The 57,671-nt window shown below is 38.3% G+C and carries 42 protein-coding genes and 2 tRNA genes (1 of these 44 running past the window's edge); 27 read left to right on the forward strand and 17 right to left on the reverse strand.

Annotated features, from left to right (window positions below; all coding sequences use genetic code 11):
• From CER18_RS00675 to ilvD, 3 genes are all read left to right on the forward strand, one after another.
• Positions 1-303 carry the 3' portion of an Hsp20 family protein gene (locus CER18_RS00675; RefSeq protein ID WP_100128191.1) on the forward strand. Its footprint begins 126 nt before the window's first position, so only the last 303 of its 429 coding nucleotides appear in the window; the start codon falls outside the window, past its left edge; its stop codon occupies positions 301-303.
• 26 nt (positions 304-329) lie between these two features.
• Complete coding sequence (locus CER18_RS00680) at positions 330-581, forward strand: DUF1150 family protein (protein ID WP_100128192.1); 252 nt, start codon at positions 330-332, stop codon at positions 579-581.
• Positions 582-1,700: 1,119 nt separating this feature from the next.
• Entirely contained in the window at positions 1,701-3,539 is a 1,839-nt protein-coding gene (ilvD, locus tag CER18_RS00685) for a dihydroxy-acid dehydratase (RefSeq protein ID WP_100128193.1), read from the forward strand.
• Positions 3,540-4,247: 708 nt separating this feature from the next.
• Here ilvD and mutS read toward each other — a convergent pair.
• The gene (gene mutS / locus CER18_RS00695; protein ID WP_100128195.1) at positions 4,248-6,992 is read right to left on the reverse strand and encodes a DNA mismatch repair protein MutS; all 2,745 of its coding nucleotides are present in this window, start codon (positions 6,990-6,992) and stop codon (positions 4,248-4,250) included.
• Positions 6,993-7,189: 197 nt separating this feature from the next.
• Between mutS and CER18_RS00700 the strand changes: the two genes are divergently transcribed.
• On the forward strand, positions 7,190-9,490 hold the full coding sequence (locus CER18_RS00700; protein ID WP_100128196.1) for an NADP-dependent malic enzyme: 2,301 nt from the start codon (positions 7,190-7,192) through the stop codon (positions 9,488-9,490).
• Positions 9,491-9,555: 65 nt separating this feature from the next.
• Here the strand turns inward: CER18_RS00700 and secB are convergent, their stop codons facing one another.
• Positions 9,556-10,032 (reverse strand): protein-export chaperone SecB, encoded by a 477-nt coding sequence (gene secB / locus CER18_RS00705; RefSeq protein ID WP_100128197.1) that lies wholly within the window; start codon positions 10,030-10,032, stop codon positions 9,556-9,558.
• A 146-nt stretch (positions 10,033-10,178) separates the two neighbouring features.
• Positions 10,179-10,673: an FxsA family protein gene (locus CER18_RS00710; RefSeq protein ID WP_100128198.1), complete on the reverse strand. Its 495-nt coding sequence runs from the start codon at positions 10,671-10,673 to the stop codon at positions 10,179-10,181.
• Positions 10,674-10,842: 169 nt separating this feature from the next.
• Here CER18_RS00710 and CER18_RS00715 point away from each other — a divergent pair, with 169 nt between their 5' ends.
• Both CER18_RS00715 and CER18_RS00720 read left to right on the forward strand, forming a co-directional pair.
• The gene (locus CER18_RS00715; RefSeq protein WP_100128199.1) at positions 10,843-11,535 is read left to right on the forward strand and encodes a Tim44/TimA family putative adaptor protein; all 693 of its coding nucleotides are present in this window, start codon (positions 10,843-10,845) and stop codon (positions 11,533-11,535) included.
• Positions 11,536-11,582: 47 nt separating this feature from the next.
• Positions 11,583-12,176 (forward strand): Smr/MutS family protein, encoded by a 594-nt coding sequence (locus tag CER18_RS00720; RefSeq protein ID WP_100128200.1) that lies wholly within the window; start codon positions 11,583-11,585, stop codon positions 12,174-12,176.
• A gap of 960 nt (positions 12,177-13,136) precedes the next feature.
• Here the strand turns inward: CER18_RS00720 and CER18_RS00725 are convergent.
• Positions 13,137-13,670 (reverse strand): GcrA family cell cycle regulator, encoded by a 534-nt coding sequence (locus tag CER18_RS00725; RefSeq protein ID WP_100128201.1) that lies wholly within the window; start codon positions 13,668-13,670, stop codon positions 13,137-13,139.
• 484 nt (positions 13,671-14,154) lie between these two features.
• Between CER18_RS00725 and CER18_RS00730 the strand changes: the two genes are divergently transcribed.
• Genes CER18_RS00730 through CER18_RS00740 form a run of 3 tightly spaced genes read left to right on the forward strand, consistent with a single transcriptional unit; the run spans position 14,155 to position 17,338 of the window.
• On the forward strand, positions 14,155-15,369 hold the full coding sequence (locus tag CER18_RS00730) for an aspartate aminotransferase family protein (RefSeq protein WP_100128202.1): 1,215 nt from the start codon (positions 14,155-14,157) through the stop codon (positions 15,367-15,369).
• On the forward strand, positions 15,366-16,301 hold the full coding sequence (gene argF / locus CER18_RS00735) for an ornithine carbamoyltransferase (protein ID WP_100128203.1): 936 nt from the start codon (positions 15,366-15,368) through the stop codon (positions 16,299-16,301). The genes CER18_RS00730 and argF overlap by 4 nt, the downstream gene beginning before the upstream one ends.
• A 35-nt stretch (positions 16,302-16,336) precedes the next feature.
• Positions 16,337-17,338 (forward strand): Hsp33 family molecular chaperone, encoded by a 1,002-nt coding sequence (locus CER18_RS00740; RefSeq protein ID WP_100128204.1) that lies wholly within the window; start codon positions 16,337-16,339, stop codon positions 17,336-17,338.
• Between the two features lie 436 nt (positions 17,339-17,774).
• On the opposite strand, the gene CER18_RS00745 is transcribed toward CER18_RS00740, so the two are convergent.
• Genes CER18_RS00745 through ccmA form a run of 5 tightly spaced genes read right to left on the reverse strand, consistent with a single transcriptional unit; the run spans position 17,775 to position 20,698 of the window.
• Entirely contained in the window at positions 17,775-18,368 is a 594-nt protein-coding gene (locus CER18_RS00745; RefSeq protein ID WP_100128205.1) for a DsbE family thiol:disulfide interchange protein, read from the reverse strand.
• Positions 18,343-18,594: a heme exporter protein CcmD gene (locus CER18_RS10345; RefSeq protein ID WP_100128206.1), complete on the reverse strand. Its 252-nt coding sequence runs from the start codon at positions 18,592-18,594 to the stop codon at positions 18,343-18,345. The genes CER18_RS00745 and CER18_RS10345 overlap by 26 nt, the downstream gene beginning before the upstream one ends.
• The gene (locus CER18_RS00755; RefSeq protein WP_100128249.1) at positions 18,582-19,361 is read right to left on the reverse strand and encodes a heme ABC transporter permease; all 780 of its coding nucleotides are present in this window, start codon (positions 19,359-19,361) and stop codon (positions 18,582-18,584) included. The genes CER18_RS10345 and CER18_RS00755 overlap by 13 nt, the downstream gene beginning before the upstream one ends.
• Before the next feature lie 46 nt (positions 19,362-19,407).
• Positions 19,408-20,073: a heme exporter protein CcmB gene (gene ccmB, locus CER18_RS00760; protein WP_100128207.1), complete on the reverse strand. Its 666-nt coding sequence runs from the start codon at positions 20,071-20,073 to the stop codon at positions 19,408-19,410.
• Between the two features lie 10 nt (positions 20,074-20,083).
• Positions 20,084-20,698 carry a heme ABC exporter ATP-binding protein CcmA gene (gene ccmA, locus CER18_RS00765; RefSeq protein ID WP_100128208.1) on the reverse strand — a complete coding sequence of 205 codons (615 nt, stop codon included), beginning with the start codon at positions 20,696-20,698 and terminating at the stop codon, positions 20,084-20,086.
• 295 nt (positions 20,699-20,993) lie between these two features.
• Between ccmA and acnA the strand changes: the two genes are divergently transcribed.
• From acnA to gpsA, 11 genes are all read left to right on the forward strand, one after another.
• On the forward strand, positions 20,994-23,681 hold the full coding sequence (gene acnA / locus CER18_RS00770) for an aconitate hydratase AcnA (RefSeq protein WP_100128209.1): 2,688 nt from the start codon (positions 20,994-20,996) through the stop codon (positions 23,679-23,681).
• A gap of 242 nt (positions 23,682-23,923) precedes the next feature.
• Positions 23,924-24,190: a 30S ribosomal protein S20 gene (gene rpsT / locus CER18_RS00775; protein ID WP_100128210.1), complete on the forward strand. Its 267-nt coding sequence runs from the start codon at positions 23,924-23,926 to the stop codon at positions 24,188-24,190.
• Between the two features lie 709 nt (positions 24,191-24,899).
• On the forward strand, positions 24,900-26,471 hold the full coding sequence (dnaA, locus tag CER18_RS00780; protein ID WP_100128211.1) for a chromosomal replication initiator protein DnaA: 1,572 nt from the start codon (positions 24,900-24,902) through the stop codon (positions 26,469-26,471).
• A 190-nt stretch (positions 26,472-26,661) separates the two neighbouring features.
• A complete protein-coding gene (dnaN, locus tag CER18_RS00785) occupies positions 26,662-27,783 on the forward strand; it encodes a DNA polymerase III subunit beta (protein WP_100128212.1) in 1,122 nt (373 codons plus the stop codon).
• A 20-nt stretch (positions 27,784-27,803) separates the two neighbouring features.
• Entirely contained in the window at positions 27,804-28,937 is a 1,134-nt protein-coding gene (gene recF / locus CER18_RS00790) for a DNA replication/repair protein RecF (protein WP_100128213.1), read from the forward strand.
• Between the two features lie 53 nt (positions 28,938-28,990).
• The gene (gene aroQ / locus CER18_RS00795; protein WP_100128214.1) at positions 28,991-29,440 is read left to right on the forward strand and encodes a type II 3-dehydroquinate dehydratase; all 450 of its coding nucleotides are present in this window, start codon (positions 28,991-28,993) and stop codon (positions 29,438-29,440) included.
• Positions 29,441-29,564: 124 nt separating this feature from the next.
• Positions 29,565-30,536 (forward strand): ubiquinol oxidase subunit II, encoded by a 972-nt coding sequence (gene cyoA, locus CER18_RS00800; RefSeq protein ID WP_100128215.1) that lies wholly within the window; start codon positions 29,565-29,567, stop codon positions 30,534-30,536.
• Between the two features lie 74 nt (positions 30,537-30,610).
• Positions 30,611-32,629 carry a cytochrome o ubiquinol oxidase subunit I gene (gene cyoB, locus CER18_RS00805; RefSeq protein WP_100128216.1) on the forward strand — a complete coding sequence of 673 codons (2,019 nt, stop codon included), beginning with the start codon at positions 30,611-30,613 and terminating at the stop codon, positions 32,627-32,629.
• On the forward strand, positions 32,626-33,294 hold the full coding sequence (locus CER18_RS00810) for a cytochrome (ubi)quinol oxidase subunit III (protein WP_100128217.1): 669 nt from the start codon (positions 32,626-32,628) through the stop codon (positions 33,292-33,294). The genes cyoB and CER18_RS00810 overlap by 4 nt, the downstream gene beginning before the upstream one ends.
• Complete coding sequence (gene cyoD / locus CER18_RS00815; protein ID WP_100128218.1) at positions 33,294-34,142, forward strand: cytochrome o ubiquinol oxidase subunit IV; 849 nt, start codon at positions 33,294-33,296, stop codon at positions 34,140-34,142. Before CER18_RS00810 ends, cyoD begins: the two co-directional genes overlap by 1 nt.
• 403 nt (positions 34,143-34,545) lie before the next feature.
• Entirely contained in the window at positions 34,546-35,550 is a 1,005-nt protein-coding gene (gene gpsA, locus CER18_RS00820) for an NAD(P)H-dependent glycerol-3-phosphate dehydrogenase (protein WP_100128219.1), read from the forward strand.
• Positions 35,551-37,405: 1,855 nt separating this feature from the next.
• On the opposite strand, the gene fabI is transcribed toward gpsA, so the two are convergent.
• The 3 genes from fabI to fabA are packed head-to-tail and all read right to left on the reverse strand — an operon-like array spanning position 37,406 to position 40,059.
• Positions 37,406-38,224: an enoyl-ACP reductase FabI gene (gene fabI, locus CER18_RS00825; RefSeq protein WP_100128220.1), complete on the reverse strand. Its 819-nt coding sequence runs from the start codon at positions 38,222-38,224 to the stop codon at positions 37,406-37,408.
• Between the two features lie 48 nt (positions 38,225-38,272).
• On the reverse strand, positions 38,273-39,493 hold the full coding sequence (gene fabB / locus CER18_RS00830; RefSeq protein ID WP_100128221.1) for a beta-ketoacyl-ACP synthase I: 1,221 nt from the start codon (positions 39,491-39,493) through the stop codon (positions 38,273-38,275).
• A gap of 56 nt (positions 39,494-39,549) precedes the next feature.
• A complete protein-coding gene (fabA, locus tag CER18_RS00835) occupies positions 39,550-40,059 on the reverse strand; it encodes a 3-hydroxyacyl-[acyl-carrier-protein] dehydratase FabA (protein ID WP_100128222.1) in 510 nt (169 codons plus the stop codon).
• Positions 40,060-40,293: 234 nt separating this feature from the next.
• Here fabA and irrA point away from each other — a divergent pair, with 234 nt between their 5' ends.
• Positions 40,294-40,806 carry an iron response transcriptional regulator IrrA gene (gene irrA / locus CER18_RS00840; RefSeq protein WP_100128223.1) on the forward strand — a complete coding sequence of 171 codons (513 nt, stop codon included), beginning with the start codon at positions 40,294-40,296 and terminating at the stop codon, positions 40,804-40,806.
• Between the two features lie 46 nt (positions 40,807-40,852).
• Here irrA and CER18_RS00845 read toward each other — a convergent pair whose 3' ends face one another.
• From CER18_RS00845 to CER18_RS00865, 4 genes are all read right to left on the reverse strand, one after another.
• A complete protein-coding gene (locus CER18_RS00845) occupies positions 40,853-41,413 on the reverse strand; it encodes an SH3 domain-containing protein (protein WP_100128224.1) in 561 nt (186 codons plus the stop codon).
• A gap of 1,528 nt (positions 41,414-42,941) precedes the next feature.
• Positions 42,942-43,175 carry a 30S ribosomal protein S21 gene (rpsU, locus tag CER18_RS00850; RefSeq protein ID WP_100128225.1) on the reverse strand — a complete coding sequence of 78 codons (234 nt, stop codon included), beginning with the start codon at positions 43,173-43,175 and terminating at the stop codon, positions 42,942-42,944.
• 186 nt (positions 43,176-43,361) lie between these two features.
• Positions 43,362-45,035 (reverse strand): formate--tetrahydrofolate ligase, encoded by a 1,674-nt coding sequence (locus tag CER18_RS00855; protein WP_100128226.1) that lies wholly within the window; start codon positions 45,033-45,035, stop codon positions 43,362-43,364.
• Between the two features lie 778 nt (positions 45,036-45,813).
• Positions 45,814-45,890, reverse strand: a tRNA-Arg gene (locus CER18_RS00865).
• Positions 45,891-46,251: 361 nt separating this feature from the next.
• Between CER18_RS00865 and CER18_RS00870 the strand changes: the two genes are divergently transcribed.
• From CER18_RS00870 to pgi, 3 genes are all read left to right on the forward strand, one after another.
• Positions 46,252-47,391 carry an efflux RND transporter periplasmic adaptor subunit gene (locus CER18_RS00870; RefSeq protein WP_100128228.1) on the forward strand — a complete coding sequence of 380 codons (1,140 nt, stop codon included), beginning with the start codon at positions 46,252-46,254 and terminating at the stop codon, positions 47,389-47,391.
• A complete protein-coding gene (locus CER18_RS00875; protein ID WP_100128229.1) occupies positions 47,388-50,525 on the forward strand; it encodes an efflux RND transporter permease subunit in 3,138 nt (1,045 codons plus the stop codon). Before CER18_RS00870 ends, CER18_RS00875 begins: the two co-directional genes overlap by 4 nt.
• A gap of 188 nt (positions 50,526-50,713) precedes the next feature.
• Entirely contained in the window at positions 50,714-52,378 is a 1,665-nt protein-coding gene (gene pgi / locus CER18_RS00880; RefSeq protein WP_100128230.1) for a glucose-6-phosphate isomerase, read from the forward strand.
• Between the two features lie 258 nt (positions 52,379-52,636).
• On the opposite strand, the gene CER18_RS00885 is transcribed toward pgi, so the two are convergent.
• Positions 52,637-52,726 (reverse strand) — tRNA-Ser (locus CER18_RS00885).
• Positions 52,727-53,019: 293 nt separating this feature from the next.
• Here CER18_RS00885 and rplU point away from each other — a divergent pair.
• The 3 genes from rplU to ptsP all read left to right on the forward strand — a co-directional run bounded on the left by rplU (position 53,020) and on the right by ptsP (position 57,132).
• The gene (gene rplU / locus CER18_RS00890; protein WP_100128231.1) at positions 53,020-53,496 is read left to right on the forward strand and encodes a 50S ribosomal protein L21; all 477 of its coding nucleotides are present in this window, start codon (positions 53,020-53,022) and stop codon (positions 53,494-53,496) included.
• A gap of 12 nt (positions 53,497-53,508) precedes the next feature.
• Positions 53,509-53,778, forward strand: coding sequence for a 50S ribosomal protein L27 (gene rpmA / locus CER18_RS00895; RefSeq protein ID WP_100128232.1), 270 nt, complete (start codon positions 53,509-53,511; stop codon positions 53,776-53,778).
• Between the two features lie 819 nt (positions 53,779-54,597).
• The gene (gene ptsP, locus CER18_RS00900; protein WP_100128233.1) at positions 54,598-57,132 is read left to right on the forward strand and encodes a phosphoenolpyruvate--protein phosphotransferase; all 2,535 of its coding nucleotides are present in this window, start codon (positions 54,598-54,600) and stop codon (positions 57,130-57,132) included.
• Positions 57,133-57,671 lie beyond the last annotated feature (539 nt).

Consider the following 57,671-nt stretch of genomic DNA (forward strand, 5'->3'; position numbering starts at 1 on the left):
GATGATGCAAATCATATCCGGATAACTTTGGCTGTTGCTGGATTTAAGATTAATCATCTTAATATTTTGCTCGATGATAATCAATTGGTTATTCATGGTAAACAAACAGACAATCAAAATCATCAATATTTATATCGCGGTATAGCCGCGCGACAATTCCAGCGGACCTTTGTTCTCGCGGAAGGGATGCACGTCACAAATGCCGAGTTGAAAAATGGTCTTTTATCAATTAATCTGTATAAACCAAAATTAAAAAAAGAAATAAAACAGATTCCAATTAAAGTCAGTAGTGGTGAGTCATAAAAGTTAAGGCGTAAAGGAACAGTGAAATGGGAGAACATAAACAAAACTTGTCGTTTCAGAATACGTCCTACTCTGATACGGGACAAATTGCCTATTTAAAAAAGGTTTGTACGGATGATTTGGCTAAAAATTTTCCAGATCTTCCCCCCATGACCCCAGGCATTACCGTATGGGCACTTTTTGGTGAAACAGGTTATCCTATCATTTTATCCGATGAACGCTCTATTGCCCTTGCTGGAGCCAATGAGCATGAGCTCCGAATTGTAACTCTGCACTAGATTGCGCTTTACGAGAAAGAACTTAAGCTCTTTATAAATTCTATCCGTTTTTTCTCAATTAAAGGGTATTAAGCTGTTTAGCGGTGTTGTTGGATTTTTTCCTTCTTTTGTTGGTGAGGGGAGGCGCTGTTTTGGTATCGTGCAGAGGAAAACTAAAAGGATTGGCATCCTTCTGCAATTTGCGTTATCACTCAATAAAATATTGATGAATATTCATAATTATTTTTTTCAATTGGAATGAGAATCCCGAGAATCATGAAATTTTTTCGTTTAAAGTTCTCTTATATTGAACAATTTAAATTACTTGTTTGTTGGTTATAAGCAGAGTTTGCGTGTAGGTAAAAATACGTGAAGAAAGGAATACTCCTCGTATGAATTGTCTTAATTGCCAAGGACTTTTGCAATATTGGGGATGAGTAAAATGTATGATTTTTCCAAATTTTTCTTTACATGAGTGTAAAGGTAGTGGTGCTCTATAAGTTTTATTTATTTATGGGGCTTTTATACTACTCACGGGCTTGGTGATGAAACAGGCCAGAGCGTATTGAGGGATACTTCTTTAAAACGAGTGCGTGAATTGGTAGGACAAGTGTATTTTGTTAGCTATTCTGTTCTTCGTGAGGGATGTGGCTTTATTGAAGAATGTGAAAAATAAAAGCATGAGACAATGTGTCATCATTATTTAAGATATTGCTATGGATGCTTTTGAAAGGCGTAAAGCTGAAATGTAAGGAGATGGTAAGTTTTTATACCATTAGGTTTTCATATTCTTTACCAATAAGGCTGTTTTCTTGTTTCAGAAATTATGCAAACAGATTGGTGCAATATACTCACTAAATCTGGCGTGTAAAAAATCTGGAACAGTTTGTGTTGTACTGAATTGTTTTGATATTTGTCTCAAACGTGCAGTTGTGTTTGGATTATATATTGATGAACAGGTAATAAAAAAATAAATCTTTATTACTTTATGAGAAAGTTTATACAGTACTTCTTTTAATTTTTGTGCTTCAAAAGCCTCAATACAAGGTATTTTTCTCTTTTGAATATTAAAGCTCTTGTTTTTAGAGTGAAGTTACAGCACAACAAGTAAAATGGAATTATTTGAGGGGAAAAAAAATAATGCCTTCTTACCGTTCAAGAATATCGACACACGGGCGTAATATGGCAGGAGCTCGCGGTCTTTGGCGTGCAACAGGGATGAAAGATACGGATTTTGGTAAACCCATTATTGCGATTGCGAATTCTTTTACACAATTTGTACCAGGGCATGTGCATTTAAAAGATCTTGGACAATTGGTTGCACAACAGATAGAAATTGCCGGAGGTGTTGCAAAAGAGTTTAACACCATTGCTGTCGATGATGGAATTGCAATGGGGCACGATGGAATGCTTTATTCTTTGCCCTCACGTGAAATTATTGCTGATTCTGTAGAGTATATGGTCAACGCTCATTGTGCGGATGCTCTTGTCTGTATTTCTAATTGTGACAAAATTACTCCTGGAATGTTAATGGCTGCTTTACGGTTGAATATTCCAACAATCTTTGTTTCAGGCGGTCCTATGGAAGCCGGTAAGATTAAATGGAAAGATCAAGATTTAAGGGTTGATTTGGTTGATGCTATGGTCGCCGCTGCTTCAGAACACAATTCAGAAGAAGAGGTTGCTGAAATGGAGCGTGCTGCTTGTCCTACATGTGGTTCTTGTTCAGGAATGTTTACGGCCAATTCTATGAACTGCTTAACGGAAGCCTTAGGGCTTTCGCTTCCCGGAAATGGATCAGTGCTCGCAACACATAGAGATCGGCAGATGCTTTTTGAAGAAGCTGGAAGGCAGATTGTTGCATTGGTCAAGCGTTATTATGAAAAAGATGATGAAACAGTTTTGCCACGCTCTATTGCTTCACGCAAGGCTTTTGAAAATGCCATGACCGTTGATATTGCCATGGGGGGATCAACCAATACAGTACTGCATCTTTTAGCAGTGGCGCAGGAAGGTGAGGTGGATTTTACCATGACGGATATCGATCATCTTTCACGTCGTGTTCCGGTTTTATGCAAGGTTGCTCCTGCTGTTGCGAATGTCCATATGGAAGATGTTCATCGCGCAGGTGGTATTATGGGGCTTTTAGGTGAACTAGATGCGGCGGGACTCATTGATACATCAACTTATACGGTTCACGCAAAAACGATGAAAGAAGCTCTTGATCTTTGGGATATAAAACAGACCAATGAACCAACAGTTTGTGCATTTTATCGTGCTGCTCCAGGGGGGATTCCAACACAGAGAGCTTTTAGCCAATCTTGTCGCTATGAGACTCTTGATCTTGATCGTGAAAAAGGTGTGATTCGTGATAAGGAACATGCCTATTCACAAGATGGAGGATTGGCAGTTCTTTATGGAAATCTCGCTAAAGATGGCTGTATTGTAAAAACAGCGGGTGTTGATCAATCAATTTTGTCCTTTAAAGGTCCAGCAAGAATTTTTGAAAGTCAAGATTCAGCTGTCTCAGCTATATTAACGGATAAAATTAAAATAGGTGAAATTGTTTTAATCCGTTATGAAGGACCACGGGGGGGACCTGGAATGCAAGAAATGCTTTATCCTACCAGTTATCTCAAATCTAAAGGATTGGGCAAGGTTTGTGCACTTGTTACAGATGGACGTTTTTCAGGGGGTAGCTCAGGGCTCTCGATAGGACATGTTTCACCAGAAGCGGCTGAAGGAGGAGAAATTGCGTTGGTGGAAGAAGGGGATATCATAGAAATTGATATTCCAAATCGTAGCATTCATATATTGGTTGATGACGTTGAGATGAAGCAGCGTCGTGCTAAAATGGAAGCAAAAGGAAAAGGCGCTTGGCAACCCGTTGAGAAGCGTCAGCGTAAAGTTTCCAAGGCTCTCAAAGCCTATGCTGCGATGACAACATCAGCTGCAAAGGGTGCAGTTCGTAATATTTGACGAGTGAAGGGTGCGTCTTATAAAAAGAGAAGGGGCTCCGATTTTTTGCACGATATGCTAAGCAGATCGTTCTCTGAGTTTACGAATATATCATATGATCGGCAATCAAGGGAAAGCTTCTAGAATCTGGACTGTTTTCAAATCAGATTCGAGTGAAAATCTTCATTTTTTGAGATGCGGGAAGGAGTTCAAAGGCCTTTTAAGAAAATCAAAAGCAGCAGAATTCACTTATACAACCTATTTAAAAACAGTAAAAGAGCTCTTTATCGTTTAAAATGTGAAGAAAATGGACGACCCATTATTTATGAATTTATCATGCAAAAGTGGGTGGTATTCCAAAACAGACAGCTTTAAACCAAAGCAGCTTTTATGATAAAAATAATTACGATAACAATAATATTGATCGTAAAAAAGTATGATTCATTAAACATGTTTATTCGCAGGAGAGAGAAAATTTCATAATAATCTTTGCAAAAAATGACTGTTTTGTAAAAAGCGTCAATATTGATTAATTTTTTTGTATAAGAGCTAATCTTCAGCTAAGGAAATATGAGAATGCGTCTGATTTTTTCTTTTGATGCTTATCAAAATATGTTGTGCAGAAAAGGAATGAGGATACAGTAAATAACAGTTTCATGCTGGAACATATCAAAAAGGGAACTTTAATTTCTTATTCAGAAAGCTTTTTAATAAGAAAGCATCTGTTTTCTATAGATCGTTATTCTTTTCGAGCTGTTTGAGTTGATAAATTGCTTCTAAAGCTTGCTTAGGGGAGAGCTCATCGGGGTGAATATTTTTTAAAGCTTCGTGAAGTGCATCATGTTTGTTTCTCTCCTCGTTGAGGGGCGAGGTTGCTTTAAGAGAAAAGAGTGGTAAATCATCAATAAGTTTATGTCCTTTTCCAGCCATTTCGCCTTGTTCTAGTTGATGGAGGACATCTGTTGCTCGTGTAATAACGGCTGGAGGAAGGCCAGCAAGCTTTGCAACTTGTACACCATAGGATCGATCAGCGGCTCCTGGTGTGACCTCATGAAGAAAAACCACATTACCATCCCAATTTTTGACTTTCATGGTGACATTATGCAGTCTGTCAAGTTTTTCGGTAAGAGCAGTCATTTCATGAAAATGGGTAGCAAGAATAGCACGACAATGGTTAACTTCATGGAGATATTCAACGGCTGCCCAAGCAATAGAAAGTCCGTCAAAAGTTGATGTTCCACGTCCTATTTCATCGAGAATAACAAGAGAATGGTGACTTGCATGATTGAGAATCGTTGCTGTTTCAACCATTTCCATCATAAAGGTTGAGCGCCCCCGTGCAAGATCATCGGAAGCACCGACACGACTAAACAGGCGATCAACGACGCCAATATGTGCTGAAGTTGCTGGAACAAAGGATCCCATTTGCGCCATAATAGCAATGAGAGCATTTTGCCGCAAAAAAGTTGATTTTCCTCCCATATTAGGCCCTGTCAAAAGCCAGATTGCTGCATATTGCTGATTTTCTTGCACAGAGAGATCACAATTATTGGCAACAAAGGGTTCTGCTGCTTGTTTTCGGAGTGCTTGCTCAACAACAGGATGGCGTCCTGCGGTAATATGAAAGGTCAGTGAATGATCAATTTTAGGGCGGCAATATCCTTGCTCTTCAGCAAGATGTGCTAAAGCGACAGAAACATCTAAAATAGCAAGTGCTTCAGCGGCTTTACGAATAAAATCAACTTGTTCAATAATTTCCTGAACAAGAGTATCAAAAATCTCCAGTTCAAGTGTCAAGGCGTGGTTGGCAGCATGGGCAATGCGACTTTCAAGATCAGCAAGCTCTGTTGTCGTAAAACGCATAGCGTTTGCCATTGTTTGCCGATGAATAAAACGTGCTTTGGCTTGTGGGCTATTGGTAAGTGCAGCTGCTTGTATATTGGTGACTTCAATGAAATAGCCTAGAATATTATTATGCTTTATTTTTAGCGTCTTAATATCTGTTTCTTGGGCATATTGTGCTTGAAGCTCAGCAATGACACGGCGTGATTCGTCTCGTAAAGAACGCATTTCATCGAGTTCTTGATGATAATTGGAACGAATAAAACCACCATCACGTTTAAGCAGAGGGAGATCATCGGCCAATGCTTGGTCTAAATGGCAATGTAAAGCAACGGGTAGATTTGAAAACACCTGTTGTATATCACTTATTTCTTGAGGCAGAAGCTCATTATTAAGAAGCTGATGAATTTCACGAATGATTTCAAAGCCACGCTGAATTGTTGCCATATCACGAGGACCTCCCCGTCCAAGAGCGAGACGTGAAACAGCGCGGGGCATATCTGGTCCCCCTTTTAAAGTGAGCTTTATCGCTTCTGCAAGCGAAGGATTACGGAGAAAAAAATCGATAGAATCCAAACGCGTATCAATCGCTGAAGGGGTGGTAAGAGGAGCAATAAGGCGATCGATGAGAAGACGAGAGCCTCCTCCTGTTACAGTGCGATCAATAGCTTTTAATAAGCTTCCATCCCGTTGACCTGATGTCGTTCGAATAAGCTCAAGGCTTAGTCTGGTTGCAGCATCAATAAAAAGGGTAGCACTTTCATTTTGGCGCTCAGGTTGCATGAGGGGAGGACGATGCGTGATTTGTGTTTTTTCGATATAACGAATAGCCGCCACGATGGCAGAGAGTTCACAGCGTGAATAATCGGCAACACCTTCAAGCGTTGAAAGTTTGAAATAAGCGCAAATATCGCGTTCAGCGGTGAGGGTATCAAAGAGACAAGCCGGTTGAGGTGAAACGATACGATCAAGAACATTAAAAAGTGATTTGTGCGATTTATCATAAAAAAAAGAATCAGCGACAATGATTTCTTGCGGATCCACGCGCATAATATCTGCTAAAAGTTTTTCTTGGCGACTTTCTGTTACACGAAATATGCCTGTGGAGATATCAATCCAAGAAAGGGCAAATTCTTCTCCATCGCCGGTTTTTATACGGGAAAGTGTCATCAAATAATTTGCGCGTGTTGGATCAAGGAGTTTTTCTTCTGTTATTGTTCCAGGGGTTACAAGGCGCACAACATCCCGCCGAACAACAGATTTTGAGCCTCGTTTTTTTGCTTCAGCAGGATCTTCTGTTTGTTCACAAACAGCAACGCGATAACCACAAGCAATCAGTTTTTGCAAATAATCGTCTGCGGCATGAACGGGGACACCACACATAGGGATATCTTTCCCTAAATGTTTTCCGCGTGCTGTGAGTGTGATTCCTAAAGCCTGAGCAGCTTCAATTGCATCATTAAAAAACAATTCATAAAAATCCCCCATTCGGTAAAAAAGAAGGGAATCATGATGGACGGCTTTGATTTCTATATATTGCTCCATCATAGGTGTAAGACGTTCTTGAGAAGAAGTAGATGAGGAGGCAGGCTGTGGAATTAAATTATTTTGATGGTCGTTTTTTTTATCCATTTTTACGTGGCCTGTTCCCGTTCAGTGAAGTTTTTACTCTTTTTTTGTTTACTTCGATATTTATTTATCTCTAAATTGAAACACATCATCAGATTTGCTAAGGCAAAGAATAGCGATTTTTAACATATGAATCAAACTTAACGACTATATGCATTATCAAGCAAAATTTACACTGTTTTTGGAGAAAATAAAGTGAGATGAAAAAGAGCGAGCAGGATCAAAAAACACCTCAGATGATTTATAGTGCGAGCGAACGAGAAGCTCTAGATTTTCATAGTCGTGGTCGACCAGGAAAGCTTGAGATTGTTGCAACAAAGTCTATGGCAACACAGGATGATTTAGCGCTTGCTTATTCACCAGGTGTTGCTGTTCCAGTTAAGGCAATTGCTCAAAATCCGGCACTTGCTTATGATTATACAGCAAAAGGTAATCTTGTTGCTGTTATTTCAAATGGTACAGCTATCTTAGGGTTAGGCAATTTAGGTGCCCTTGCCTCTAAACCGGTTATGGAAGGCAAAGCAGTACTCTTTAAGCGTTTTGCGGATATTGATTCCATTGATTTAGAAATTGATATCAACGATACGGAAAGCTTTATCAATTTGGTGCGTCATTTAGAACCTTCTTTTGGTGGAATCAATCTTGAAGACATTAAGGCGCCTGAATGTTTTATGATTGAAAGTCGCCTGCGTGAGGTGATGAAAATTCCTGTTTTTCACGATGATCAACATGGTACAGCAATCATTGTGGCTGCTGGTGTTCTCAATGCTTTGACTTTAACAGGACGCGATATGCAAAATACGCGGTTAGTCTGTAATGGTGCTGGTTCTGCTGGGATTGCTTGTATTGAACTGATTAAAGCGATGGGCTTCCGTTCTGAAAATATCATATTATGTGATACAAAGGGTGTGGTTTATGAAGGTCGTAAAGAGGGAATGAATCAGTGGAAATCGGCGCATGCTGTTCGAACGGATAAACGTACGCTTATGGAAGCAATGGAAGGGGCAGATATATTTTTCGGGGTTTCTGCTAAAGGTGCACTGACCCCTGAAATGGTAAAATCTATGGCACCACAGCCAATTATTTTTGCTATGGCTAATCCTGATCCAGAAATTACACCGGAAGAGGTTTTACAAGTGCGTCAGGATGCCATTGTCGCAACAGGGCGTTCCGATTATCCAAATCAGATTAATAATGTTCTCTGTTTCCCTTATATATTTCGTGGTGCACTTGATGTGCGTGCAACGGTTATTAATGAAGACATGAAAATTGCTGCGGCAAGGGCTCTTGCCGATTTAGCGCATGAGGAAGTTCCTGACAGCGTTGCAGAAGCCTATCGCGGAAAGCGATTAAAATTTGGTCCTGATTATATCATCCCTGTTCCTTTTGATCCGCGTTTATTCACGGTTGTTTCAAGCGCGGTAGCAAAAGCAGCAATAGAAAGCGGTGTTGCGCAAAAGAACATAGATGATTTAGAGGCCTATAAGCGCGATTTGAGTGCGAGACGTGATCCTATTTCTTCGATGATGCGAGGGGTTTATCACCATGTTCGTCAAGCACCAAAACAAATTGTCTTTGCAGAAGGTGAAGAAGAACAAGTCATGCGGGCTGCTGTTTCCTATGTTCACCAAAAATTAGGACAAGCGATTTTGGTTGGTCGTGAAGAGCAAGTAAGAGAAACGGCTGTTATCGCGGGAATTGATCTAGAGCGTGAAGGTATCTCACTGGTGAATGCCAAGCTTTCCCATCGTACAGATGCTTATGCAAATTATCTTTATAAAAAGATGCAGCGTCAAGGCTGGCTGTTGCGTGATTGTCATCGCCGTATCAATAATGATCGAAATTATTTTGCTGCGTGTATGGTGGCACTAGGAGATGCTGATGCAATGGTTACAGGGGTGACACGCAATTATGAAACAGCCCTAGTTGATATCCGTCGGGCAATTGATGAAAAACCAAAAGAACGATTGATTGGTATTTCAATGGCTATTTGTCGTGGCCGAACTGTATTTATTGCGGATACTGCTGTTTATGAAAATCCTAATGCTGAAGAGCTTGCGGATATAGCAGAACAAACGGCTTCGTTTGTGCATGGATTTGGATATCAACCAAAGGTTGCATTCTTGGCGTTTTCTACATTTGGTTATATGAAAGGAAAGGTTACACAGCAAATTCAGGATGCGATTAATATTTTGCATGAGCGTAAAGTTGATTTTGAGTTTGATGGAGAAATGAGTGCTGATGTAGCGCTTAATTCCAAATTGATGCAGCAATATCCATTTATGGGATTAACAGAGCCCGCTAACATTTTGGTTATGCCTGGATATCACGCGTCTTCCATTGCGAGCAAAATGTTACAAGAACTTGGTGAAGCAACCATTATTGGTCCTATTTTAATTGGATTGGAAAAATCTGTACAAATTGTACCGTTTAGTGGAAGTGACACAGACGTTGTCAATATTGCAATGCTTGCAGCTTATCATGCGGCAAAAGTTATCTAAAGGAAAAAAGCCCCTCATAGATCATAATATATCAAGGGGCTTTATGATAGCAAAAGAATAAATTTTTAAGATGGCTGTATTTGATTGTCTTTTTGTTCTTCAGCGAGACGCTTCTGGAAGAGGGCTGCAAAATCGATAGGATCAATCCATAAAGGTGGAAAACCACCATTTTGAGTAGCATCAGATATAATTTGGCGAGCAAATGGAAATAAAAGACGGGGACATTCAATAAAGACCAGTGGCATAACATGTTCTTGTGGAATGTTTTTAAGGTGGAAAACACCACCGTAAATCAGTTCTACATGAAATAAGGTTTCAGTGTCATCATTGGCTTTGACGGAGAGAGACAAGACGACATCATAATTGTCATCTCCAATTGGGTTAGCATTGACATTAATATTGATATCAATTTGTGGTGATTTTTCACGCGCACGTAATGAATGAGGAGCACCTGGGTTTTCGAATGATAAATCTTTTAAATATTGCGTTAATACAGCAAAAACCGGCTCTCCACCACTGTTGTTCATTTCACCTTCGGCCATACGACGAACCTCTCTCATTATAATTATATATATTTATTTTAGATCTAAAGATCAAATTGGTTATCATGCCTTGCAAAAGGTTGCAAGGAACGCGCTCTTTAATCTTGATTATTTTTTTCGGTCATTACAGATTTTTTTAGGCAAATTCATTGGTTATCATCATTTTTGCGCCATGGAGATTCTGTTATATCATGAATTTTGTAATCTTCAGCATTAAGATCAATTATTTTTTCAGAGTCATTTTGTCTTTTCGTATTAGGTTTCATGGTGTTTTTTAATGATGTAAAGAAACGCCAAGCAACAGAGCGGATGGGTTTAATAAGAAGTAATATTCCCAAGAGATCAGTTACAAAGCCAGGAAGAATAAGTAAAATCGCACTAAACATGATGCAAGCATCATGAATAATATTGTTTTCTAATGTGCGTCCTTGGATAAGTTCACTTTGTATGTTTTTTAAAAGGCTAAACCCTTGAATTCGCAATAAAACAACCCCAACTACAGTTGTGAGCACAACCAAACTTAAAGTTGCCAAAATGCCAATTTCTTGACCAACAAAGATAAAACCAGCAATCTCAATTAAAAGAATACAGAGAAATATAACGATAAAAAAACGAGGATTTATAGAATAAAGTTTTATCACATGAAAATTTCCTTCTGGATGAGGAGGGGAGAAATTCTTAAGAGTATTCCTTATATAAAATTTATAAAAATATTTGAATGGTAGGATTCCCTATTTTACATATTTATTGATAAATGATATTGACTGCAATGTTTATTACAGACTTAAGCTTTGGAGATTGACAGCGCCCATGGAATTTGACGTTATACTTGTCATCGCTCTTGTTGTTATGGTTGTTATTTTTGTGCAACTCCGCAGTGTATTAGGGAAGCGAATTGGGTTTGAAAAGCCTCCCTTTGATCCTTATTCACGTCGCTCTAAAAAACAAGCTGATGCAGAAACGACAGATAATATTGTTTCGTTCCCTCATCAAAAAAATTCACAAAAAGGCGATTTTAGGGAAATTGATGAGATTGCACCAGAGGGAAGTATTTTGAATAAAAATTTGCGCGCATTGCGTAGGATTGATCCTCATTTTTCTCCTCAACTTTTTATAAAAGGTGCGCAAATTGCTTATGAGATGATTGTAACAGCTTTTGCCAAAGGTGATCGCAGTCAACTTAAAAGCTTGCTTTGTCAGGGCGTTTTTGAGAGTTTTTGTTCTGCTATTGAGCAACGCGAAAAAAACAAAGAAAAAATAGAGTTTACTTTTGTTGGAATTAATAAAATCGAGTTTGTCGCTGCGGCAATACAAGAAAAGGACGAAATTTTAACGATACGTATTATCAGCGAGATGATTTCTGTTACTTATAATGAACAGGGCGAGCGTATAGATGGTGATCCCGATGCGATTGTGGAAATTAGAGATATTTGGACGTTTGTTCGCAATAGCCTATCGCCGGATCCAAACTGGAAGCTTTTTGCTACAGAAGATGAAAATTAAAGTACTTTTTTCTTTCATAAGTACTCAATGATTTATGAGAAATTGAAATGTCCTCAAGTGAATGGAGACAAAAAAGAAGTTTATTGGCTTCACGAGATCGCCTTTTATGGGAGATGGTTTGTCGTACGACAACACCGCTTCATGGTAAGAGGCTCTCTTCTATTTCAGAAGCGATTCCAAATATTAATGATAAAAAACAGAGCATAACTCAAATCTCTCCAGTTTCTCAGGAAAATCAACAACATTTGACAATTATTAAAAAAGAGAAGAGAGCAGTTACACAAGCACATAAAATTCATTTCTTTGATCGTGTTGCACATCGTAAAATTTCCCAAGGTCGTTATCCTATTGAGGCGCGTCTTGATCTTCACGGTTATATGCAGGAAGAGGCTTATTTTTTCTTAAAAAAATTTTTACAATCTTCTCAGCAGAATGGTTTGCGTTATGTTCTTGTGATTACAGGAAAAGGCCGATCCATTGGGAGTGATGGGGCGTTGTATAGATTTGTTCCGTATTGGTTATCAACACCAGCTTTTCGGTATTATGTTCATGCATTTGAGCAAGCAGCGCGCCAGCATGGCGGTGAAGGTGCGCTTTATGTTTGGTTGCGTCGTTTTGTTGTGTCGGAAAAAGAAATATGATGCTATTTGTAGTCGTTTTAGGTTTAATATTGATTTCAAAAAATATCGTATATTATTGATCATCAAAGGATATGATAACATATTAATTTATAATTTCCGTCTATTGCATAAGAGCCTTGAATACACATTTCTTGTTCTCAATTTTTTATAAAGAACTAGTAAAGACTATTCGTCTTACACACTGCGCATTGCATCATGCTTTTTTGTTTATAGCGTGTCTTTTTGGATCACGCTCTTCACGTAAAACAAAACGCTGTCAAGTAGAATACACTTATGTTGCATATTCACGTGCTTATTTTAGAGAAATATCTCTTAATACTTTCAAGCATATTCCATGGCAGGACACAAAAAATAGTAATCTCCATAAAGTGTAAAAATTGATTATATTCCCATCTTTACGCCTAATAAAAGTGCAAGCCGGAAACATCACACCTTTGCTAGTCCTTAATATTGCGAAACCCTTGGCATTTGATAGGGGTTATAAGAGGTTCTTGTCTTTAAGTGTTTTTACTCTACATGGCTCCTTTCGCTTGTGACGTGTAAGCAAAAGATTTTGATTGATTCAATATAAGGGAGCTCAAAATGAGAAAGATATGTGTGAATTTCACTCAGGTTGCTAATTGATAAATTATTTTTATAAACCATGTCATTCCTCTATTAAGTATACGAAGAATAAAAACATGATAAATTGAGAAACTGCATTATACAAAAGATATTCCTATGAATAGTTTTAAAAGCAGTACAACTAAATTAAAGAGAATCATAAAAATAAATTAAGAACATGACCTAACATATAGCTGCACAATTGCACTAAAAAATACAATTTCGTTGAATATTTTCAGGAAGAAACGTTCTCATTCATTGAAAGTTTCATCAAATTTTTTATCTCATAAAGCTTTGATCATTGAAGTTTAATAATGAGACGCAAAAAGCGCCGAATCTGAAATGATATCGTGGGTCTTATATTCTTATTCGCCGTCTTTCAGATATTGGCTGAAACGCTAGCTTAGCATGAAAAGCACAGTAGGGGCTATTTTCATCAGAATCGGCGCCACAAAAATGGAAATCGGCTGATAAGGGATCGCCAACCGGCCATCTACATGTATTTTCACTCAATTGTAGCAGATTAAGTTGACGTGATATAGGTACCACTACATTAGATTTTGTAGACATATCAACTTCTTTTACTTCTTCTGCTACAAACTCTGTTTTTAAAGCTGTTTCTTCAACGTTGACAGATGATGTGCTTATTGGCGATACGGTGGATGTGTTGCGACGCGTACGTGGAGATGATGAGCTGCTTGCTGCAGGCGTTTTTTGCACACGCGCGCTTCCTGGTGCTGTTTTGCCACGCCCTGGCAACTTTAATCGATGCACTTTACCGATGACTGCATTTCTGCTGACACCACCTAATTGAGCAGCAATTTGACTTGCACTTAATCCTTCACTCCAAAGCTTCTTAAGAAGCTCAACGCGTTCACATGTCCAACCCATATCAGCACTCCATTTCAATTACACCACTGAGATGCTTCCCCTTTACATCTTCAAATGTTTCAATAATGTTTTCAATGCGCTGAATGAAAGAAATTTACACTCTAAGTGAGCATAAGAAAATCATCCAACCTGTGGAACTTACAAATCAAAACATATCATCTTGCTTAACTTAGTGTAAATTACAATATGCACTCACTCCATGACAAGAGTCTTTACCTCTTGAAGAGTTTATTTAGAATGTTTTCCCCAACTTGCAAATCAATTATAGGTTAAACGCTCACTTTTGTTTAAGGTTTTTCTCAAAAATTTTTACTTGTAGAACCTTCATTGACTTTTTTTCAATTGGTGTAATGATCCATTCCATAGGTATGGTCATTAATCGAGTGAAATGTTTAAAGCACTGTAACGAAATGTATCATGTTGTTTTATTTGTAGTGTTATTTTGCATATATATTGAAAAGGTTAAAATATAAAGGGAATTATAATGGGTGCCATCTCTATACAACCACTTTATGAATGCTTTGCACGACGAAATTTGCATTTTGAACAGGGGCATGGTGTATGGCTTATTTCCGATAAAGGAGAACGTTATCTTGATTTCACATCTGGCATTGCTGTTAATGCATTAGGGTATGCCCATCCTAAATTGGTTGATACGCTTAAAAGACAAGCTGAAAAACTTTGGCATGTTTCTAATCTTTTTCAGTCTCCTGAACAAACAGCTCTTGCCACGCGGCTTTGTGCAAATAGTTTTGCGGATAAGGTTTTTTTCTGCAATTCAGGTACTGAAGCATTGGAATGTGCCTTTAAAACGGCACGCCATTATTACTATGCTGCCGGTCATTCAGCGCGCATTGAAATAATTACTTTTGAAGGGGCATTTCATGGACGGACACTTGCAGCACTTGCTGCGACTGGGCATGAAAAATATCTTGAAGGCTTTGGTCCTAAAGTGGGTGGATTTATTCAAGTCCCTTTTTGTGATGAAAGCGCTTTGTGTAACACTATTAATAAAAATACAGCCGCTATTCTTATTGAACCCATTCAAGGAGAAGGAGGAATACGAACGGTTTCTCATGAATATTTAAGATTTTTGCGCAAAATCTGCGATGATAATGGCCTTTTGTTGATTTTTGATGAAGTCCAAACGGGCATGGGCCGAACAGGAAAGCTTTTTGCTTATGAATGGAGTGATGTCACACCTGATATTCTTACCCTCGCAAAAGGATTAGGAGGTGGATTTCCATTAGGCGCTTGCCTTGCAACGGATAAAGCTGCAAAAAGTATGATACCTGGAACTCATGGTTCAACCTTTGGAGGAAATCTTCTTGGGATGGCTGTAGGAAATAGTCTTCTTGATATCCTGTTAGAGCCAAGTTTTCTTAACCATGTTCAGCGCATGGGGGATAGACTGAAAAGCGGACTTTTGCATATTCTCAATGTCTATCCCGATATTATCTGTGCCGTTCAGGGGATGGGTCTTATGGTGGGCATCCAGTGTGTTGTTTCTGCAAATCTTGTCGTTAATGCTTTGGAAAATGAATATCTCTTAAGTGTTGCAGCCAACAACAACGTCGTGCGCTTATTGCCTCCTCTTATTATTAGGGAAGAAGAAATAGATGAAAGTTTGCATCGTATTGAAAAAGCAATAGCTTATCTTTCGCAGATCAATAAAGAAGGGAAAATATCATACACATGACAAAAGCTCTTCGTCATTTCACGGACTTATCGATTTTAACGCCAGCAATAGCACGCGCACTGATCGATTATGCAAAAATCCTTAAAGCATCTTTTAAAGCAGGGGAAAGTTCAAAACCTTTTATAGGTAAAACACTTGCGATGATTTTTGAAAAACCATCTACACGAACCCGTATTTCATTCGATATCGGTATGCGCCAGCTTGGGGGAGACACAATCATGCTCACAGGGGCAGAGATGCAGCTTGGTTATAGTGAAACCATAGCTGATACGGCACGCGTTTTATCCCGCTTTGTAGATATCGTGATATTGCGGACAACAAAACATCAACGTATGCTTGAATTAGCACAATATGCACAAATTCCTGTCATTAATGCCCTTACAGATGATACACATCCTTGCCAAATTCTAGCAGATATCTTAACCTATGAAGAGCATCGAGGGCCAATTACTGGAAAAATATTTGCATGGCTGGGGGATGGTAATAATGTGCTCCATTCCTTAATTGAAGCTGCAGCTCTTTTTAATTTTCATTTACGTGTTGCTACTCCAAAAGGTAGTGAACCACAAGAGCAGTTTATACATTGGGCACGTGAGCGGGGAGCACATCTTACGCTAACCCATAATCCTCAAAAAGCCGCTCAAGATGCTGATTGTATTATGACTGATACATGGGTTTCCATGGGACAAGAATTTCGTGCTCGCAGTCATTCCATTTTTCAGCCATATCAAGTCAATGAAGCTCTCATGAAATTAGCAAAACCTGATGCGCTTTTTATGCATTGTCTTCCAGCTCATCGTGGTGAAGAGGTTGTCGATATTGTGATTGATGGACCACATTCAGTCGTGTTCGATGAAGCTGAAAATCGTCTTCATGCTCAAAAAGCAATTCTTTCTTGGTGTTTACAAGATGCATTTTTCTCTCCACAATAGCCTACCTACAACAAATTATAATAAAAGGTAAAGCCATGAGTGAACAAGTGAAAGAAGAAGTCTTTCTCAACAACAACACCTTGCATGAAGATGATACTGTTATCCCTTTTCAAGTCGAAGAACTTGATATTCGTGGACGTGCCGTACAAATTGGGGAAACTTTAAATTCTATTCTTACAAGACATCAATATCCTGAACCAGTTTCTTATCTTCTGGCAGAAGCTTTGCTTTTAACTGTTCTGCTTGGAACTTCTCTCAAGCTTACGGGAAAATTTATTTTACAAACGCATTCCGATGGACCGATTAATATGGTGGTGTGTGATTTTTCTCCTCCTTCCAGTTTACGGGGATATGCTCGTTTTGATAAAGAACAGCTTAAACAAGCCATAGATAATAATCAAACTTCTTCAGAAACACTTTTAGGAAAAGGCACTTTAGCTTTCACGATTGATCAAGGTCCCCACATGCAACCCTATCAAGGGATAGTTGCATTAGATGGATCAAATTTACAAGAAGCTGCTCGTACTTATTTTGATCAATCAGAACAAATTCCTACCGATATCCGTTTGGCTGTTGCTATATTAATCAATCGTGACAACCAAGGAAAACCGCAGAAAAGTTGGCGAGCTGGAGGTATTTTGACTCAATTTTTGCCCCAAGCATCGTCTCATCATAAAATAGATGACCTTCATCAAAAGCAAGAAGAACCGAAAACCCAAACTCAATTAGATCATCAATGGCAAGAAGCTAAAATACTCATGGCAACGATTGAGAGTTCAGAATTAACAGATCCCCAAGTTGGAAGTAAACAGCTCTTATTCCGCCTTTTCCATGAACAAGGTGTGAGAGTTTTTAATCCTTTTTCTCTTATCGATAAATGCTCTTGTTCACGCGAAAAAATTAGAGGAATCCTAGAAGGTTTTCCGGTTGATGAACGCAATAAAATGGTTAAAAATAAACATATTTCAGTGACATGTGAATTTTGCTCAAAAACATATCGTTTTACACCGCAAGAATTTTTGGAAGAAAAAAACTAATCAATTTCATAAAAAAGGATGATTGCAACAAAAGGCCATTATCTTTGCGCTATAGAAAACCTTCAACACAAGCTCATATGAAGCTCTAGAAGCAGCACTTTTCGATGTATATCGATGATCTTTCTGTTGAAATCACGATTCACTCGATATGCTTTATAAAAAAGAGTGCTTTGTAAAATTTCCTAAGAAGAATGAGGATTCGTCTAAATAAAATGGCATGCATAGCATGATAAAATTTTATGTTTTTACAATTCTGCATTATTATATTTTTTAACTTAGAATGTTGCTCATTGTTTTTACGTTTAGACGATTTATAAAAGGTATTTTAGCCTTTTCTTAAACATTTTTTAAAGCAATTTGAAAAAACTCATAGTATTTGATGCTTTAATTTAAGATAAAACCGATAAATTATATTTATAAATCAATATGTTGATTTTTATTTTTCTTCTGTCATGATTGCTTGTTCAATTTTTGGTAGAATTTTTTTTTGATAAATTTGCCATGTTAGAGGACCAACATGTTTAGCGATAATGATGCTTTCTTTATTTAAGAGAAAGGTTTCTGGTGGTCCATATACCCCCCAATCAATGGCCGTATATCCTGAAACATCAAAGCCAATCAATTTAAAAGGATTACCAAAACTATTTAAAAAGTGCAGGGCATTTGCTTTATTATCCTTATAATTAATACCAATCAGATCAAAACGTTTATCTTGTGCAATTTTCATAAGAAGAGGATGTTCTTTGCGACAGGGTAAACACCAAGAACCCCAAAAATTGACCAATGTGATACGTCCTTTAAACTGTTTTGAATTAAGATAACTCTCCTTATCAAGAAGAGGAAGGTGCGTATAGGGGGCAGATTTTCCAGCTAATGCATTTGGAAGAAGAGAAGGATCTTGAGGGTGTTTTTTATCCATAAAGTTGAAAAAAAATACCACGAGAAGAAGAAAAAGCACAAATGGTCCAAAAAGAACAAACAAAACAGGCAAAGATATATTTTTTTTAAGTTTTGGAGGGATGTTCTTCATTGTATTTTTCTCTTTTTAACAGCTCTTTTTTGTTTAGCCGTTGGAGAATTTTTTTTTGGTATAGGGCTTTGCAAAGAATATAGCCAATAAGACAGAGGAGAGATAGTGCAGAAAGCGTATAACTTAAAACAACAATTTGCTCGTGTTTAAGGGTACCAAGGAACAAGTCAATTTTCAAAGATAAGTTTCCTAAAAGTCCACTTTGGATGCCATTTAGGTCGAGCATGATGAAGAGTCCTGTTGTTGAGCACGACGGGATTTTTTAATCTGAAGTATTTGAATATGACGATGATTGATTTCATTTCGCATAGCCATCAAATAGAGCGTAATAAACATAAAGATGAAACAAAATAACATGGTTATAAGGGGCCATAACATAGCACTGTCGATTGTTGGTCCTCCAGCACGTAACAGAGAAGCTGGTTGATGCAATGTATTCCACCAATTAACGGAAAATTTAATAATAGGGATATTAACAGATCCAACAAGGGTGAGAATTGCAGTAGCACGAGCGGCTTTTACTTGGTTGTCAAAAGCACGACCAAGCAGGATAATCGCAAGATAGATAAAAAGCAGAATTAAAACCGATGTTAACCGTGCATCCCATACCCACCATGTTCCCCATGTAGGGTGCCCCCAAAGTGCTCCTGTCATGAGAGCCAAAGCGGTAAAAACTGCTCCAATGGGTGCTCCACACTTGAGAGCCACATCAGCAAGATGATATTTCCAAATAAGATTTCCTAATGCTGCTGCACTCATCATTATATAACAGAATGTAGACAACCATGCGAAAGGTACATGAAGGTACATAATCTTAACAGTCATACCCTGTTGATAGTCATCAGGGGAATGCGTCACGAGAATAAGTCCTAAGATAAGGAAACACAATGTTATGCCGGCGAGCCAAGGTAAAATCACAGTGCTTATTTTCATGAAACGGGCAAAACTTGCAGGGGGTGACCTCATGTTATATGTGTGAGAGAGTTCATTCATAAAATTCATAATAGGCAGAGTTTTGCTATGCGGCAATCATCTTTTATTATTCTGATAAAAGCTTCAACGTTAGAGCGGCGACAAAAGAGCTAAAGAGACTCAAAAAAAGTGAAAAAGCGCTAAGAAGAGCCAATGAAGTGAGAAAAGAGGCATTTGGGTTTGTTGGAGCTGTAGCCGCTGAAACGCCAAAAATCATAATTGGAATGATCCATGGCAAGATAATGATGAAAATAAGAAGAGTGCTATGCAACAATGAGCTTGCAAGTGCTGCTCCTATGGCGCCAATAAAAATAATAGCTGGTGTTCCGCATAAAAGAGTAAGTATTGTTGTACAAGTTATTGTTGCATCTAAGTGGAGCATGAGGGCTAAAATAGGCGTAGCAAAAATGAGAGGAAGCATTGTTCCTATCCAATGGGCGATGCATTTTGTAAAGACAATCAGCATAAAACTTTGTCTTTGTTCTGAAAGGATAAATTGGTCGAGATTGCCATCATCGCGATCAATTTGAAAAAGTTTGTTCAGATTGAGGAGTCCTGAAAGAAGGGCGCCAAACCACAATATTCCTGGCCCTATTTGTGCAAGAATTTTGGGATCTGGTCCAATAGCAAAGGGGGTTATAATTACAACAGCGATAAAAAATAATAGTCCTGTTAGCGAAGAGGCTTGTGGCACTAATAATAGTTTAAGATCACGCCAGAACAGTGCTTTCATTTTTTCTCTCCTAGAGAGGTAAAAATTTTTCCAGAGCGATTGTATGGTTTTCTGGAATGCCTAGAGAATGATGGGTTGCAGCGATAATCATACCACCTTGATTGAGATGACGCTGGAAAATACGAGCAAGGCGTTTTTGAGCATGGTTATCAAGCCCTGATATTGGTTCATCTAAAATCCAAATAGGACGATAGGAGAGCAAAAGGCGGGCAAAAGCAACACGCCTTTGTTGTCCAGTCGACAGGGCTTTAAAGGGTAAATATTCAAGATCGGAAAGTCCAATATCGGCAAGGGCTTCATAGGGGGAATAGAGAGGTTGTCTATAAAACTCTGCCCAAAATTGTAAATTATCCATGACAGATAAGAGGGGTTTCATGGCATTTTGAGGACCAAGATAATGACACGCAGTTGTAACAGGGTATCTTTGTTCATCATAGTCTTTAAGTATGATATGACCTTCACTAGCTTCAAGAAGGCCGACAATGATTCGCAGTAATGTCGATTTTCCAATACCATTTGGTCCGGTGATTGTCATCAATTGCTGTGGAAATAAACGAAAAGAAAGATTTTTGAACAGAATTTCCTCATTTCTGCACGCTGCTAAATCTTTGCCTGATAACACCATGTGATTGCCTATTTTAAATTTTCCTATTCTTTATTGCATTATAGAATAAAAAAACACGTTTTTTTATGCAATTGTCCCTAGAATAGTTCTAGAAATAGTTCTATAAGGGGTGCGTTACATCAAGATCTGGTGTAGAATGGTTTTTGGCGCTGATTTCCGCATTTACCTATGAACGGTGGAGGGGGAAATGGATGGCGGAGGTAATTGCGTCTGCGCTCAGGCTGCGACCTTGACTCGTAGTTTGTGTTGTTCATTCCTGGAAATTGGGTGGTTTTTAGTATGAGGGTGGACAGTCATGACTCACATTGATAGCTTTAATTGTCGCAGAACGTTAAATGTTGGTGGCAAAGAATATACTTATTATAGCTTGATCGAAGCGGAGAAGAATGGACTTGAAGGCATTTCGCGTTTGCCGTTTTCGATGAAAGTTATTCTCGAAAATTTATTGCGCTTTGAAGATGGTCGCACGGTTAAAAAAGAGGATATCCTCAATGTTGCTAAATGGTTAAGCGACAAAGGGAGCGCAGGGGCAGAAATCGCCTACCGTCCTGCACGTGTTCTTATGCAGGACTTTACTGGTGTTCCAGCGGTTGTTGATCTTTCTGCAATGCGTGATGCTATGGTCAAACTTGGTGGTAACGCTGAAAAAATTAATCCTCTCATCCCCGTTGATCTCGTCATTGATCATTCGGTTATTGTTGATGATTTTGGCACTCCCATGGCTTTTAAGGAAAACGTTGAGCATGAATATGAGCGCAATGGTGAGCGTTATCGTTTCCTAAAATGGGGCCAACAAGCTTTTCAAAATTTTCGCGTTGTTCCTCCAGGAACAGGGATTTGTCATCAGGTTAACCTTGAATATCTAGCACAATGCGTGTGGATGAAGGATGAAGAGGGAGATGAGACAGTTTACCCTGACACCTGTGTGGGAACTGATTCGCATACGACAATGGTCAATGGTTTGGGTGTGTTAGGTTGGGGTGTTGGTGGCATTGAAGCTGAAGCGGCAATGTTAGGGCAACCCGTTTCTATGTTGTTACCTGAAGTGATTGGTTTTCGTCTAACAGGAAAACTTAAAGAAGGTGTAACAGCGACCGATCTCGTATTGACGGTGACTCAAATGCTCCGACAAAAGGGCGTTGTTGGTAAATTCGTTGAGTTTTTTGGCCCTGGTTTGGAGCATATGACGCTTGCTGATCGGGCGACGATTGGAAATATGGCACCTGAATATGGAGCAACCTGTGGCTTTTTCCCGGTTGATAAAGAGACAGTGCGTTATCTCAATATGACAGGGCGTGATGAAAATCGGATTGCCTTAGTGGAGGCTTACTCCAAAGCACAAGGGATGTGGCATGATGAAATGGTGGCTAATCCCATTTTTAGTGATACGATTGAATTAGATATGGGAACCGTTGTTCCTTCTATGGCTGGTCCTAAACGTCCGGAAGGGCGTATTGCACTAGAAAATGTTGGGCAAGGTTTTGAGAAGGCATTGGTTGAGGACTATAAGAAAACTTCAGGACAAGATGAGCATTATCAGGTTGAAGGTGAAGAATATACGCTTAGTCACGGTGATGTGGTGATCGCTGCGATTACTTCTTGTACAAATACATCGAATCCAAGTGTTCTTATTGCAGCAGGTCTTTTGGCACGAAATGCGGTGGCAAAAGGTCTCAAAAGCAAACCATGGGTAAAAACTTCTCTTGCACCTGGTTCACAAGTCGTTGAAGCTTACCTTAAAAATTCGGGTCTGCAAAAAGATTTAGATGCATTAGGATTTAACTTAGTAGGGTTTGGGTGCACAACATGTATTGGGAATTCTGGTCCTTTGCATCCAGCTATTTCCAAAACGATTAATGACAATGGTGTCATTGCAGCTGCAGTTCTTTCTGGAAATCGTAATTTTGAAGGGCGTGTTTCCCCTGATGTGCAAGCGAATTATTTAGCTTCACCTCCATTAGTTGTTGCACATGCGCTTGTTGGGACAGTGCGTAAAGATTTAACCAAGGAACCTCTTGGTGAAGATTCAGATGGTCAACCGATTTACTTGAGAGATATTTGGCCAACTTCTCAAGAAATACAGGCGTTTATCGAAGAAAATGTCACGCGTAAGGTTTTTGCCGAAAAGTATGCAGATGTCTTTAAGGGGGATGAAAATTGGCAAAAAGTTCAGATTCCTACAGGATCTACCTATTCTTGGGATGAGCAATCCACCTATGTCCGTAATCCACCTTATTTTGATAATATGCAAAAAACGCCTGATATCTTACCAGATATCAAAGATGCACGAATTTTAGGTTTGTTTGGTGATAAAATTACGACAGATCATATTTCTCCTGCTGGTTCTATTAAGGCAGCTTCTCCTGCTGGAAAGTATTTGATGGATCATGGTGTTAACGTGGCTGATTTTAATCAGTATGGGACGCGTCGTGGGAATCATGAAGTTATGGTTCGGGGAACCTTTGCCAATATCCGTATTCGTAATTTCATGTTAGGAGAAAATGGTCGAGAAGGAGGTTATACGGTTCATTATCCCTCAGCGATAGAACAAACCATTTACGATGCTGCAATGGCGTATAAGCAGGAAGGTATCCCGCTTGTTGTTTTTGCGGGTATTGAATATGGGAATGGATCATCACGCGATTGGGCCGCCAAGGGGACTAATCTTCTTGGTATCAAAGCCGTGATTGTGCAATCTTTTGAAAGAATTCATCGCTCTAATCTTGTTGGTATGGGCATTGTCCCTTTTGTCTTTGAGGAGGGGCTAAGTTGGAAGTCTTTAGGCTTAAAGGGAGATGAAAAGGTAACAATTGAAGGGATTCATAACTTGAAACCTCGTCAAAAAACTGTAGCAAAAATTACTTTTTCTGATGGTCGGGTAACAACCGTTCCATTATTATGCCGTGTTGATACTGAAGATGAGCTAGATTATTTACATCATGGTGGAATTTTGCAATATGTCTTGCGTAAGCTAGCCATTTAAATGCCTTTGTTTGTTGAGGAATATCTTCAAACTATTAAGCTATAAAGTTGCGGATCAAAGAATTTGACTTCGTTTTTTATGTCTGTCTTTGAAAATTTAATTGACGTTGGCTTTGACATTGCGCTATAAACCACACGAGTTATAAGCAGCTTTATAGTTTTGCTTGGGTTAAGTTTGTTTACATTGGTAGAGTTGTTATTGAGACTTAATTTTACCAAGGTGTTGAAAGAGAGATTATATTTATGGCGAATACACCTTCTGCTCGAAAAGCGGTGCGCAAGGTTGCAGCACGCACACAGGTTAATAGGGCCCGCCGTTCACGCGTTCGTACTTTTATGCGTAAGTTTGATGATGCTTTAGCAGGGGGCGATAAGGCGTCTGCAGAAATTGCGTTTAAGAATTTTGAGCCTGAGATTATGCGTGCGGTTTCTAAAGGGGTTTTTCATAAAAACACTGCTGCGAGGAAAGTGTCGCGTTTAGCGAGACGTTTGAAGGCTCTCAGCGTTTGAGTTTTTTCTATTTTATTAAGAATCAGGCCAGTATCCGTAAGGATACTGGCTTTTTCTTTATTGTTTCAAAAAGCTTCTATTGGAAATAAGAATCGACAGCGATTCTCCTTTTGAAAAAGGAGAGAAAGTTTATAGGGGGAGTATGGTTATCCACAAGCTTTGTGGATTTTTACAGAGTCTTTTTTGTCAAGCATTTTATTTTTTTTTTTAAATCTGAAGAGATTCTTTAATGATTGTTAAATTCAGAGAAAAAAAATGAATTGAATCAATAATTTTTCTCATTCCTCATTGAAGCAAGCATTTTTATAGAATTTTTTTTGAGCTTTTGATTTTATTTTGACCTCTTGCATTTTACCTCTGCTGTTTTGTATGGTTCTTATGAAGACTAAAAAGCATGAAGGGGTCACATCAGCGCATTATCCTGTATTTTATTGCATATAAAATGCTTTGGTTTAGGCTTTTTGAAGCTTTTGTGTTGGGTAGGTTTTTTGATGATTTTTTAATTTTCGAATTGGTATGTTTACCATTGTAGAAGGGTGGGTCATATCATGAGTGCAAGTAAATCTTATTGGTCATCTTTGTTAGTGGAGTTGTGATGAGTCTATCCTAGGGGAGGGTGAGTAATCTTATTTGGGGTAGGGCGTTTTGCCTTCGCTGATTTATTTTAGCTGTTTGGCAGGACAAAGTTTTATTTTTATCAGGATGGAAGATGGTGGATAAATTGAACTCTAAAGCTAGTTCCTTTAAAAGGGTTTCGGTAAATGTCCTGTCGGCAGAGAACATAATAAAGAATAGGATGACGGAGGGTGATGGGATTGTTTGTAGAAATGCTTCTATAGGGCATTCTATTGTTTCAGAAGAGGAGAGTGCGGCGGCTTTTATACGTGTTATGGCACAATTAAAGGCGCAGGTTGGTGTTGAAGCTTATGCCAGTTGGTTTGGTCGTGTAAAGCTTGCTGAGTATAGTCATACTCTTGTAAAGCTTTCTGTTCCTACCGCTTTTTTACGTTCATGGATTAATAATCACTATGGTTCTCTTTTGACTCATTTATGGAAACAAGAGAATTCAGCAATTCTTCGTGTTGAAGTCATCGTTCGCGGTATGGAACGTGTTTCAAGAGATGTTGTGTGTAAAGCAAGTGCACCTTCTGTTGTGTTGGAAGAGCAGGCGACTTCATCTTTTGTTGAGAGTTGTGCAGAGCATTCAGTCAAGGTTTCTCAGGCGGGCGTTTTTGGCTCTCCACTTGATTCTCGTTATACTTTTGAAAGTTTTGTTGAGGGGGCTTCTAATCGTGTTGCTTTGGCAGCAGCGCGTTCAATTGCGGAGGGGCATAAGAGCGCTTTGCGTTTTAATCCTCTTTTTATTCACGCGTCTGTTGGTTTAGGAAAAACGCATTTGCTTCAAGCAATTGCTGCTTCTGCATTGAAGCGTTTAACCTCTGCGCGTGTTATTTATTTAACTGCTGAATATTTTATGTGGCGTTTTGCAACAGCTATTCGTGATAATGATGCTCTTTCTTTTAAAGAACAGCTTCGCGATATCGACCTTTTGATTATTGATGATATGCAGTTTTTGCAGGGTAAGTCGATACAACATGAATTTTGCCATTTGCTTAATATGTTGCTTGATAGTGCAAAACAGGTTGTTGTCGCTGCAGATCGTCCACCAGCGGAATTAGAATCGCTAGATCTTCGTGTTCGCTCTCGTCTTCAAGGAGGGGTCGCCCTTGAAATTGAGGCACCAGATTATGAAATGCGTTTGCAAATGTTACGCCAGCGGTTGAAGGTGGCGCAGCAAGATGATAGCATGATATCAATTTCTGATGATGTCTTGGAATATATTGCAAAAACGGTTTTAGGGTCGGGGCGCGATATTGAAGGTGCATTTAATCAGCTCCTATTTCGTCAATCTTTTGAGTCTGATTTGTCTTTAGAACGGATTGATGAGCTATTAGGTCACTTGACACGTCCAGGTGAACCTAAACGCATTCGGATTGAAGAAATTCAGCGTACAGTAGCACGCCATTATAATGTTTCTAAACAGGACTTGTTGTCTAATCGTCGAACACGTACGGTTGTAAAACCACGGCAAGTTGCAATGTATTTAGCGAAAGTGTTAACGCCTCGCTCGTTACCAGAAATAGGACGCCGTTTTGGTGGGCGTGATCATACAACAGTTTTACATGCTGTGCGTAAAATTGAAGATTTGGTTTGTGGTGATCAGACTTTAGCAAAGGAACTGGAGTTACTTAAGCGGTTGATTGGAGAACAGGCTGTATAGCATTTATCATTTCTTTCTTTGGAAAAACTTTAAGGGATTTAATGAAAGAATTTGTTTTTTCTTATTACAGGAGTGACTTGCCATTTTAAAAGAGGTTTAATAAACTCTGGCAGATGATTCTTTAAAAAGGATCTGTTATCTTAGTTCTAAGGAATTCTTATAGTTTGTTGGTAAATCAGACGGGGCTTTTATGCGTATTACAGTTGATCGCAATCAATTTCTCAAGTCTCTTGGTCGTGTCCACCGTGTGGTAGAGCGCCGTAATACTGTTCCTATTTTATCGAATGTGCTGATTGATGCGGAAAATGGTCATGTGCAGTTAAAGACAACAGATCTTGATTTAGAGGTTACAGAATCTTTTACAGTTAATGTTGAACAAGCTGGAGCAACAACTGTTCCGGCACATTTGCTTTATGATATCATTCGGAAACTTCCTGATGACAATGAAGTTGTATTATCCGTCGATGAGAATCAAGCGGGTACAATGTCCGTTGTTTCGGGTTGTGCGCATTTTCAGCTTCAATGTCTTCCTAAAACAGATTTTCCAGAGTCACTTCCAGGGCAGTTTGGTTATCGCTTTTCTCTATCGGCATCAGGGTTGAAACATTTGCTCGATTGTACGCAATTTGCCATTTCTACGGAAGAAACCCGCTATTATCTTAATGGTATTTACTTTCATGTTGTGAATGATGATGTTGTGAAACTGCGTTTGGTTGCGACTGATGGTCATCGTTTGGCCCAAGTTGAGATGGAAGCTCCTTCAGGAGTTGAGGGAATGCCCGGTGTTATTGTTCCTCGTAAAGCCGTAGGGGAGTTGCAAAAACTTCTTTCAGAAGAAAATGATGGTGACGTATGTATAGAGCTTTCAGAGACAAAGATTCGTTTTTCTGTAGGCTCTGTGATTTTTACATCAAAGTTAATTGATGGAACATTTCCAGATTATCAACGTGTTATCCCTCTTGGCAATGATAAGGAATTAGTTGTTAATAGGCAGAGTTTTTCTTCTGCAGTTGATCGTGTTTCAACGATTTCAAGTGATCGGGGGCGTGCTGTTAAGTTAACGATTGAGCATGGACAGTTAAGGCTTGTTGTTAATAGTCCTGATTCGGGCAGTGCGGAAGATCAATTATCTGTAACTTACACATCGGAACCCCTTGAGATAGGGTTTAATTCACGTTATCTTTTAGATATTGCTGGGCAGCTTTCAAGCGATGAGATGGTTTTTATGTTGGCTGAAGCTGGAGCACCAGCTCTGATTCGTGATAATGATGATGCGAATGTGCTCTATGTGCTGATGCCTATTCGCGTTTAAGGGCAATTGTTTTGCAATGCATGGAAAGTCATGTGCACAAAGTGTCTGTGAGGCAGCTGAAGCTTTTACGTTATCGCAATTATTCTTTTTTTAATATTGATTTTTCGGGTCAACATGTGGTTTTCACTGGCCACAACGGTGCGGGTAAGACAAATCTTTTAGAGGCGTTATCTTTTCTTTCTCCGGGTCGTGGTTTGCGACGGGCTGCATATTCTGAGGTTAGCTTTATAAATGGGGGTGGTGAAGGATTTGTTGTATTTGCATGTCTTGAATGTGATCTTTATGGTGAAGTAAAGATTGGTACTGCTTTAGAGGTTAGCGATAACAGTCGCAAGGTCCATATCAATGGTGTGAATGAGCCAAGCGATTGCTTAACAGATTACTGCCATATTAGTATTTTAACACCATCTATGGATGGTCTTTTTACAGGTCCTTCGCTTGAGCGCCGTCGTTTTTTGGATCGTATGGTTTTGGCGATTGATCCTTTACATAGTCGCCGCATAGCCGATTATGATAGAGCGATGCGTGCACGGAATCGTTTGTTTTTGGATGGCAATGAAGATTATGCTTGGTTTAATGCTTTAGAAAAGCAGATGGCAGAATTGGCGACAGCTATTTCTGCGGCACGTATTGATGTTATTCGGCTTTTAAATGACATGTTTACACAAATGCCATCTCAGATACCTTTTCCACGAGCTTTTTTGCAAATTGATGGTTTTTTAGAAACAGCTCTTGGTGAAATATCAGCGACTGAAGTTGAAGAGCAATTTTGTGATCTGTTGCGGCGTAATCGCGCAATGGATCGTGCTGCTGGGCGGACATTAGAAGGCCCACATCGCACAGATTTACAAGTTTTTTATGCGGATAAAAATAGAGCAGCAACATCTTGTTCAACAGGTGAGCAAAAAGCGTTACTGACAGGTTTGGTTTTGTGTCATGCACGTCTAACAGGTATGATCTCGCAAAGGGCTCCCATTCTTTTACTTGATGAAATGGCTGCGCATCTTGATGCATATCGACGGGCTGCTTTATTTGATATTCTTGATGATTTAGCTGTGCAAACATTTATGACAGGAACAGACCGTCTTTTATTTAATGACTTAAAAGGACGCGCAGAATTTTTTGAGATTAAGGATGGCTCTTTATTGCTGTAAAAAACATGCTAAATACTTTTAATTAAGTGATGATCAAGAAGAAAAGGCTTGCTATGTCTGTTATGATAACGATTTTAAATGGTCCTAATTTAAATTTTTTGGGTCAACGTGAGCCAGAAATTTATGGAACTGAAACTCTAGAAGATATTGAAAAAAATTGCAGAGAATGGGCAAAAAGAGCAGATGCTACCATAAATTTTTATCAAAGTAACTATGAGGGTCAGCTCGTAGAATGGATACAGGAAGCAATAGGGTTAAGTTCTGGATTGATCATCAACCCAGCAGCTTACAGTCATACATCCGTTGCGCTTCTTGATGCTCTAAAAATGTTCTCAGGACCGAAAGTAGAAGTTCACTTATCCCATATTTATCAACGTGAAGCTTTTCGTCATCATTCTTATACATCTGCAGGTGTGGATGCTATCATAAGTGGTTGCGGAAGTGATGGATATTGGTTTGCACTCGAGTATATTGCAAAACAATTAATAAATTGTAAAAGGTAAAGAGTGAGTGTTGGATAAGAGTGATATAGGCATTGAATTCGCTTGATAATTATTTTCAAATCTGTACAATACGAGGTATTATATTTATGACAATTTTTAGTGCGTATGACGGGGGTAAATAAAGATGAAAAGCTGTGTTAGACTATTAGAGATGCTTGTGATTTTAGGGGGAACGCTGCTTTTGTCTGGTTGTAAAATGGATGTCCTTCAGCCATCAGGTTATGTCGCACGTCAACAACTCATTTTGATTGTTGTTTGTGTGCTTGTTATGCTTTGCGTTGTCATTCCGGTCATGGTGAGTGTGGTATTTTTAGCGATAAAATATCGTGCATCGAATACGAAAGCGAACTATTCTCCTGATTGGGCGCATTCAAATAAAATTGAAGCTTTAATGTGGGGTATTCCAATTGTAATCGTAATGGTTTTAGGTTCATTAACAGCTTATTATACCTATAAGCTTGAGCCTGCAAATCCTCTTCCAGTAGAGGTTGTGGGTGAAGGAAAGCCATTGCAGATTGATGCTGTCGCTCTTGATTGGAAATGGGTTTTTATTTATCCTCAATATGGCGTTGCATCGATCAATGAAATTTACGCGCCTGAAGGACGTCAAGTTTTATTGCAATTGACGTCAGAAAATTCTGTCAATGCCTTTTGGGTTCCTAAATTGGGTACAGTTCTTTACGCTATGCCGCAGATGAATGCTAAGTTGCATTTGATTGCTGAAGAACAGGGAGTATTCAAAGGAACCTCAGCAAATTACAGCGGCGATGGTTTTTCAGGGATGCGGTTTAAATGGCATTCTGTGTCTTCGCAGGATTTTGAAGATTGGATTGTAAAAGCTCGGGCTAGTGGTCGAGCACTTGATCGTACATCTTATCGTCAACTTTCTATTGCGCCTCGTATGGGTGATATCGCTGCGAAGGAAAAAGATGCCGAAGTTCGTTATTTTGCACCTGTTGAGAAGCGGCTTTACTATCGTATTGTTAATCGGTGTGTCGATGAAAATACGGTATGTAATGAAGATTTAATGAAGCGTGCTGCTGCTCAGACACTGTGGGGTGCACTTTGTTCAGTGTTTGATCCTGATGTTATTTAAGGATCAATAGAGGAAGAGCCCTTTTAATATAAGGTTTCTTTTAAACTTGAATTTCATTTGAAATGGGTTGAGAAATGTTTGGAAGACTTACAGATCCTACGGCAGGTGCTTTTCATGCGCTTGCACATGAACCAATCGTTTTGTATACATGTATCGCGATTGTTGTGGTTGGTTTAATTGCTGTTATTGCTTTAACAGCACTTGGGTGGTGGGGGATTTTATGGCGAAATTGGATTACCACTGTTGATCATAAACGCATTGGTATTATGTATATTGTTCTTGGAATTATTATGCTTGTTCGCGGTTTTGCGGACGCGCTTATGATGCGAACACATCAAGCTTTAGCTCTTGGGAGTGAAACAGCAGGTTATTTGCCCCCTGAGCATTTTGATCAAATTTTTTCGGCACATGGCACGATCATGATTTTTTTCATGGCCACACCTATTTTATTTGGACTTTTTAATTATCTTATACCGCTTCAAATTGGTGCGCGTGATGTTGCTTTTCCCTTTGCAAATAATCTAGGTTTTTGGATTACGGCAGCAGGGGCGATTTTGCTTAATATATCCTTAGGTGTTGGAAATTTTGGTCGGGGTGGTTGGTTGATGTATCCACCTTTTACAGAATTGCAAACAAGTCCAGATACAGGGGTAGATTATTATTTATGGTCTCTTCAGCTTTCTGGTATTGCGACAACAATGGGGGCAGTCAATTTTATTGCAACAATGATTAAAATGCGTGCTCCTGGAATGACAATGATGAGAATGCCTGTTTTTTGTTGGAGTGCTTTTGTCAGCAATGTTCTTATTGTCGTTATTTATCCTGTCTTAACTGTCGCTTTTGCACTCTTGGCATGTGATCGTTATTTGAATATGAATTTCTTTACCAATGTTGGTGGTGGAAATCCAATGGTGTGGATTAATTATGTTTGGGTTTTTGGCCACCCTGAAGTGTATGTTTTGGTTGTTCCTGCTTTTGGCATTGTGTCTGAAGTTGTTTCAACTTTTTCTTCAAAACGCCTTTTTGGTTATACTTCAATGGTATGGGCAATGTTGGTTATTTTAATTCTTTCGCTTCTTGTTTGGGGACATCATTTCTTTACAATGGGTGGCGGTGAAGCTGTAAATACCTTCTTTAGCATTGCGACGATGATCATCTCGGTTCCAACGGGTGTGAAAGTCTTTAATTGGCTGCTTACGATGTATAAAGGACGGATTCGCTTTGAGCCTCCGATGCTTTGGTGCATGGGAATGATCTTTACGTTTGTTGGTGGTGGGTTAACCGGTGTTTTATTATCTATTGTGCCTGCTGATTGGCAGTTTCATAATTCGCTCTTTTTGATCGCGCATTTCCATCATACAATTATTGGAGGTGTGGTTTTTGCTTATTTAGCAGGGCTTGCTTTTTGGTTTCCAAAAGCTTTTGGTTATAAACCAAATCGCATATTAGGTATTGCCTCTTTCTGGTGTTGGTTTATCGGTTTTTACCTTGCCTTTTTTCCCGTTTATGCGCTTGGTTTAATGGGGGCAACGCGTCGTCTTCAGCATTACATGGAACCTAGTTGGCAACCAATGTTTGTTATTGCTGCTCTAGGTGCTTTTATTATCTTACTTGGTATTCTTTGTTTTGTGTTACAGGTTGTTTTGGCGATTTGGTACGGTATTAAGCATAAAGGTCACTTACCAGTAACATTAAATGATTCTTGGGGTGATGCACGTACACTTGAATGGTTTGCCTCTTCACCGCCTCCTTCCTATAATTTTGCTCTCCTTCCCAAGATACAGTCTGATGATGCTTATTGGAATATGAAGAAAAGTGGTTATCAACGCCCGACAAGTGGATTTACAAAAATTCATATGCCATCGAATACGTCAGCTGGAATTATTGCTGGCTTCTTCTCATTAGTTGTTGGTTTTGCACTTGTTTGGCATATTTGGTGGCTGGTTGCGATCGGGCTGGTTGGTTTTATTGCAACGCTTGTGTGTCATTCATTAACAGGTGATCACCATGGTTACTATATTCCAGCTGAAGAAGTGCAAAAGACTGAAGATGCCTTTGCAACTGTTCTTAAAGAACAAGGAGTGACAGTATGAGTGCTGTAACAATGAATAATGCGAGTACTGTGGATGAACTTCACCACGATAGTAGCTCAGTAATGACGTTTGGTTTTTGGGTCTATATTCTTTCAGACTTGATTCTTTTTTCGACACTTTTTTCGAGTTTTGCTGTCTTTTCTGCTTCTTATGGTGGTGGTAAAGCGGGCAATGAGTTTATAGATTTAAAGTTTGTTTTGGTTGAGACCGCTTTCTTATTGTTTTCATCCGTTACTTATGGCTTTACAATGGTACAGGCACATAAAAACAATATTAGTGGTGTGCGTTTATGGATGGCTATTACCTTTATATTTGGGTGTTGCTTCATTGCGATGGAACTTTACGAATTTCATGAATTGCTGGGTGAGGTCTTTTATTACGATCCAAATGCTTATGCGGGTATTGATCCTGCAACAGGGTTGCAGCTTTTTGGGCGGGAAATTCTCTCTGCTTATTGGTCTGCATTTTTTGCTTTGGTTGGCACGCATGGTCTTCACGTAAGTGTAGGTCTTCTTTGGATGGTTGTGATGTTTTTTCATCTTCGTCGCAATGGCTTAGATCAAAATAATAAAACACGTTTAGCATGTCTTTCCATTTTTTGGCATTTACTTGATATTGTATGGGTTGGTGTTTTCACCATGGTTTATCTATTAGGAGCGTTGTGATGAGCATGCAAAATGAAACACATGGTCCCAGTACTGGTTCCTATTTGGTTGGCTTTATTCTGGCTGTATTTTTCACCTTGGGTTCTTTTATTCCTGTGATGTATGGAATGATGGAAAGTTGGGCAATTAGTACAAAGGTTGTGTATCTTATAGGGATGGCAATTATTCAGATTATCGTACAAATTGTTTTCTTTTTACACTTGAACTCTGGTCCAGATGCCAAGTGGAATTTAAGTGCTTTATGGTTTGCTGCTATTTGCGTTTTTGTTATTATTGGAGGTACGTGGTGGGCTATTTCCCATTTGAATTATAATATGATGGGTGGCTCAGGGCGTGTTATTGAACCTGAAATATCGGGTATAGATGATTCTTCAGTATCTGAGCAGCTGTCAAACAAAGATATATCCGTAAGAAAACAACCAGAAAAGATGCTGGACTCAGAAATGTCTATGGAGAAAATTCCAAATATACAAACTCCTGTAGATCAAGTACCTAGTTCAGAAGTGCCTACAGGGCAAGTCCCAAGTATGCAAACTCCTGTAGATCAAGTACCTGGTTCAGAAGTGCCTACAGGGCAAGTCCCAAGTATGCAAACTCCTGTAGATCAAGTACCTGGTTCAGAAGTGCCCATGGAGCAAGCTCCAAATATGCAAGCTCCTGTAGATCAAGTACCTGGTTCAGAAGTGCCCATGGAGCAAGTTCCAAGTATGCAAGCTCCTGTAGATCAAGTACCTGGTTCAGAAGTGCCCATGGAGCAAGTTCCAAGTATGCAAGCTCCTGTAGATCAAGTACCTGGTTCAGAGGTGCCCATGGAGCAAGCTCCAAATATGCACTCTCCTGTAGAATAATTGTGAGAAATACCTGTGGAGCTGATGCTGTATGTATCAGCTCTACAGGAGGTGTTGCAAAGATTCGTAGGATATGAAGTGAGGGCGAGGTGTAAGATATCAGTGGAATGAGTATTATGATTTGAATATACTTTTATTTTTAACAAGATGGTCATTGAGTATTTAGTCAAGCTTTAATTTTTTCAGAAAAATAGCTATTTGTAGAATATAAAAGGAATGGTGTTTGTACAATTCAATACAAAGAAAGGGAGTGTGCAAAACAAGTTTTTATGTTGTGTGAGGTAAGGCTACGAAAAAGTAGCATTTTAGTTTTACAGGATTTATATTAAAGAGAGCATTGAAGTTATTTGTAGTAGTAATGTGTAATTGAAATCGACAATTTAGAAAATAATCAGAAAACTTGATGAAGACCTTTGCAATGACAGTTATGGGTGCTGGTTCTTTCGGTACTGCATTAGCGATTGCTCTTGCTCGCAATGATCATAATGTTTTACTTTGGGGGTATAATTCTCAACATATCAAAAAATTACAAGAACAACGTTGTAATCAGATATATTTACCCGATATTCGATTTCCTGAAAATTTATTCCTCGAAACTTCGCTTGAAACTGCAATAACAGCAAGTGATAATATATTAATCGCCGTTCCAAGTCATGTATTTCATCAAGTATTGTATAATATTCAGCCTTATTTGGATCAACATTCACGCGTTATTTGGGCAACGAAAGGTTTAGAGCATGGTACAGGACGTTTCTTACAAGAAGTTGCTCGTGAGATTTTAGGTGAAAAAATCCCTTTAGCTGTTTTTTCTGGACCAACTTTTGCTAAAGAACTCGCTATGGGTTGGCCTACTGCAATGACGATAGCAGCTTCTGATGATGCGTTTGGCAAAGAGTTGCAGCAACTTTTTCATTGTGACAAAAGTTTTAGAGTTTATAAAAGCTCAGATATGATTGGTGTTCAATTAGGGGGTGCTGTCAAAAATGTTATTGCTATTGGTGCAGGAATATCAGATGGCATGGGATTTGGGGCAAATGCACGAATAGCTCTCATCACACGAGGACTAGCTGAAATTAGTCGTTTAGGGGGGGCTGTGGGGGCTGAGCTTTCTACATTTATGGGAATGACAGGCTTAGGTGATCTGGTTTTGACGTGTACTGATAATCAGTCGCGTAATCGTCGTTTTGGAATACTTCTTGGTAAAGGAATAAATATAAAAGAAGCGGAAAAACAAATTGGCCAAGTTGTGGAAGGGTACTTAAATACCAAAGAAGTATATACGTTAGCGCAACGTATTGGAGTGGAAATGCCAATTGTAGAACAAGTTTATCAAATTCTCTATTGTGGTAAAAACATAACAGAAGCGGCTAACACATTACTAAGCCGCACTCTCAAAGATGAAATATAATGGTATCCTGTGTTTTTAAATAATTCCAATCGTAAAAAATAGAAATATACTATGATAAAAATTTTAGTTCCTGTGAAGAATCTCTTTGAAAATAAACTATCGTTTCTACTTAAACATGTTTGTGTAATATAGGGATATTCTGATTGTCTCTTAAACGCATCTCAAAATGATATTTGCTAGACAGTATAATAGAAGACTCATTGGAGAATGGCTTCTTTATATAAGGTATAAGCCAGAAACATCATTGCTATTATTCAATTTCAATATTATTTATGCCTATAATAACTTTTGTATGCGATGTAAGGGGAGGATATTGACATATCCCTATTTATGTAATCTCTGAAAAAATATGGCAACCTAATTTAGTAAGAATATGAAGTTTTAAAATCCAGTTCCCATCTTTACGTTTGTAAAGGAGAGAGCCGACATTATCACATACTTTTACAGCTCACGATGTTGAGGCAGCTTTTGGCAATTGAGACGGTTCAGTAGGGTATTTACGCCTTTTTTTCTACATATTAATTCTGTTTTTTTATATGCAAAAAATGATTTTTTTTGATTCAAATGTGAAAGTCTGAAATTGAAAGAATATTATTGTATCTGTGGGTGTCTTTTAAACTGAAAAATAATTTGATTATAAAAATAAGATTGAGTTGTTGATATTGAATTAGAATCTTGAATATCATGAGATTCTCTCATTTCAAATCTCTCTACGCTGAATCAACGAAAGTCATTCTATTGCATATTATAAGCGTGAAAAATCGTTTGGATAAGAACGATTAAGAAACGGCTAAAAATGCCCCTTATGAACCGTCTCAAGTTTTAAAGATGTTGCGACATTGGGGGTAGCAAGTATAACGATGGTGTCGACTTTTTTCATAAGTGTAAAGATGGGGGCATACAAATGGCTTTATGATTACTCACGGATGCTCTCGTCATGAAATGGGTTTAGGAGCGAAATGTTTTTTTTAGCACGTGAATTGGCAGCTCACGTGTATTGGGTTTAGGACATTCTGTTTTGCATGAGGGGAGTGATCCTAAAAAGACACGTGATAAACAAAGTCCATGAGGGAAGGTGTAATCTCCGTTATTAAAAGATATTGCTGTAAATACTTTTTAAAGTTGTACAGCTGAATTAAAGGATGATAGTAAAGCCTAAAAGGTAATTTCCACCTTTATGCCTTTATTCTTTCCAAATTAAGTTGTTTCCCTGTTTCAGAAATCAATCAAACGAGAGATCTGCAACGCATATTTGCTCCCTATATGGCATACAGGAGCTGCAACAGTAGAGAAAGCACTAAACCGCCTTAATATTTATTTTAAATATATGGCGGCTTTGGAATTGGAAGGTGATTGATAAGTTGTCGAAAAAGCATGGATTTTGTTAGGAAAACAATATGATAAAACACAAAACTTTCCAGCAAAATGGATTGGAGAGATAAACCGGTTCTTTTATAAACTTTACAAAACAATAACAATGACACAATTTACTTTATGTTTGCTTATCTTTACGGGGGCATATGCATCCTTTGTGTTATATTCATACAGGTCAGATTGAGAAAAATACATGGATTATCTTTAGTTCGAAATTATAAAAAGAAGGCGTGATACGATAATAGAACTTCGTTTCCTTTTTCATCGGAGGCATTAAAAATTTTGCAACAAGCCGTTTGCTTTCTCAGAATGATTTTTTTCTGTGGCTGGTTGTGTTCCCTTGGTGAGAATTGTGTGTCATCATATATGCAAAGATTCGACTTAAAACCTGTCTCCGCAAGGTTCAGTCTAGTAGAGAAAGCATTCAATACGAGACTAAAGCACTCTACAGATGATCGATTTTATTTTTTAAGTCGAATTTTTATCCTTCTTGGGAATCTTCAGTTTTTTTCAGTTCTTCAAGTATTGGCATAGACATGATGTTGTAGCCTGAATCAACATAATGGATTTCACCGGTAACGCCCGATGACAAGTCAGAGAGTAGATAAAGAGCGGACTTTCCAATTTCATGAATATCCACAGTACGACGTAATGGGGCATTACGGCGTTGATGTGAAAATATTGCACGTGCAGCCGCAATACCATTACCTGCTAGGGTTCTAACAGGACCAGCAGAAATCGCATTGACGCGGATATTTTGCGGGCCAAAGTCTGCCGCTAAATAACGGACCATAGCTTCTAAAGCAGCTTTAGCAACCCCCATGATGTTGTAATTAGGGACAACTTGCTGTGAAGCGCCATAAGTAAGGGTTAAAAGTGCTCCACCATTTGGCATGAGCTTTCCTGCGCGCTGAGCAATTTCAGTAAAGGAATAAGCTGAAATAACCATTGTACGTTGAAAGTTTTCACGCGTTGTAACATCAACGTAACGCCCTTTCAGTTGATTTTTATCTGAAAAACCAATAGCATGGACAATAAAATCAATCGTTTTCCATTCTTTTTCAAGTTTCTCAAAGACATCGTCGACATTTTCAATTTTTTCAACATCACACTCTAGAACTAATTTGCAGCCAAGCTTATCTGCTAGGGGCTGAACACGTTTTCCGAAAGCATCCCCTTGATAAGTTAAGGCTAATTCAGCTCCTGCTTGTGCGAGTTGACAGGCAATACCCCAAGCAATTGAATGGTCATTCGCAATTCCCATAATAAGGCCACGTTTGCCCTCCATCAAACCTTTCATATTATTCTCCGTAAGACCGTACTTTTTTCAATTACCAAGAACTTTCATTTATACATAGCGTTGAAAAACAAGTGTCGCGTTGGTACCGCCAAAGCCAAAAGTATTTGACAATACAGTATTCAGTTGCTGATGATCACGTCGTTCACGAACGATTGGCATATCAGCAAAATCTGGATCAAGTTCTTCAATATGAGCACTTTCACAAATAAAATTATGGTTCATCATTAATAATGTATAGATTGCTTCGTGTACACCTGCTGCTCCTAAGGAATGTCCCGTTAGAGATTTGGTAGCAGAAATGGGGGGGCATTGATCACCTGCTCCGAAAATACGTCGGATAGCTTCTATTTCCGGAGGATCACCAACAGGTGTTGCGGTTGCATGCGGATTGATATAGTCAATTTTATTATTGACTGTTGCAAGAGCCATGCGCATGCACCGTTCTGCTCCCTCTCCTGATGGAGCAACCATATCATGTCCATCGGATGTCGCACCATATCCAACGATTTCTCCGTAGATTTTTGCTCCACGCGCTTTAGCAAGTTCTAGATCTTCAAGGACTAAAACGCCGGCACCTCCAGCAATAACAAATCCATCACGATTGACATCATAGGCACGTGAAGCTTTGTGAGGGATATCATTATATCTGCTAGACATAGCGCCCATAGCATCAAATAAAACAGAGAGTGTCCAATCCAAATCTTCGCAGCCACCGGCAAAGATGCGCTTTTGTTTACCATATTGGATCATTTCATAAGCATTTCCAATACAATGATTGGAGGTAGCACAAGCTGAAGAAATTGAATAGTTGACCCCTTTTATTTTAAAGAAAGTTGCCAGTGTTGCAGATGCTGTAGAACTCATCGCTTTAGGGACAACAAAAGGCCCAACACGTTTTGGACTCTTTTGGCGTGTAGTATCAGCCGCTTCTACAATTGACTGCGTTGAAGCACCTCCAGAACCCATAATAATACCTGTGTGTTCGTTTGATACTTCATGAGGCTCTAGACCAGCATCAGCGATGGCTTGATCCATGGCAATATGATTCCAAGCTGTTCCACGCCCATGAAAACGTAGAGCACGTCGATCTACAAGTTCTTCTATATTAATATCAGGTTTACCGTAAACCCTACTACGAAAGCCTAACTCAGCATATTGAGGTGCGTAAGAAATTCCGGATTTTGCCTCACGTAAACTGGTTAAAACGGCCCCTGGATTATTTCCAATCGCGGAGACAATTCCCATTCCGGTTACAACAACTCGACGCATTCATACCTCCTTATTCCATACAGAATAGTAAAAAATTCTTCCTGATGAAAATAAATTCAACCTTCTTTGAATAAAGCAACGCGCAAATCATTTGCCTTATAAATAGTTTCTCCATCTGCTTTGAGCCATCCATCTGCTATTCCTAAGACTAAATTTCCACGTCGAATACGCTTAAAATCTATTTCATATTCAAGAAGTTTTGTTTGTGGCGTTACCATACCTGATAACTTTACTTCACCTGTTGATATCGCTCTTCCTTTCCCTAGTTCGCCCAACCAGCCAAGAAAAAAACCTGTTAATTGCCACATACCATCCAATCCAAGACATCCTGGCATAACGGGATCGCCTATAAAGTGACAATTAAAGAACCACAGGTCTGGTGTAATATCAAATTCGGCACGAACCATTCCTTTATCATGTTTGCCACCAGTTTCACTGATTTGAGTGATTCGATGAACCATCAACATTGGAGGTGCCGGCAATTGCGCATTACCCTTACCAAACATTTCGCCGCGAGCGCAGCTTAGAAGCTCTTCATAAGTGTAGCGAGACTTTTGTTCAGCCATGGTTACTCCATTTATTTGCATATATCTTTATTTCTGCGCTTTTCCCCAACTTAACTTTTAGAGCAAATTTTAAAGAGAGGGAAATGATTTTATATCATTTTTAATGACAAAAGCCCTTTTTTATGTATTCTACATAGATAATTATTTAAAAATGGAATACAAGATTGCACCGTATTGTTCTCATTTTTTTCTATTTTTATCTTATTGAAGCAGGAAGATATTTTGGTTTGTAATATGTCAGGAAATGCAGACGATTTAGATATGAATGAAGAGCAACAGTCCACAAAAGAGTGTGGAGAGGATGTGCGATATTATTCCACTTCTGTATTAGAAAAGCGTTTGCGTGAAAATGGTTTGCGTCCAACACGTCAGCGGTTAGAGCTTGCGCATATGATTTTTTCTGAAGGAAATCGTCATATTACTGCTGAAGAGCTCTATGAGGAAGCAGTGAGGGCAGGTGTTCCTGTATCCTTAGCAACGGTTTACAATACACTTCATCAATTTACGGAAGCGGGATTGTTACGGATTATTGCCGTGGAAGGCTCAAAAACTTGGTTTGATACAAATACCTCTGATCACTACCATTTTTATATAGAAGGTAAAAATCGTATTCTTGATATTCCTTGTAACTTGGAAGAATCGCCCATTATTGGGAATTTGCCTACACCACCAGAAGGTATGGAAATTTCACATGTTGATTTGATCGTACGATTAAAACAAAAAGATCAATCTTGTGATAGGAAGTAAGCGTATACAATGAGGCATAAAAATTAAACTTGATGCGCTTGAGCATTCACCAACCCTTTATTTTTTCATCAGGATAGATTCCCCATAATTGGGGCTGATGAAGCCATCCATGAACATTATTAAGAGTGATTTCGCACCATTGTCCATCGCATTGGTGAACATTGCCAATGACATTAGGCTCTACTTCTGCCACAAGTTCTGAGTTGTCGGTGGGTTTTTTTCGAAGCATCAGCCGTTTTGTTTTATCTTTTTGCCATGGAATAGTTATAGCAGTTCGCTTTCCTGATAAAAGCGATTGATACACCCACCCTTCATCACCTTCTGCATCACGAATTTTGCGCCATTGATCATATTCTTGGATGATTTCAATAGGTAACCCCTTCTTTTTGTAAGTAAAAATGATGGAATAATTACTTCCTGGACCAACGCGTACATTAACACGCGTAGGTTTAATTGAAGCAAATCGCGGAAGTGGTAAACCACTGGGGCCTAAATTTTGATTAAATGTTTGTGCGTGCAACAAACGCGGTGAACCCAATACAATGACTTTTGCTATTAAGATACATGATCCAAGCATTAAAACGCGAAACCAACGAGAATTTTGCACACTGAACTCCTTTATTTCGTCATATATTGGTCATTTAAAATCTGGAAGATAAGATTGGAGATTGATAAAAATTATGCCATATCGCTCGTTAATGAGATCTAAACAATGAAAAAATTGTTACGAGAAGAGCAAAAGAAGGAAAACAAAGGTTTGAATTTCTTAGTGTTTATGAGGGGATAATTGTGAATAAATATTGGATTTTTAGCGCGCTGTATGCATGAGAAAGATATTAAAACAGCAAAGTATATTGTGGCTGGAGCCGTTTTGTATAGGAAATCAGAGCTAAATATTATCTCTTTTTTCCAAGACTGTTGCTCGAAATAAAAGCACAGTTATACATGTTATGAATACGAACACTATTCAGTAAAGGGATTAGATGTAGCTTGAGAGGACAGTTTTGAATGGACAAAAGAACACGGATGAATGAAGCATTTAAGTGTAAAAATATGAGCAACATTATAGAGGAGATTAATATATGAAGAGCTTTTTAACGGAATAGTTTTCCGTGATAATTCAATTGTTCTGCAGTTCCTAAGTTTAGAACATTCATAAGAAGCATTTTTATTCTATTTTCAGACAAACTCCGCTTATAATGTACAGGAAAAAAATCTTGATTGATTCAATATGAGAGGGTGTTGAGAAACTTTGCTGTTCACAGTTATTACTGAATATAAAAAAATTATTTATGAAGAAAAATCAATAAGTTATCAATTTTAACGCGTTATTTAAATTGTAAAAAAATTTTCATCAAAAATGATAAAAGGTGCTTACTCTCATCTTAAAATACAGCGTTTTCTCTGTTTATTTTCAATTTTCTTTTGTTTCAACTCAGTATAAAAAAGTTTTATGAAAGGGTAGGACTTATTTGATACGCTTATGAGGTTAATGACATAAGTGATGGGTAGAAGAAATTTATCAAGAAAAAAGAATCTATAGTGCCGTAGTTGAAATCCTTCATTCTTTAGAGGGATAGAATTAAAGGGATATAAAGAGTTATAAAATTATATCGTTTCATTACATAAGTGCAGGGAAAGAAGATTATGTATTTTCATATCCTTACACACAAAATCGCATATTATGAAAGCCATTTGTGTTTTGTAATCTGATTTAAAACCTTTGAAAGATGCAGAATATTTAAGAACAAAAAAAGAAAACCATCATGGGATTTGCATATAAGAAACAGTTATTTGAGAGATAAAAAGAGGGAGGGAAATTATAGTGAAAAGTGATAATAACACACCTTACATATAATCCACATTTTACATAAGAATAAATCTCTTAAATATCTAAAGTATCGTCGGTTAGCTATCTTTGAAAACTACAAGAGTAAAGTAAACTCTATCCTTACAACAAGAAACTTTATCACTTATAGATAATTAACATGTTAATTTATATAACTAAAATACGAGACAACATTTCACACAAAAAACCACACACAAGCAACCTCTTGCAATTGCCTATAAAGATAAAATTTTCTGGTAACTTATTCTTTATTGCTTATGCAGCTCTATGATGCATCGAAAGTGTATTATTTCACCGCCACAGCTCGTCCGTTACTAACAAAGCCTTCCCTTTGCGCACGCTTACGAGCAAGCTTACGTGTACGACGAATAGCCTCAGCTTTTTCACGAGCACGCTTCTCAGATGGCTTTTCATAATAACTACGCATTTTCATTTCACGGAAGATACCTTCACGCTGCATCTTTTTTTTCAACGCGCGGAGCGCTTGGTCAACATTATTATCACGAACGAGTACTTGCACTATTTATCCTGCTTTTTTCAGTTTCACAAATGATAGGAAAAACCTACGTCCTTTTAAAGGCACATCTAAAAGGACAGAGGCTTATATCATATAAATAAGACATTTGTCTATATCGCTTTTTAAAATTCTATCTTTTTTGTAATAAAATGCTTTTTATAATGAATAATAGAGTTTGCGGTTATAAACTTATGAAAGTCCTTGTATTTGATCACTTTCGTCAAGATAAATTTTTTCAGCGGCAGGATAATGTGGTAAGCCGGGCATGGTCATAATATCTCCACAAATGACAACAATAAAGCCGGCTCCTGCACAGAGACGAACTTCTCGTATAGGAATTTCAAAATCAACAGGAGCACCATATTGCTTGGGATCAGCAGAAAAAGAATAAGGTGTTTTTGCCATACAAATAGGGTAGGTGCCAAAACCTTCTTTTTCCCAAGATTCAAGTTGTTTAAGAATAGAAGTTGAGATGATGGCGCCACGCCCACCGTATAGCTTTGTTATAATACAATTAATTTTTTGAACGAGAGGAATATTATCTTGATAGAGAACTTTAAAATCGGAATCTTGTTTTTCAATTAAGGCAACAAGTTCTTGTGCAAGTTCTATAGCGCCTTTTCCACCTTGTTCCCAATGCTTACAAATAAGTGCTTTGTGTCCAGTTGTTGCAACTATTTTTTGTAATGTTCTTATTTCAACATCGCTATCGCTGTCAAAATGATTAATTGCTACAATACAAGGGATACCGTAGAGTTCCATATTTTTGATATGTCGTAAAAGATTAGCTGCGCCCTTTTCTAAAGCGGTGATATTTTCTTGTGTCAGGTTATTTTTTTCCACACCACCATTCATTTTTAATGCACGAATCGTTGCAACAATCACTGTTGCATTTGGGACAATACCGGCTTGCCGACATTTGATATTGAAGAACTTTTCCGCTCCAAGATCGGCTCCAAATCCTGCTTCTGTGACAACATAATCAGCCAGTTTTAAAGCTGTTTTTGTTGCTATAACTGAGTTGCAACCATGAGCAATATTGGCAAAAGGTCCTCCATGAACGAGAACAGGATTATTTTCAATTGTTTGTACAAGGTTGGGTTGTATGGCGTCTTTGAGAAGAACTGCCATTGCGCCTTCTGCCTTGAGATCAGCGACTGTTATGGGTGTTTTATCATAACGATAGGCAACAATAATTTTTTTGAGTCTTTGTGTAAGGTGTTCTAAATTTTCAGAGAGACAAAGAAGTGCCATAATTTCTGATGCGACAGTAATATCAAAACCTGTTTGTCGTGGAAAACCATTTGTGATGCCTCCCAATGAAATAATGATATCGCGCAATGCACGGTCATTCATATCAAGAACGCGCTTCCAAACAATACGCCGTGGATCAATGTTTAGAGTATTTCCCCAATAGATATGATTATCGATCATTGCGGCAAGAAGATTATGAGCTGCTGTGATGGCATGAAAATCACCGGTAAAATGTAAATTAAGGTCATCCATTGGGACGACTTGCGCATAACCACCACCAGCGGCACCACCTTTGACACCAAAACAGGGGCCTAAAGACGGTTCTCTCAAGGTGGCTATTGTTTTTTTGCCAATGAGATTAAGAGCATCACTCAGTCCAATGGTTGTTGTTGTTTTTCCTTCTCCAGCAGGTGTAGGATTGATAGCCGTGACAAGGATAAGTTTACCATCTGGATTGTTATTGAGTGATTTTATGTACGCAGAAGAAATTTTAGCTTTATCATGGCCATAGGGAATAAGATTTTCATCTGAAATGCCAATTTTTTGTGCAATTTCAGTAATATGCTTCTTTTTAGCAGTACGAGCAATTTCAATATCTGTTTTAGGCATGGAAAAATTCTTTAAACTGAGTTTTTATTAACTTTTTCGACCCGTATTCTATGGATTAATGAGAAGAATCCATGGAGAATAGGAAGTATAAGATATCATAGAGTTCAATGATGTGTCGCGCAAGAGATAATGCTAAAAGAACACAAGAAGGGTTTTCGCGTTTTTGGGAAAAAAAGAATCTCTATGTTTTAAGTTTTGGTAAGTTTTTAGCCAGCTTGCAATATCACTCTCAATATCTGCGAATGATGAATATCAGAAGGAAGTCTTTGGGTAGTCCATTTAAAAACTTTTGACACAGCGATATTGATGCGATTTTTATATCTTATATTTTGTTGTTTCGAATAGCACACTGAAGAAGTTTTAGAGGGTGGTAAACCGCAATTTGTGGTGGCACACCTAAAGTTCTGCTTCAGATAGGGTAGACAAAAATGAAATATTCAAAAATATCCATTGATGGAAAAGAGAAATAAACATGTAAAAAATTATCCACTTGATTAAAAATTGTAATCCAAAAGAGATCAAAAATAAGAGCATAGATTGAGACGAGAAAGCCATAACACATACAAACTCATGCAATCACTACGATGATTGCTCATAAAAAGCGCTTTGGATTGAATTGAAGGCCGCACAATATTCTATTCTATCAAAATGGCTAAAAAAACGACTCACAATAGAATGGAATAAAGAACTATGAGAAGATCAAAGATAAGCAAAAAATAAATTACATAAAAAGAAATTCAAAGGGCTTAAATGAGCAAGATATTAATTATTAAGTAGATGGCGCACCCGAAGAGATTCGAACTCCTGACCCCCAGATTCGTAGTCTGGTGCTCTATCCAGCTGAGCTACGGGTGCACACATTTCGATTTTCTACATTGTCTAAGACAATGGTTCCTAATCGTTTCATTAAAGAAATGCAAGTGAAACTTGGGTTGTCATAAAAAAAATCTCTTTTTTATGAGATATTAAAAAAGTTATAATATAGGATAGTTTCAGTTGGATTTTTGACAAGGGCATTTTCTTGCTGTGATCTTATCACGCAATATGAACGATAGTTAACTTGACGTTTTTGTCTATGAACGATAGTCAGCCAAAGATGATATATGTTTTTGCGGTGGGGGGTAAGATCTATACCTGCTGTTTGGTTTTTTTGTAAAACGCCGATATTACCGTTGAAAACTATTTCAGATAAACATGACACAGCAAAGGTGAATGTATGGCGTTATTAAAAAAGATCTTTCCATTGGTGTTTTTAATTGTCGTTTTAACGGTTACTTATTGGATTGGAAAACAGAGTGCGGAACAACCCATTTCTATAGTGGATAAAGCAAGTGTATCGTATAAAGCTCCAAAAGGAAAAATGGGAAGACCACCGACGAATGTTGTCGTTGACCGTGTGAAGATTCAAGATTTTTATGAACACCTTAACGTTCTAGGAAGTGGACAAGCACTTGCTGAAGTAGATTTAACCCCTTTATCACCAGGTGTTATTGATAAGCTTTTTGTGTCTGCTGGTGCAAAAGTACAAGTGGGGGATGTGATTGCAAAGCTTGATTCTAAAAAAGAGGAAATTGCGGCCGCAAAAGCAAAGGTACAGCGTGATAATAGTGCGTTAACGCTTTCACGCATTCTTAAATTACGCGCCAGCAATACAGCAACAGAAGTTCAAGAAATTACAGCACGTTTAGAGTTGGATAATGCAAATTTAGTTTTGCGGAATGCTGAGGTAGATCTCGATCGGCGAACAATTCGTGCACCGATTCCTGGAATTGTTGGTATTTTACCCGTTGATGCGGGGAATAACGTGACCCTTAATACTGTAATAGGTCATATTGAGAATAGAGAACGTATTTTGGTTGATATATGGGCTCCTGAACGGTATGTATCACAGATTCATAAGGGGGATGAGGTAACGGCAACATTAGCCGCGCGGCCAGATAAATCTTTTGTTGGTCATATTTACGCGATTGATAATGTTGTTGATCCAGAGAGTCGCACACTTCATGCTCAGGTTGAAATCAATAATGAAAAAGATACGCTCATGTCTGGTATGTCTTTTTCTGTTGCTTTGCAGTTTCATGGTGGTTCTTTCCCTGTCGTTAATCCTCTTGCAGTTCAATGGAATAGTAAAGGGTCATTTGTTTGGCGTGTAAGAGAAGGAAAAGTAGAGTCTATTCCCGTATCAATTATTCAGCATAAAGCGGATCAGGTTTTTGTAAAAGCTTCCCTAGAAGATGGTGATCAAGTTGTTATTCAAGGAGTGCAAACGCTTTATCCAGGAAGTAAAGTAACTATTGATAATCAAAATTTAAATCAACAGCAATTATCAGCAGTTTATGGAGCGGATATACAATGAGCCAAGAATTGAGTACAAAACAGCCTATGTCGCAGGTGGAGCAAAGTAGTCTCATTGCCTTATTTATTCGCAGACCGGTTTTTACTTTTGTTTTAAATGCCATTATCATCATTGCAGGATTTGCAGCATGGTTGAATGTTGATATAAGAGAATTACCCGATGTTGATACGCCAGTAACAACGGTTGTAACGGTATTTTCTGGTGCATCAGCGGAAACAATTGATCGTGAAGTGACAAAAATTATAGAAGATGCTGTTTCTCGTGTTTCAGGTGTTAAAAAGATTTCTTCAACATCTTCTTTTGGACTTTCTCGTGTGCAAATTGATTTTAATGTCGGTGTTGATTTGAATGTAGCAGCATCTGATATCCGTGATGCTCTGTCTCGCGTTACTTATACTTTACCCAAAGATGCAGATTCACCTTTGATTATTAAAGCAGATTCGAATGCTGCTGCTATGATGTATTTGGTTGTGACATCACCAACAATGAGTATTGATGATTTAACAACAGTTGTAGACGATAAGATTGTTGATGCGATTTCTGCTGTTGATGGTGTTGGTGATGTACAGGTCGATAGTGCTCGTAAAAAGATTTTTCAGATTGATATAGATCAAGCAAAACTTGCAAGTTATGGATTAACTGTCGCAGATATTTCACGTATTCTTGCTGATATGACAACGGATGTTCCAGTAGGGTCATTACGCAATTCTAAGCAAAGTTTAGTTGTTCGTGCCACGGCACGTTTAACAACACCGGAAACTTTTGAACAAGTTGTTTTAAAGCCTCATGTGCGTCTTGGTGATGTTGCGCATGTTACTTTATCACCCGATATAGAAACGGTTATTCTTCGTATCAATGGAAAGACAGGGATTGGATTAGGGATTGTGCGTAAAGCACAATCCAACACGCTTAATATATCTAAAGGTGTAAGGGCCGTTGTTGATAATCTCAAAAGTGTCATTCCTTCTTCTGTCCATATAGATGTTATTAGTGACGATGCAACTTTTATTAAAAGCGCTCTTCATGAGGTTGAGGTTGCATTGGTCATTGCTATTTTAAGCGTTATTTTGGTTATTTTTCTTTTTCTCAGAGACATTCGTGTAACGCTGATCCCTGCTGTATCTCTTCCCGTTGCTTTGATTGGTACCATTGCAGCTATTTATCTTGTAGGGTTTTCATTGAATATTCTCACATTTTTGGGACTTGTTTTGGCAACAGGACTTGTTGTGGATGATGCCATTGTTGTTCTGGAAAATATTGTTCGATGGCGCAATATGGGATTAGGCTCTAGGGCCGCAGCAGTGTTAGGAACCCGTGAAGTTTTTTTTGCTGTTATCGCAACAACATTGACTTTAGTGGCTGTGTTTGTCCCTATCTCCTTTCTTCCTGGACAAGTTGGAGGACTTTTTAGAGAATTTGGTTTTGTTTTGGCAATTTCTATTTTGCTTTCTGCAGTCGTTGCCTTAACGCTTTGTCCTATGTTGGCTTCACGTTTTCTCAAAGGACATATTGAGGAGAAAGAGGAAAACGCCCATCATCATTTTACTTTTTTATATAAATTGGGCTCTTTGTTTCATAATGCATATACTTACAGTTTGCATAAGTGTTTAGGAAAGCCTTGGGCTGTTGTTTTTGCTTCACTTGTTTTTGCTGCTCTTTGCGTTGGAGGTTATACGAAGCTTCAACAAGAATTAACGCCAGCTGAAGACAGAGCTCTTATCTTTTTGGTCATTAATGGACCACAAGGCATTTCAACACGATATTTGAACGAGCAGGTAGAACAAATTGAAGCAAGTCTACAGCCATTACGTGATGCGGGTGAGATTGCTAGCACTTACTCTATTGCGGGTTTTGCTGGTTCATCCAATACTGCTTTTTTGGTTTTATTACTTTCATCTTGGGATGAACGTTTACGCAGTCAGCAAGAAATTGTGAAAGATGTTAATGCAAAGGTTGGACAGTTTCCGGCAGTTACTGTGTTTGCTGCACAGGGAAATTCTTTAGGCGTGAGAGGAACAGGGCAAGGGTTACAATTTGCAATTCTTGGCAATGATTATGAAACATTACAACCCATTGCTGATAAGTTGGTACGTGCTTTACAAGATGATCCGCGTTTTATTCGTCCACGTTTGACTGTTGATGCAACACAACCGCAATTTTTTATTGAAATCAATCGAAAAAAAGCCTCTGACTTAGGGATTGATATCACCAATTTGGGCGATACATTACAAGCAATGTTGGATGGTAAAAAGGTTGGTTCCATTAACGTGGATGATCATTCTTACGATGTTAAATTGATGTCGCGTAAAAATTCCATGAAGAGCCCTAGTGATTTAGAAAATATTTTTTTAAAGACTAAAGACAATCGATACGTTCCTTTATCGGTTATTGCGCGTTTGCATGAAAAGGCTATCGCCCCCCAATTACAACGGGAAAAGCGCATGAACGCTATCACTTTAAGTGCAAATCTTGCTCCAGATATCACTTTAGGGGATGCTTACCAAACTGTAGAAAAAATTGCATCGCCTTTGTTATCGAAAGGAACCTATGTAGTTCCCTTAGGAGAAGCTGAAACACTTAATGAAACATCTTCTAATTTTATAATTGTTTTTGGTATTGCCTTTGTGATTATTTTATTGGTTTTGGCGGCCCAGTTTGAAAGCTTTATTTCAGGCTTTATTATCATGGCCACTGTCCCATTAGGGATTGGTTGTGCTGTAATTGCTATGCTCTTAAGTGGTGTGAGTCTTAATATTTACAGTCAAATTGGATTAATTTTGTTGATTGGTGTTATGGCAAAAAATGGTATTTTGATTGTTGAATTTGCAGATCAATTACGTGACCAAGGAAAAAGCGTGCGTGAAGCCATAGAAGAAGCAGCAAATATTCGCCTTCGCCCAGTTTGTATGACAATGATTTGTGCTATATTAGGGGGGATTCCTTTGGTTTTAGCCAAAGGTGCTGGTGCGGAAGCGCGTATAGCTTTAGGCTGGGTTATCGTTGGTGGTTTAGGTTTAGCGACTATTTTTACGCTTTATGTTACACCGGTTGTTTATCTTTTTTTGGGCCGTTTTATAAGATCAAAAGCAGAAGAAGATTTGCGCTTAACAAAAGAGCTTAATCAAGTTAAATGATGTATCGAGTAGAAAAGATTTGAAAGTTTATTCTCGTAAAAATATCATTTTCGGATCTTGGTTTTTGCTTTTATATTCTTTCATTTTTTATGTGAGCAGTGAAAAGAGCGAGCAATCAAGGAAACATTTTCTGTTTTGTTATTGTTTGGGTATAGATTTCATTATCAATAACCATATAGGATAAGCTTATGGGAGATAGCTTTTCAATTCGAAATGAAAAGGCTTTTGAAGTCGCATTAAGAGCTTTAAAAAGCCATGCTGCAAAGGATGGGGTTTATGATATTCGTCGGCATTTTTTAGAGGATGACCAGCGTTTTTCCCATTTTTCTCTCAGACTTGATGATTTTCTTTTCGATTTTTCAAAATGTGGTGTAACATTTAAAACGTTGCAACTTCTAGATGATTTAGCTGTCGCAGCAGATGTGTTAGGCCGGCGTGATGCAATGTTTTCGGGTCAAGCCATTAATACAACTGAAAAACGCTCCGTTCTTCATATTGCATTACGTTTACCTGCTAACGAAATTTTCGTGGTGAATGGTCATGATCTTATTCCCGGTATTCAAGACGTTCTTGAAGATATGGAACGATTTTCTGAAAAGGTACGTGATGGCCGTTATAAGGGAAGCAGTGGAAAGAGAATAAGTGATATTGTCAATATAGGTATTGGTGGCTCTGATCTTGGTCCTGCAATGGTTACATATGCTTTAAAACCTTATCATGATGGTCCACGTTGTCATTTTGTTTCTAACGCTGACAGTGCCCATATTTCGGATACTCTCTCTATTTTGAATCCAGCAACAACGCTTTTTGTCATTGCTTCTAAAACTTTTACAACGGCTGAAACAATGGTAAATGCTCAAGTTGCACGTCAGTGGATTTGTTCACATTTAGGGGAAGAAGCTATTCATACGCATTTTGTCGCTGTTTCGAGTGCACTTGATAAAGTGGCAGAATTTGGCATAGATTCGACCAGAGTTTTTAAATTTTGGAATTGGGTTGGAGGACGTTATTCAATTTGGTCCGCCATTGGCCTTGTTGTTATGTTTGCAATAGGGGGGCGAAATTTTCGTCAATTTCTCAATGGCGCTCTGCAAATGGACCAACATTTTAAAACCATGCCGTTGCATAAAAATATTCCTATTCGATTTGCTCTTTTAGGATTCTGGCATCGTGTTATTTGTGGTTATTCATCACGCTCTATCATTCCCTATGCGCAACGCTTAATACATTTTCCAGCTTATTTACAACAGCTTGATATGGAATCAAATGGGAAGCAAGTCTCGCTGGATGGAAAGCCATTAAATTTTTCAAGTGGTCCGATTGTTTGGGGTGATTCAGGAACAAATAGTCAACATGCTTTTTTTCAGCTTCTGCATCAAGGAACAGATGTTGTTCCTGTAGAATTCATTTTATTTGTAAAAGGGCATGAGAAAAATTTACGTTCTATGTATGAGATATTGCTAGCAAACGGTTTAGCGCAATCAAAAGCCTTGATGAAAGGGCGTAGTATTAAAGATGCTCGGCATATCTTGATAAAAAATGGCGTTGATGAACGTGAAGCAGATCACTTAGCGCTTCATAGAAGTTTTAAAGGAAACCGTCCAAGTATCACGTTGGTTCAAGATTTATTAACGCCCTTTACACTCGGTCGTCTCATTGCGCTTTATGAACATCGTATTTTTGTTGAAGGTATTTTAATGAATATTAATTCATTTGATCAATGGGGTGTTGAACTTGGTAAAGAATTAGCCAAAGAGTTATTACCCATTCTTCGTGGAGAAAGTGAAGCGGATAATCGTGATAGTTCAACATTAGGGTTGCTCGCCCATATTCAGGCAAGACGTGCAAAATAAATATAATTTGATAATAGATTCTGTACGAACTTAAGCAAAGGTAGAATGAGAGAGAAATATGAGATAATTCTCTATTTTACACTGTGCTTTCTTATTTTTTTGAATTAGTTTTTTGTGACAGAAAATAAAAAAAGTTCAAAAATTGTAAAAACGATAAAGAGCTTTAAAATCCTTTGAAAATAGATTGGTACAAAGCACACAAAACTCATTGGTGAGTTATGTTAAAGACATCCTAATAATATCATTTTAGTTAAACTTTGGCGGAGAGAGAGGGATTTGAACCCTCGATAGAGTTACCCCTATGCCGCATTTCGAGTGCGGTGCTTTCAACCACTCAGCCACCTCTCCATATGAAGTACGACAAAAATCCGCACTATCTAAGTATATTAAGTATATGATGGGTAGATAACCTTCAATTGTTTTTGGTACAACCTTTTTTTCTTTTTTACGGCACTTTATTGACAGAGAATAGAAATTCCTTCATATATGCAGAATATGAGCGCGGAGGAATCCGCGCCTATTTGTGTTGAGGAAGGTTTTATCCTTCTTTAAAATTGATTACGACTGATAAAAAGCAGCCTATTTTCCCTTATTTCAAGGTAAAAATTAAATAAGAGCTGGAGTGAACGGAAGGATAAAAAATGTTCGCAGTCATTAAAACCGGTGGGAAGCAATACCGCATTGTTGCTAACCAAGTGGTAAAAGTTGAAAAAGTTAATGGAAATGCGGGTGATGTTGTTGAATTTAATGATGTATTAATGGTTGGGCAAGAAGGTAATGCGGTTATTGGAACACCCGTTGTTGCTGATGCGCTGGTGACGGCTGAGATTTTAGAACAGGCACGTGGACGCAAGGTTATCGCATTTAAGAAGCGCCGTCGTCAGAATTCCAAGCGCACGCGTGGTCATCGTCAAGAATTTACAACGCTGCGTGTTTTAGAAATTTTAATGGGTGGTTCAAAGCCTAAGAAAGCAGCTGCGAAACCCATAAAAAAGGAAGAAACGGCAGTAAAAGAAACAAAAGGTACTGCTGTTGAGAAGAAAGCTGAAAAAACGGCTGAAAAAAAGACAGCATCGCAGAAGAAAGCGGCTGTAGCATCAAAGAGTAAGAAAGATTAAAGGAGAGCGTCTATGGCACATAAAAAAGCTGGTGGTTCCTCGCGTAATGGTCGCGATTCAGAATCGAAACGTCTAGGCGTTAAAAAATTTGGTGGTGAAACCGTTATTGCTGGAAATATTATTGTTCGTCAGCGGGGAACACGTTGGCATCCTGGCGACAATGTTGGCATTGGAAAAGACCATACGCTTTTTGCTTTATCAAAAGGAAAGGTTTCTTTTCAACGGAAAGCGGGTAACCGTTCCTATGTTTCAGTTATTCCTATGGTGGAGGCAGCAGAGTAATCTGTAGCATTTCCTCTAGCAATCAACTGGAATTTCATTGGTTTAAGTAATTTAACTGAATTGCAGTTGTAGTTTTTAAGCATTAAAAGGGAAAGATAGAATGTTATCTTTCCCTTTTTGCGTTGGTACTATAATAAATCTAGAAAGTAAGGTTATTTATAGAGTTTTTTTAAAAGTTTAGTGGTTGATAAGAGTGAGGATGCACGTACTTTGCAAATGTACGACAGAGGGCATTGTGTGTTTGCGATATTGATTGAAGAAAAGGATTAGCTTAAAATATATCAATGTTATATGATTGAGGGGTTAGTACGTAGGATAAGCTGTACAGAATTTTAAAGATAGTAAGTTGCATGGAACAATTTTTAATGGTGTAATAAATTGATAAGAGGGGCAGGAGGTTAAGTCAATTTGGAGGAAGGGTTAAAATGTTAGCTGAAGTTACAGATGATTGAGGAGGATGCTTTCTTATAGAAAGAAGAATGACGAGTTATGTTGAATAACTTGAGAGCAGGGGGGCGTAAACGTAGTTTTTCAGATGATTAGGGCTGTAGAGATAGGGGTTTTATTTTTGTAATTTTATTTTTGTAAAAAGTAAGAGTTAAGAGTCAGATTTGCTTATGGTGTTTTTAAGCAACCCGCGGGATTGTAATATCCAATTGTTTTTTATCGGTTTTATTGAGGTGTTGAAGTACCTCACTTAGCTCTATTGTGTAAAACAAAAAGTCGTAGTTTTTTGTACATCGTATATTTTTGAAAATATGGCTTTGAAATGAAATTTATCAAAGATATTTGTATTCAAATGTAAGGCAGTTTGAGTTCATGATGGGATGTGAGAAAGCAGAAGCAATGAATGTAGATTTTACTGAGAGTGAAATCTTATCTATCAAGTCTGTACAACTTGCAGCTGCTTTTAATCATAAAAATGATGCGATCTATGCTGCTGCTGAATTGCTTGTGAAGGTTGGTGCAGTTGACAAATGTTATCTGGCAAGCATGCTTGCACGTGAGGAAATAACGAATACTTGGCTTGGAAATGGTATAGCCATTCCTCATGGGTTGGTTGAAAATTGTGATTTAATTATCAAGGATGCTGTTGCTGTTATACAGGTTCCTGCTGGGGTTGAGTGGCAGGATGGAAAGAAAGCACACTTGGTTATTGCCATTGCAGCCTGTCCAGATCGATATAGAGAAATTTGCAAAAAATTAACGTCTCTTTTAGTTGATAAAAAACAGCTTGAAGTACTAGCGACAACTACGGACAAACAGCAAATTGTTACAACTCTGTTTGGTCAAGATATAAAGAAAGAAAAAGCTTTTATTGGTGATCTTTCGGTGTGTCAAGAATGGACTTTAGATTATCCGAGTGGTCTTCATGCACGACCAGCTTCTCTTTGGGTTGATTTTGCAAAAAAGATTCAAAATTCTATCAGAGTTCGCTATGGTCAATACGCCGTTGAAATGAAAAATTTGGTTGGTTTATTGCAATTAGGCGCAAAAAACGGTGATGTTCTGATTTTTTCTACAGATGCTGCAGAAGGAGAAAAACTTCTCAATGATGCCATTTCTGTTGTAAAAAAAGTCAGTATTAGTGAAAAATGCGTAGTGAGAGCAATGGAGTCTCAAACAAAGGCTTTTCATGGTTGGTATCCACGCTCCATGCAAAAAGGCATTTCTGGTGTTGGAGCAAGTTCAGGGTTAGCGTTTGGTAAGATTTTTGTTTTAAGGCAAAATAATATTTCCATAATAGACCAGCCAATTGATTTTTCAGTTGGTGCAGCATGTCTTGAAAATGCTCTTACAAAAACAAAACATAAATTGGCATCGGTGATTTCCGATATTACAGTGCGTATGGGGGCAGATTCTGCGGCGATTTTTTCTGCGCAAATGGTCTTGCTTGAAGATGAGAATCTCATAGCTCAAGCTTGTCGTTTTATAGCAGAAGGTCACGGTGTTGCTTGGTCTTGGGATAGAGCGGTTCGACAGTTTTCAGATATGTTTTCTAAGGTGGATAATCCTTTGTTAGCAGCACGTGCTGTTAATTTAGTTGATGTTGGTCGTCGTGTTTTAGGTGAAATAAATCCATCCTATCGATCATTCTTTTTAAATGATATTCCAAGTGGTGTTATTCTGGTTACAAATGATCTTTCTCCTTCTGATGTTGCACAACTTGATGGTACAAAAATAAAAGGATTAGCAACAGCATGGGGAGGTCCACTCTCTCATACAGCTATTTTGGCGCGTACTCTTGATATTCCGATGGTTGTTGCTTTAGGTGATGATATTTTAGCGATACAGTCTGATGTTCAGGCTATTATTGATGGAGATAATGGGTTCATTTATCTTGATCCTACACTTGAAGATTTTGAGGATGCTCAAAGGCATATTGATACTGTTGCGCAAAAACGTGTCAGTGAGATAAGTACGTATAGATTACCAGTACAAACGACAGACGGTCAAAGAATTCGTATCATGGCTAATGTCAATTATGCAAATCAGGTTCCTGTTGCGCTAGATTTGGGGGCTGAAGGTGTCGGGCTCATGCGCACAGAGTTTTTATTTTTGGAGAATCCCCATATTCCAGATGAAGAGGCTCAATTTGATATATATCGGGCAATGATTGCAGCCGTAGGGGATAAGCCATTAATTATTCGGGCGCTCGATATTGGTGGGGATAAACAAGTTACGCATTTACATGTATCTAAAGAAGATAATCCTTTTTTAGGTATTCGAGGAACGCGGCTTTTATTACGTCGGCGTGATCTTTTGATCCCTCAATTACGTGCTTTGTATCGAGCAGCAAAAGAGGGTGGAGATCTCTGGATTGTGTTTCCGATGGTGATGTCTGTTTCAGAGATTGTTACCATAAAAAAGATTGCAGAAGAAATCCGCAATGATACTGATGCACCAAAATTAAAACTTGGTATTATGATCGAAGTTCCAGCAGCGGCCATTATGGCAGATGTGTTGAGCGCACATGTTGATTTTTTCTCAATTGGAACCAACGACTTAACACAATATACAATGGCTGTTGATCGGCAAAATCCATACCTTGTATCTGAAGCCGATAGCCTTGATCCAGCAGTTTTGCGTATGATTTATCAGACTATTCAGGGAGCAGCACAACATAAGCGTTGGGTTAGTGTATGTGGTGGTGTGGCTGGAGATCCTTTTGGTGCTATGATTTTGACCGGATTGGGAATTAATGAGCTTTCTATGATATCTTGCGATATTGCTCCAGTAAAGGCGTGTTTGCAGACTCATAGTTTTGAAGATATGAAAATTTTAGCACAAAAAGCACTACAATGTGAAACCGCACGAGCTGTACGCACTCTAAGCAAGGATATCCAGTGGTAAAGAACGTAAGAACTTGCTCATTGTGCAAAGTCTTAGATCTTTAGTATTATGAACTAGAGCAGATTATAGGCAACATAAAAGTAACAAACAGGTGGATCGCATCTCAAGAGGGCAATTTTAAATCAAATTTGTTGTGGTTAAGAATCCTCATTTTGGGGGGAGGGAAAAAGGTTAAAACTGATTTTTATTGAAACAAAATTTATTATCTCAATGAAACAATTTTGATATTAGAAATATAAGAAATTCACATCGTTGTTATTCTATTTATTATTGGGACAATTAATCTTGATAGGTGAGAGATGTTTAATAACTTTATTGTGAAGGAAACATAGATCATATGCCAATTTTAAAAGCAGCATTTCTTGCATAAAGCAGAAGATGCGTAAGTAATCATGAAAGTTTATGGTTTGGGATAAGCTTTTTATTCCCATGCTTGCATTGTGTATAACTATCCACGGAAAAAGTTTTTTCTTAAAAAGAAAGGATGTGCTTGTTATTCAACAGGTGTCAGCTTTTATTTTAATAAATAAATTTGTTTT

Source organism: Bartonella tribocorum (assembly GCF_002777915.1).
GTDB lineage: Bacteria > Pseudomonadota > Alphaproteobacteria > Rhizobiales > Rhizobiaceae > Bartonella > Bartonella tribocorum_A.

What these genes read in the sequence shown, in the direction of transcription:
- CER18_RS10345 (WP_100128206.1), bottom strand. Translation starts at nt 18,594, where the DNA reads ATGCTCGACCTAAATGGCATCCAAAGTGGACTTTTAGGAAACTTATCT.
- irrA (WP_100128223.1), top strand. Translation starts at nt 40,294, where the DNA reads ATGTCAGGAAATGCAGACGATTTAGATATGAATGAAGAGCAACAGTCC.
- fabB (WP_100128221.1), bottom strand. Translation starts at nt 39,493, where the DNA reads ATGCGTCGAGTTGTTGTAACCGGAATGGGAATTGTCTCCGCGATTGGA.
- rpmA (WP_100128232.1), top strand. Translation starts at nt 53,509, where the DNA reads ATGGCACATAAAAAAGCTGGTGGTTCCTCGCGTAATGGTCGCGATTCA.
- acnA (WP_100128209.1), top strand. Translation starts at nt 20,994, where the DNA reads ATGACTCACATTGATAGCTTTAATTGTCGCAGAACGTTAAATGTTGGT.
- dnaN (WP_100128212.1), top strand. Translation starts at nt 26,662, where the DNA reads ATGCGTATTACAGTTGATCGCAATCAATTTCTCAAGTCTCTTGGTCGT.
- CER18_RS00730 (WP_100128202.1), top strand. Translation starts at nt 14,155, where the DNA reads ATGGGTGCCATCTCTATACAACCACTTTATGAATGCTTTGCACGACGA.
- argF (WP_100128203.1), top strand. Translation starts at nt 15,366, where the DNA reads ATGACAAAAGCTCTTCGTCATTTCACGGACTTATCGATTTTAACGCCA.
- recF (WP_100128213.1), top strand. Translation starts at nt 27,804, where the DNA reads ATGGAAAGTCATGTGCACAAAGTGTCTGTGAGGCAGCTGAAGCTTTTA.
- fabI (WP_100128220.1), bottom strand. Translation starts at nt 38,224, where the DNA reads ATGAAAGGTTTGATGGAGGGCAAACGTGGCCTTATTATGGGAATTGCG.
- CER18_RS00745 (WP_100128205.1), bottom strand. Translation starts at nt 18,368, where the DNA reads ATGAAGAACATCCCTCCAAAACTTAAAAAAAATATATCTTTGCCTGTT.
- CER18_RS00680 (WP_100128192.1), top strand. Translation starts at nt 330, where the DNA reads ATGGGAGAACATAAACAAAACTTGTCGTTTCAGAATACGTCCTACTCT.
- gpsA (WP_100128219.1), top strand. Translation starts at nt 34,546, where the DNA reads ATGAAGACCTTTGCAATGACAGTTATGGGTGCTGGTTCTTTCGGTACT.
- ccmB (WP_100128207.1), bottom strand. Translation starts at nt 20,073, where the DNA reads ATGAAAGCACTGTTCTGGCGTGATCTTAAACTATTATTAGTGCCACAA.
- CER18_RS00810 (WP_100128217.1), top strand. Translation starts at nt 32,626, where the DNA reads ATGAGTGCTGTAACAATGAATAATGCGAGTACTGTGGATGAACTTCAC.
- CER18_RS00870 (WP_100128228.1), top strand. Translation starts at nt 46,252, where the DNA reads ATGGCGTTATTAAAAAAGATCTTTCCATTGGTGTTTTTAATTGTCGTT.
- ccmA (WP_100128208.1), bottom strand. Translation starts at nt 20,698, where the DNA reads ATGGTGTTATCAGGCAAAGATTTAGCAGCGTGCAGAAATGAGGAAATT.
- aroQ (WP_100128214.1), top strand. Translation starts at nt 28,991, where the DNA reads ATGTCTGTTATGATAACGATTTTAAATGGTCCTAATTTAAATTTTTTG.
- CER18_RS00855 (WP_100128226.1), bottom strand. Translation starts at nt 45,035, where the DNA reads ATGCCTAAAACAGATATTGAAATTGCTCGTACTGCTAAAAAGAAGCAT.
- CER18_RS00720 (WP_100128200.1), top strand. Translation starts at nt 11,583, where the DNA reads ATGTCCTCAAGTGAATGGAGACAAAAAAGAAGTTTATTGGCTTCACGA.
- dnaA (WP_100128211.1), top strand. Translation starts at nt 24,900, where the DNA reads ATGGTGGATAAATTGAACTCTAAAGCTAGTTCCTTTAAAAGGGTTTCG.
- rplU (WP_100128231.1), top strand. Translation starts at nt 53,020, where the DNA reads ATGTTCGCAGTCATTAAAACCGGTGGGAAGCAATACCGCATTGTTGCT.
- ilvD (WP_100128193.1), top strand. Translation starts at nt 1,701, where the DNA reads ATGCCTTCTTACCGTTCAAGAATATCGACACACGGGCGTAATATGGCA.
- pgi (WP_100128230.1), top strand. Translation starts at nt 50,714, where the DNA reads ATGGGAGATAGCTTTTCAATTCGAAATGAAAAGGCTTTTGAAGTCGCA.
- cyoD (WP_100128218.1), top strand. Translation starts at nt 33,294, where the DNA reads ATGAGCATGCAAAATGAAACACATGGTCCCAGTACTGGTTCCTATTTG.
- CER18_RS00755 (WP_100128249.1), bottom strand. Translation starts at nt 19,361, where the DNA reads ATGAATGAACTCTCTCACACATATAACATGAGGTCACCCCCTGCAAGT.
- mutS (WP_100128195.1), bottom strand. Translation starts at nt 6,992, where the DNA reads ATGGATAAAAAAAACGACCATCAAAATAATTTAATTCCACAGCCTGCC.
- ptsP (WP_100128233.1), top strand. Translation starts at nt 54,598, where the DNA reads ATGATGGGATGTGAGAAAGCAGAAGCAATGAATGTAGATTTTACTGAG.
- CER18_RS00740 (WP_100128204.1), top strand. Translation starts at nt 16,337, where the DNA reads ATGAGTGAACAAGTGAAAGAAGAAGTCTTTCTCAACAACAACACCTTG.
- cyoB (WP_100128216.1), top strand. Translation starts at nt 30,611, where the DNA reads ATGTTTGGAAGACTTACAGATCCTACGGCAGGTGCTTTTCATGCGCTT.
- CER18_RS00725 (WP_100128201.1), bottom strand. Translation starts at nt 13,670, where the DNA reads ATGGGTTGGACATGTGAACGCGTTGAGCTTCTTAAGAAGCTTTGGAGT.
- secB (WP_100128197.1), bottom strand. Translation starts at nt 10,032, where the DNA reads ATGGCCGAAGGTGAAATGAACAACAGTGGTGGAGAGCCGGTTTTTGCT.
- CER18_RS00700 (WP_100128196.1), top strand. Translation starts at nt 7,190, where the DNA reads ATGAAAAAGAGCGAGCAGGATCAAAAAACACCTCAGATGATTTATAGT.
- CER18_RS00715 (WP_100128199.1), top strand. Translation starts at nt 10,843, where the DNA reads ATGGAATTTGACGTTATACTTGTCATCGCTCTTGTTGTTATGGTTGTT.
- CER18_RS00875 (WP_100128229.1), top strand. Translation starts at nt 47,388, where the DNA reads ATGAGCCAAGAATTGAGTACAAAACAGCCTATGTCGCAGGTGGAGCAA.
- rpsT (WP_100128210.1), top strand. Translation starts at nt 23,924, where the DNA reads ATGGCGAATACACCTTCTGCTCGAAAAGCGGTGCGCAAGGTTGCAGCA.
- cyoA (WP_100128215.1), top strand. Translation starts at nt 29,565, where the DNA reads ATGAAAAGCTGTGTTAGACTATTAGAGATGCTTGTGATTTTAGGGGGA.
- fabA (WP_100128222.1), bottom strand. Translation starts at nt 40,059, where the DNA reads ATGGCTGAACAAAAGTCTCGCTACACTTATGAAGAGCTTCTAAGCTGC.